Annotated in this window: 50 protein-coding genes (2 of these 50 running past the window's edge); 25 read left to right on the top strand and 25 right to left on the bottom strand. The window is 43.3% G+C overall.

The features are described 5' to 3' along the window. The 3 genes from ISG33_RS10735 to ISG33_RS10725 all read right to left on the bottom strand — a co-directional run. A protein-coding gene (locus ISG33_RS10735; RefSeq protein WP_195733588.1) for a TonB-dependent receptor crosses the window boundary here: on the bottom strand, positions 1-754 show its start. The gene continues 1,823 nt to the left of window position 1, outside the view; the window shows 754 of its 2,577 coding nt (coding positions 1-754); it begins with the start codon at positions 752-754; the stop codon falls past the left edge of the window. A gap of 154 nt (positions 755-908) precedes the next feature. Beyond that, positions 909-1,832 (bottom strand): diguanylate cyclase, encoded by a 924-nt coding sequence (locus ISG33_RS10730; protein WP_195733587.1) that lies wholly within the window; start codon positions 1,830-1,832, stop codon positions 909-911. Between the two features lie 341 nt (positions 1,833-2,173). Further along, positions 2,174-3,559, bottom strand: a complete 1,386-nt coding sequence (locus tag ISG33_RS10725; RefSeq protein WP_195733586.1) for a PhoH family protein — start codon at positions 3,557-3,559, stop codon at positions 2,174-2,176. A 309-nt stretch (positions 3,560-3,868) separates the two neighbouring features. Between ISG33_RS10725 and rapA the strand changes: the two genes are divergently transcribed. The 4 genes from rapA to ISG33_RS10705 all read left to right on the top strand — a co-directional run bounded on the left by rapA (position 3,869) and on the right by ISG33_RS10705 (position 8,881). Beyond that, a complete protein-coding gene (gene rapA / locus ISG33_RS10720) occupies positions 3,869-6,694 on the top strand; it encodes an RNA polymerase-associated protein RapA (RefSeq protein WP_195733585.1) in 2,826 nt (941 codons plus the stop codon). 9 nt (positions 6,695-6,703) lie between these two features. After that, positions 6,704-7,372, top strand: coding sequence for a pseudouridine synthase (locus ISG33_RS10715; RefSeq protein ID WP_195733584.1), 669 nt, complete (start codon positions 6,704-6,706; stop codon positions 7,370-7,372). A 60-nt stretch (positions 7,373-7,432) separates the two neighbouring features. Continuing rightward, positions 7,433-8,422: a DUF3530 family protein gene (locus tag ISG33_RS10710; RefSeq protein ID WP_195733583.1), complete on the top strand. Its 990-nt coding sequence runs from the start codon at positions 7,433-7,435 to the stop codon at positions 8,420-8,422. Positions 8,423-8,563: 141 nt separating this feature from the next. Then, complete coding sequence (locus ISG33_RS10705; RefSeq protein ID WP_229333560.1) at positions 8,564-8,881, top strand: hypothetical protein; 318 nt, start codon at positions 8,564-8,566, stop codon at positions 8,879-8,881. Positions 8,882-8,927: 46 nt separating this feature from the next. Here ISG33_RS10705 and ISG33_RS10700 read toward each other — a convergent pair whose 3' ends face one another. The 7 genes from ISG33_RS10700 to rppH form a co-directional block, all read right to left on the bottom strand. Continuing rightward, entirely contained in the window at positions 8,928-9,905 is a 978-nt protein-coding gene (locus ISG33_RS10700; RefSeq protein WP_195733581.1) for a sensor domain-containing diguanylate cyclase, read from the bottom strand. Position 9,906: 1 nt separating this feature from the next. Next, positions 9,907-10,926, bottom strand: coding sequence for a response regulator (locus ISG33_RS10695; RefSeq protein WP_195733580.1), 1,020 nt, complete (start codon positions 10,924-10,926; stop codon positions 9,907-9,909). Positions 10,927-11,103: 177 nt separating this feature from the next. After that, positions 11,104-11,955: a thymidylate synthase gene (locus ISG33_RS10690; RefSeq protein WP_195733579.1), complete on the bottom strand. Its 852-nt coding sequence runs from the start codon at positions 11,953-11,955 to the stop codon at positions 11,104-11,106. Next, positions 11,955-12,761 carry a prolipoprotein diacylglyceryl transferase gene (lgt, locus tag ISG33_RS10685; protein WP_195733578.1) on the bottom strand — a complete coding sequence of 269 codons (807 nt, stop codon included), beginning with the start codon at positions 12,759-12,761 and terminating at the stop codon, positions 11,955-11,957. The genes ISG33_RS10690 and lgt overlap by 1 nt, the downstream gene beginning before the upstream one ends. 3 nt (positions 12,762-12,764) lie before the next feature. After that, entirely contained in the window at positions 12,765-13,571 is an 807-nt protein-coding gene (locus ISG33_RS10680) for a sulfite exporter TauE/SafE family protein (protein WP_195733577.1), read from the bottom strand. Positions 13,572-13,581: 10 nt separating this feature from the next. Further along, positions 13,582-15,870 (bottom strand): phosphoenolpyruvate--protein phosphotransferase, encoded by a 2,289-nt coding sequence (ptsP, locus tag ISG33_RS10675; RefSeq protein ID WP_195733576.1) that lies wholly within the window; start codon positions 15,868-15,870, stop codon positions 13,582-13,584. A gap of 44 nt (positions 15,871-15,914) precedes the next feature. After that, a complete protein-coding gene (gene rppH, locus ISG33_RS10670; protein WP_195733575.1) occupies positions 15,915-16,460 on the bottom strand; it encodes an RNA pyrophosphohydrolase in 546 nt (181 codons plus the stop codon). Positions 16,461-16,603: 143 nt separating this feature from the next. On the opposite strand from rppH, the gene mutH reads away from it, so the two are divergent. After that, positions 16,604-17,287: a DNA mismatch repair endonuclease MutH gene (gene mutH / locus ISG33_RS10665; protein WP_195733574.1), complete on the top strand. Its 684-nt coding sequence runs from the start codon at positions 16,604-16,606 to the stop codon at positions 17,285-17,287. A 41-nt stretch (positions 17,288-17,328) separates the two neighbouring features. Here mutH and ISG33_RS10660 read toward each other — a convergent pair whose 3' ends face one another. Together ISG33_RS10660 and fucP are read right to left on the bottom strand one after the other, a co-directional pair. Further along, positions 17,329-18,972: an FMN-binding glutamate synthase family protein gene (locus ISG33_RS10660; RefSeq protein WP_195733573.1), complete on the bottom strand. Its 1,644-nt coding sequence runs from the start codon at positions 18,970-18,972 to the stop codon at positions 17,329-17,331. 241 nt (positions 18,973-19,213) lie between these two features. Further along, complete coding sequence (gene fucP / locus ISG33_RS10655) at positions 19,214-20,476, bottom strand: L-fucose:H+ symporter permease (RefSeq protein WP_195733572.1); 1,263 nt, start codon at positions 20,474-20,476, stop codon at positions 19,214-19,216. 400 nt (positions 20,477-20,876) lie between these two features. Here fucP and ISG33_RS10650 point away from each other — a divergent pair, with 400 nt between their 5' ends. Further along, positions 20,877-21,893, top strand: coding sequence for a LacI family DNA-binding transcriptional regulator (locus ISG33_RS10650; RefSeq protein WP_195733571.1), 1,017 nt, complete (start codon positions 20,877-20,879; stop codon positions 21,891-21,893). Here the strand turns inward: ISG33_RS10650 and ISG33_RS10645 are convergent. The 3 genes from ISG33_RS10645 to ISG33_RS10635 are packed head-to-tail and all read right to left on the bottom strand — an operon-like array spanning position 21,890 to position 27,295. Continuing rightward, a complete protein-coding gene (locus ISG33_RS10645) occupies positions 21,890-22,972 on the bottom strand; it encodes a glycoside hydrolase family 5 protein (RefSeq protein WP_195733570.1) in 1,083 nt (360 codons plus the stop codon). The two genes, ISG33_RS10650 and ISG33_RS10645, sit on opposite strands and share 4 nt — an antisense overlap. Before the next feature lies 1 nt (position 22,973). Next, entirely contained in the window at positions 22,974-25,436 is a 2,463-nt protein-coding gene (locus tag ISG33_RS10640) for a glycoside hydrolase family 94 protein (RefSeq protein WP_195733569.1), read from the bottom strand. Continuing rightward, complete coding sequence (locus ISG33_RS10635; RefSeq protein ID WP_195733568.1) at positions 25,433-27,295, bottom strand: sodium:solute symporter family protein; 1,863 nt, start codon at positions 27,293-27,295, stop codon at positions 25,433-25,435. Before ISG33_RS10635 ends, ISG33_RS10640 begins: the two co-directional genes overlap by 4 nt. A gap of 581 nt (positions 27,296-27,876) precedes the next feature. On the opposite strand from ISG33_RS10635, the gene ISG33_RS10630 reads away from it, so the two are divergent. The 4 genes from ISG33_RS10630 (at position 27,877) to ISG33_RS10615 (ending at position 35,745) form a co-directional block, all read left to right on the top strand. Next, on the top strand, positions 27,877-30,900 hold the full coding sequence (locus tag ISG33_RS10630) for a TonB-dependent receptor (RefSeq protein ID WP_195733567.1): 3,024 nt from the start codon (positions 27,877-27,879) through the stop codon (positions 30,898-30,900). 128 nt (positions 30,901-31,028) lie between these two features. Then, positions 31,029-32,585 carry a tryptophan halogenase family protein gene (locus ISG33_RS10625; protein ID WP_229333533.1) on the top strand — a complete coding sequence of 519 codons (1,557 nt, stop codon included), beginning with the start codon at positions 31,029-31,031 and terminating at the stop codon, positions 32,583-32,585. Between the two features lie 2 nt (positions 32,586-32,587). Further along, positions 32,588-34,234 (top strand): hypothetical protein, encoded by a 1,647-nt coding sequence (locus ISG33_RS10620; protein WP_195733566.1) that lies wholly within the window; start codon positions 32,588-32,590, stop codon positions 34,232-34,234. Continuing rightward, a complete protein-coding gene (locus ISG33_RS10615; protein ID WP_195733565.1) occupies positions 34,231-35,745 on the top strand; it encodes a tryptophan halogenase family protein in 1,515 nt (504 codons plus the stop codon). Before ISG33_RS10620 ends, ISG33_RS10615 begins: the two co-directional genes overlap by 4 nt. Positions 35,746-35,765: 20 nt before the next feature. Here ISG33_RS10615 and ISG33_RS10610 read toward each other — a convergent pair whose 3' ends face one another. Both ISG33_RS10610 and metF read right to left on the bottom strand, forming a co-directional pair. Beyond that, on the bottom strand, positions 35,766-36,692 hold the full coding sequence (locus ISG33_RS10610) for a virulence factor BrkB family protein (protein ID WP_370545315.1): 927 nt from the start codon (positions 36,690-36,692) through the stop codon (positions 35,766-35,768). A 162-nt stretch (positions 36,693-36,854) separates the two neighbouring features. Then, a complete protein-coding gene (metF, locus tag ISG33_RS10605; protein WP_195733564.1) occupies positions 36,855-37,742 on the bottom strand; it encodes a methylenetetrahydrofolate reductase in 888 nt (295 codons plus the stop codon). A gap of 139 nt (positions 37,743-37,881) precedes the next feature. On the opposite strand from metF, the gene metJ reads away from it, so the two are divergent. Beyond that, positions 37,882-38,202 (top strand): met regulon transcriptional regulator MetJ, encoded by a 321-nt coding sequence (gene metJ, locus ISG33_RS10600; protein ID WP_195733563.1) that lies wholly within the window; start codon positions 37,882-37,884, stop codon positions 38,200-38,202. A 6-nt stretch (positions 38,203-38,208) separates the two neighbouring features. Here the strand turns inward: metJ and ISG33_RS10595 are convergent, their stop codons facing one another. Next, complete coding sequence (locus ISG33_RS10595; RefSeq protein ID WP_370545306.1) at positions 38,209-38,859, bottom strand: DUF2959 domain-containing protein; 651 nt, start codon at positions 38,857-38,859, stop codon at positions 38,209-38,211. 226 nt (positions 38,860-39,085) lie between these two features. Here ISG33_RS10595 and pip point away from each other — a divergent pair, with 226 nt between their 5' ends. From pip to ISG33_RS10580, 3 genes are all read left to right on the top strand, one after another. Next, the gene (pip, locus tag ISG33_RS10590; protein WP_195733777.1) at positions 39,086-40,051 is read left to right on the top strand and encodes a prolyl aminopeptidase; all 966 of its coding nucleotides are present in this window, start codon (positions 39,086-39,088) and stop codon (positions 40,049-40,051) included. Next, on the top strand, positions 40,048-40,482 hold the full coding sequence (gene dtd, locus ISG33_RS10585; protein ID WP_195733562.1) for a D-aminoacyl-tRNA deacylase: 435 nt from the start codon (positions 40,048-40,050) through the stop codon (positions 40,480-40,482). Before pip ends, dtd begins: the two co-directional genes overlap by 4 nt. 103 nt (positions 40,483-40,585) lie before the next feature. Then, complete coding sequence (locus ISG33_RS10580) at positions 40,586-41,488, top strand: bifunctional GNAT family N-acetyltransferase/hotdog fold thioesterase (protein WP_195733561.1); 903 nt, start codon at positions 40,586-40,588, stop codon at positions 41,486-41,488. A gap of 55 nt (positions 41,489-41,543) precedes the next feature. Here ISG33_RS10580 and rpoH read toward each other — a convergent pair whose 3' ends face one another. Then, entirely contained in the window at positions 41,544-42,395 is an 852-nt protein-coding gene (gene rpoH / locus ISG33_RS10575) for an RNA polymerase sigma factor RpoH (protein ID WP_195733560.1), read from the bottom strand. A gap of 349 nt (positions 42,396-42,744) precedes the next feature. On the opposite strand from rpoH, the gene ISG33_RS10570 reads away from it, so the two are divergent. Together ISG33_RS10570 and ISG33_RS10565 are read left to right on the top strand one after the other, a co-directional pair. Beyond that, a complete protein-coding gene (locus ISG33_RS10570; protein WP_195733559.1) occupies positions 42,745-43,977 on the top strand; it encodes an EAL and HDOD domain-containing protein in 1,233 nt (410 codons plus the stop codon). Between the two features lie 17 nt (positions 43,978-43,994). Further along, positions 43,995-45,236 (top strand): EAL and HDOD domain-containing protein, encoded by a 1,242-nt coding sequence (locus ISG33_RS10565; RefSeq protein WP_195733558.1) that lies wholly within the window; start codon positions 43,995-43,997, stop codon positions 45,234-45,236. Between the two features lies 1 nt (position 45,237). Here the strand turns inward: ISG33_RS10565 and ftsX are convergent, their stop codons facing one another. From ftsX to ftsY, 3 genes are read right to left on the bottom strand one after another with little or no spacing between them, the layout of a single operon-like run. Then, a complete protein-coding gene (gene ftsX, locus ISG33_RS10560) occupies positions 45,238-46,218 on the bottom strand; it encodes a permease-like cell division protein FtsX (RefSeq protein ID WP_195733557.1) in 981 nt (326 codons plus the stop codon). Further along, a complete protein-coding gene (gene ftsE, locus ISG33_RS10555; RefSeq protein WP_195733556.1) occupies positions 46,215-46,907 on the bottom strand; it encodes a cell division ATP-binding protein FtsE in 693 nt (230 codons plus the stop codon). Before ftsE ends, ftsX begins: the two co-directional genes overlap by 4 nt. Before the next feature lie 39 nt (positions 46,908-46,946). After that, on the bottom strand, positions 46,947-48,185 hold the full coding sequence (gene ftsY / locus ISG33_RS10550) for a signal recognition particle-docking protein FtsY (protein ID WP_195733555.1): 1,239 nt from the start codon (positions 48,183-48,185) through the stop codon (positions 46,947-46,949). A gap of 81 nt (positions 48,186-48,266) precedes the next feature. On the opposite strand from ftsY, the gene rsmD reads away from it, so the two are divergent. Continuing rightward, on the top strand, positions 48,267-48,860 hold the full coding sequence (gene rsmD / locus ISG33_RS10545) for a 16S rRNA (guanine(966)-N(2))-methyltransferase RsmD (protein ID WP_195733554.1): 594 nt from the start codon (positions 48,267-48,269) through the stop codon (positions 48,858-48,860). A gap of 43 nt (positions 48,861-48,903) precedes the next feature. On the opposite strand, the gene ISG33_RS10540 is transcribed toward rsmD, so the two are convergent. Both ISG33_RS10540 and ISG33_RS10535 read right to left on the bottom strand, forming a co-directional pair. After that, on the bottom strand, positions 48,904-49,500 hold the full coding sequence (locus ISG33_RS10540) for a YjaG family protein (protein WP_195733553.1): 597 nt from the start codon (positions 49,498-49,500) through the stop codon (positions 48,904-48,906). A gap of 26 nt (positions 49,501-49,526) precedes the next feature. Continuing rightward, positions 49,527-50,144 (bottom strand): YhgN family NAAT transporter, encoded by a 618-nt coding sequence (locus ISG33_RS10535; RefSeq protein ID WP_195733552.1) that lies wholly within the window; start codon positions 50,142-50,144, stop codon positions 49,527-49,529. Positions 50,145-50,439: 295 nt separating this feature from the next. Between ISG33_RS10535 and ISG33_RS10530 the strand changes: the two genes are divergently transcribed. Beyond that, complete coding sequence (locus tag ISG33_RS10530; RefSeq protein ID WP_195733551.1) at positions 50,440-50,622, top strand: helix-turn-helix domain-containing protein; 183 nt, start codon at positions 50,440-50,442, stop codon at positions 50,620-50,622. A 23-nt stretch (positions 50,623-50,645) separates the two neighbouring features. On the opposite strand, the gene pepB is transcribed toward ISG33_RS10530, so the two are convergent. Then, on the bottom strand, positions 50,646-51,938 hold the full coding sequence (gene pepB, locus ISG33_RS10525; protein WP_195733550.1) for an aminopeptidase PepB: 1,293 nt from the start codon (positions 51,936-51,938) through the stop codon (positions 50,646-50,648). An 87-nt stretch (positions 51,939-52,025) separates the two neighbouring features. Here pepB and sfsA point away from each other — a divergent pair, with 87 nt between their 5' ends. The 7 genes from sfsA to panC all read left to right on the top strand — a co-directional run. Then, positions 52,026-52,733 carry a DNA/RNA nuclease SfsA gene (gene sfsA, locus ISG33_RS10520; protein ID WP_195733549.1) on the top strand — a complete coding sequence of 236 codons (708 nt, stop codon included), beginning with the start codon at positions 52,026-52,028 and terminating at the stop codon, positions 52,731-52,733. A 196-nt stretch (positions 52,734-52,929) separates the two neighbouring features. Then, positions 52,930-53,370, top strand: coding sequence for an RNA polymerase-binding protein DksA (gene dksA, locus ISG33_RS10515; RefSeq protein WP_195733548.1), 441 nt, complete (start codon positions 52,930-52,932; stop codon positions 53,368-53,370). 29 nt (positions 53,371-53,399) lie between these two features. Next, positions 53,400-54,305 (top strand): tRNA glutamyl-Q(34) synthetase GluQRS, encoded by a 906-nt coding sequence (gene gluQRS, locus ISG33_RS10510; protein WP_195733547.1) that lies wholly within the window; start codon positions 53,400-53,402, stop codon positions 54,303-54,305. Positions 54,306-54,380: 75 nt separating this feature from the next. Next, on the top strand, positions 54,381-55,790 hold the full coding sequence (pcnB, locus tag ISG33_RS10505; RefSeq protein ID WP_195733546.1) for a polynucleotide adenylyltransferase PcnB: 1,410 nt from the start codon (positions 54,381-54,383) through the stop codon (positions 55,788-55,790). A gap of 1 nt (position 55,791) precedes the next feature. Beyond that, positions 55,792-56,286: a 2-amino-4-hydroxy-6-hydroxymethyldihydropteridine diphosphokinase gene (gene folK / locus ISG33_RS10500; RefSeq protein WP_195733545.1), complete on the top strand. Its 495-nt coding sequence runs from the start codon at positions 55,792-55,794 to the stop codon at positions 56,284-56,286. A 19-nt stretch (positions 56,287-56,305) separates the two neighbouring features. Beyond that, complete coding sequence (panB, locus tag ISG33_RS10495; RefSeq protein WP_195733544.1) at positions 56,306-57,100, top strand: 3-methyl-2-oxobutanoate hydroxymethyltransferase; 795 nt, start codon at positions 56,306-56,308, stop codon at positions 57,098-57,100. Positions 57,101-57,115: 15 nt separating this feature from the next. Next, positions 57,116-57,671 carry the 5' portion of a pantoate--beta-alanine ligase gene (gene panC, locus ISG33_RS10490; RefSeq protein WP_195733543.1) on the top strand. Its footprint extends 296 nt past the window's final position, so 556 of the gene's 852 nt are visible here — the first part of the coding sequence; the start codon lies at positions 57,116-57,118; the stop codon falls past the right edge of the window.

The following is a 57,671-nucleotide window of genomic DNA, read 5'->3' as shown; positions in this document are numbered from 1 at the left end:
TTTCTTCGCTATTGTTAGTGTTGCGCTCAGTAAGTAGCTCACCTTCCCAGTCATTGTTATCTGGAATTCGTTGGTCTACCACATTGACTACACCACCTATCGCGCCGCTGCCATAAAACAAGGTTGCTGGACCACGTAAAATCTCAATTTGTGTAGCGGTAGAGGAATCAGTTGCAACAATATGATCGGGGCCAACACGAGAAGCATCACCAGAATCAAGACCATTCTGAGTAATCAACACACGCGGGCCATCAAGCCCTCTAATGATAGGGGAACTCGCTACGTTGCCATAAAAAGTAGAATGTACACCTACTTCATTTTTAAGCGTATCACCCAAGGTGGATGCCTGTTTTTTTCTTAGCTCATCGCCAGCTAAAACACTTACCGGAGCAGCAGACTCTATTGTAGAGGCATGAAATGCACTTGCGGTAACGTCGAAGATTTCGATGCTTGAGTTGACTACCTGAATATTCACATCTACAAGGCCAGCTTCAGGCACATCTAGTTCTGTACTGCTATGGATATGCTGAGAGCTCGCTACATGAAGCTCAATTTTGCCAGGCTTTACACCGCTAAACGTGAAGCGACCATTTTCATCGATTTGTACGCTTTTGTTGGTGCCCATAATTTGGACCTTACCTTTTGTAAGCGGCAAGCCACCTTGGTCTTTAACTTGACCAGATACTGTTTTAGCTTGAAGGTTGGCAGAGAGTGCTGCCAAAACAGATAAAGAAATTAATGCTTTTGATTTCATCTTACTGTCCGTAGAAGAGTTATATTAAGAGATTGGAAGAATGTTATAATATAACAAATGTCATGTAAAGTTATATTATAACACTACCTGTTTTTCGGCCAGAACAGCATCTACAGAAATGCGTTACATTAACAAAGAGGTAGGGTTAAATTGCTTAGGCTTGTGGTCGAAAGTCTGTGCTAACCACAGTATTTCGGCCAGCATCCTTTGCCTGGTACAAGCATTTGTCGGCTGTCTCTAGTAAGGCATCAGCATCAAAGTTAGCACCATTGGGAGTGCTCGTTGTTACGCCAACACTAATTGTGACCACCTTGTGCGTGGGTGATTGGCTATGAGGAATAGCCAAATTCTCGATACGCTCACGCACTTTTTCAGCAACAAGAGCCCCTTCTCTAGCGGTAGCGTCGGTAAGCAGAATAACAAACTCCTCACCACCATAGCGGGCGACTAAGTCGAGTGGGCGAGCGGCTCCAAGCTCTAACTCTTGAGCAACTTGCTTTAACACTATATCGCCTTTTGCATGCCCATAAACATCGTTATACTGTTTGAAAAAGTCGATATCGAGCAAAAGCACGCATATACTGCGGCAGTTTCGCTGGGCATACTTGCAAGCATCTTGATAGCGTTGGTCGAAATGACGGCGGTTCGAGATACCTGTTAAGCCGTCCAACCAAACCATTTCTTCCAAGGCTCTCGTTTTGTGTATCAAATCAATTTGATTTCGCACTCGCACGCGAAGTAAAGGCAGTATGAATGGTTTTCGAAAATAATCTGCCGCCCCTAACTCGAGTCCTTTGAGCTCATCTTCTGGTTTGCTTTGAGCCGTAACAAAGATAATAGGAATGTGCGAGGTTATTTCGTTTTCCTTTAATACGCGGCACACATCGTGCCCGCTTAAATCAGGTAAAACAATGTCCAATAATATAAGGTCAGGAAGCGACTGAGTTGCTATACGTACAGCTTGCTCACCCGATTTAGCGGCGAGTATCTCATATTCATTGGCAAGGGCATTATTAATAATCTGTAGATTGATAGTTTCGTCATCAACTACGAGTATCGTCGCTTTTTTTTCGCTCATTTACAGCCTTGTTTCAAACAACCCAGCTTCAAAAGCACAGTATAATGTGAACAAACATCATCTCAATACTCCATGAGAAAACCAAAACTACCCTGTAATTCTAAGTATCAAAGTCGAGGCTCCAGCCGTTAAGAGGAAGTGTGCCTAATTATGTGTTATCGGCCAAATGACAAATAACCGTAACTAAATTGTTTACTAGCATTAGAAAACAATCAACAGCGAAAGCCTCGGTGTGTGACGCTAGCATTGCAAACGAGGCAAACTGCATAAAAGCCACACGCTGAATTTCGATATTATCATGTCGAAAATAAGAGTCAAAAAAGCTTCACGACAAGCTTTTATTACAATTGCTTTTCTGCAAATTCAGCTAAGCGACTTCTCACTACACCGTCTAAATTGAAGGTGGCACTACCAGAAAAGTCTTTAAATTTCTCAACAATATAAGTTAATCCCGAAGTTACCGCCGACAAATAATTACTGTCTATTTGTGCAAGATTACCGCCACAGATCAACTTTGTTCCCTCGCCGCATCGGGTAATAATAGTTTTGAGTTGTGACGCAGTGAGGTTCTGCGATTCATCGAGAATAACAATAGCATTTTGGATACTGCGGCCGCGCATAAAATTCACCGATTTAAACTGAATATTGGCTTTCTCCATAATGTAGCTCATCGAACCTTTGGTATTTTCATCATGCTTATGTAATACCTCGAGGGAGTCTGTAATGGCAGCTAACCACGGGGCCATTTTTTCCTCTTCTGTACCCGGCAGGTAACCTATCGACTCGGCAATTTCAGGGGTCGAGCGTGTTACGATGATTTTGTCGTATAGATTTTTTTCTACCACTAATTCCAATGCGGCCGCCAAAGCTAAGAGCGTTTTACCGCTGCCAGCAGGCCCTGTTAGCACGCACAAATCAATATGTGGGTCGAGTAGCGCGTGCAAAGCCATTGCTTGGCCAATATTTTTAGGCGATATGCCCCAAGCACGTCGCGACATCAGTCGCTCATAACCTAGATCAAGCACTTCTAAAGTGTCGCTGTTGAGAGATTCAACAATACCAGCAAATTGCCTACTTTCGTCAACCAGAAACTCATTCACATAAGCTTCGGGTAACACACTTTTGGGAATGAGGTGTATGGTATCTCTGCCTTCAGTATGACTCTCAACGCTTTGTACCTTATCCCAGAAACTTCCTTCAAATTGATGATACCCCTTCGATAAGTATTTGATATCACTTACGAGTTGGTCGGTTCTGTAGTCTTCAACTATGCCCATGCCCGCGCCTTTTGCTTTTAGACGCATATTAATGTCCTTGGTCACCAAAACCACCTGCCTAGGTGCTTTTTGTGCTTGAAGGTGCAGGGCAACATTAATAATTCGATTGTCGTTTTCGTTACTAGTGAATACTTGTTGCTGAGAGGGCATATTTAAGTCAGCAAAAATACTCAAACTACCACTGGGGGCGCTGTCACCGGCCCCCAACCCAAGTAAAGATACCCCCGCTAGCATCTCCTCTGGAGTAGCATCATGAAGAAGGTCTTCCATCGCGCGAATCGAAACACGTGCGTCTCGGGCAACGTCTTTCTTGCTATCTTTTATATAGTCGAGTTCTTCTAATACCGTCATCGGAACCACCACATCGTGTTCTTTGAAAGAGGTAAAAGCTAGAGGTTCATGCAGGAGGATATTCGTGTCGAGTACATATATTTTGGTGTTGTCTGGCATCCGTGACTCCGGTCGTTACGAGCGAATAGGGTTGAGTGTTCGCTCTAAAAGAGAAAACAATACTACTGCGCAAGTTAATAACGAGCCGATAGAGCCGCTGATATCAAGTTTCCGAACTTAGAAAGGATGAACGTTGACATCATAGTTTGCGTCAGTAAATATTGACGACTAAGTAACCATAAATGACTTTGCTTTACTTTTCACGTTTTGTTCGTGATTTTTTTCATGCAAATGCGCACACAGTACTGACAGTTGTTGTTTGTACCAGTACAATGCGCACCCGTTTTTACTTTCATCTTGGATTTTACTATGAATGCAGTACAAGAATTTACCGTTGGCCAACGCTGGCTAAGCAATACCGAAGCTGATCTAGGGCTTGGGGTTGTGATGTCCGCAAATAATCGAACGGTCGACCTATTGTTTCCTGCAGTTCAAGAAGACCGTACCTATGCTATTGCTCAAGCGCCAATCACTAGGCTCATCTTAAGTGAGGGTGAAAAAGCACTACACAGCGATGGCTGGGAATTGAAAATTGACAATGTTGTACTGCAAGACGGCCTATACATTTACTCTGGCGTCCGCACTGATACCAAAGAAAAGGCGTCAATCATTGAGGTGGCACTTGACCATAACGTGCGCCTTAATCAACCTGAAAAACGACTTTTTAGCGGTCAGCTAGATTCTCCCAAATGGTTTGATATTCGCCATGAATGTCTTCAGAAGCAATACGACCATGCAACATCCGGCGCAGTCGGCTTAGTGGGCGCAAGAGTTGAACTGATACCGCATCAACTCCATATTGCTAACGAAGTTGGCAGTCGTTACGCACCCCGAGTATTGCTTGCCGATGAAGTTGGACTTGGTAAAACCATTGAGGCTGGCCTTATTCTGCATCAGCAAATACTAACTGGAAAAGCCAAACGAGCACTTATTGTTGTTCCCTCTAGCTTGGTCCATCAATGGCTTGTAGAAATGCTCAGAAGAGTCAATTTGTCATTCTCGGTTTTTGATGATGACAGAATGGAAGCGATGCAAGAAAGTGGCGATAACCCCTTTGAACAAGAGCAATTTGTACTTTGTAGCATCGACTTTATTCAACAAGAGAAAGTGTTAGCCCAAGCGAGCGCCGTCGACTGGGACATCCTGGTGGTAGACGAAGCCCATCATTTACAATGGTCTCGAGAATCGGTATCGAGTGAATACGCTGCCGTTGAAGCCCTGTGTGGCGCTTCAAAAGGGGTGCTATTGCTAACTGCAACACCCGACCAGCTTGGCCACGAAAGTCACTTTGCACGCTTACGCTTGCTCGACCCTGCACGTTTTCATGACTATCAGAGTTTTCTAGAGGAAGAAAGCCACTACGGTGATTTAGCCCAAGCGGTTGTGCCTTTGATTGAAAATACCCATATGGATCAAGCTCAAATCGATCGCCTAAATGCGATAGTTGAGCATGAAGAAATCACTGACGAAGTGCTTGCCAGCGGTGAGAAACGCCATGAACTACTTCGCAGACTAATTGACCAGCATGGTACTGGGCGTTTGCTGTTTCGAAATAGTCGCGCAAGCATTAAGGGATTTCCGCAGCGTATAGCAATACCGGCACCGCTTAAGTTGCCCAAAGAATATGCGGTGTCCATATCGTTAGAAGAGGACATCGAGCTCAGCTTACATCCAGAAAGAGCGCCTCTGGTGAACGACAATTGGACCAAGTATGACCCCAGGGTCGATTGGCTAGTTTCCCTATTAGAAGAAAATAATCAAGAAAAGGTATTGGTTATTTGCGCTTACGCCTCTACTGCTTTGCAGATGGCTGAATATTTACGCCAAAAGACGTCGATTCGACACTCTGTTTTTCATGAAGGTATGAGCATCGTTGAGCGCGACAAAGCCGCTCATTTTTTTGCCACTGACGAACAAGGCGCACAAGTATTGTTATGTAGTGAAATTGGCAGTGAAGGACGCAACTTCCAGTTCTCGCGTCACTTAGTACTCTTTGATCTACCCATGGTCCCTGATTTACTTGAACAACGCATTGGCCGCTTGGATCGCATCGGTCAAAAGTATGATATTAATATCCATGTTCCGTTCTTCGAAAATTCCGCCCAACATGTCTTGTTCGATTGGTACGCAGACGGTTTATCTGCATTTACGAGCACCTGCCCTGTAGGAAGTGATGTTTACAAGATAGTAAGTACCGACTTATTAGCGGCACTCAAAAACCCTGAAGATAGTGAACTTAAGGAAGACATCATTAATCAAACAGCATCGCTCACAACAGAGTTGAAGCAAAAAATAGAACAAGGACGCGATAAACTTTTGGAGTTAAATGCATCTGGTTTCGGACAGATTGATGACTTGCTGGACAATATTGTTGCCGCCGAGAACCCAGTTGGGCTTTTCAAATTCATGACCCGCTTGTTCGATACCTTGGGTGTTACTCAAGAAGAAAAAGACGATTATAGTTTTATTTTACGCCCAACAGAACAACTGGTTCATCAGATACCTGGATTGACTGAAGACGGCTTAGAGGTTACTTATCAGCGCAACAATGCAACCAAATTTGAACAAGTTCAATTCTTAAGTTGGGACAGTAATATCGTTATGCATTGCTTAGATGCAGTCACCACAGACGTTTTAGGCAAGAGTAGTATAGCCTTTGCAAAGGACCCAGAATTGCCGACCGGCGCATTTTGGATTGAAACGACGAGCGTGTTATCAGCAAGTGCGCCGGCGAATTTGCAACTCTATCGTTTCTTACCGCCAACACCGGTGAGAACCTGCGTAGATGCTAAAAATAATACGGTCGATATTGAATTTGAACAGTTGTTCAAAGTAAAACGAAAAATTGCCCTTCAACTATTACAAGCATTAGCCGATCCAATTACCTTAGGCATAGAAGCTAGCTTAAAACTAAGTCAAGCTGCTTTGGCAGAAAGGAAGGACGCAGCAATCAAACGCATGGAAACAGAGTTAGGTAGCGAAATAGAGCGTTTAAGCACCTTGCAAAAAACGAACCCTTCAATTCGTAACGACGAGATTGAGTTCATACAGACTCAGAAACATAAACTCAAAGAGATTATGGATGAAGCTGAACCTTACCTAGATAGTTTACGAGTTGTCGTGAATAACCCCTAGGTAAACCTTATGGCCATATTACATTATCAGCCCTCGCAGAGGCCAAATTTTTCACTCTTATACCAAGATGATGACATCTTGGTATGTGACAAGGCGAGTGGTTTACTGACGGTGCCTGGAAAAGCGCTGGAACACAGAGACTCACTGCAGTCTCGGATCCAGCGAGTATTCCCCAGCGCCACTATTGTGCATCGCCTTGATATGGCAACATCAGGCATACTGATAATGGCGCTAAATAAGCCTGCACATGTGCATTTATCCAGACAATTTGAACTAAGGCAAACATCGAAGCGCTACTATGCAAGAGTATTCGGACATTTGGAAAAAAGTGAGGGGAAAATTGATTTACCACTCATTTGCGATTGGCCAAATCGTCCAAAACAAATGGTAGATCAAGAACGCGGTAAACCCTCGCAAACCTATTACAAAACGGTATCGAAGGGCCAATACTCAAGCCTGGTAGAATTGACTCCTATTACTGGGCGTTCTCATCAATTACGAGTACATATGCTTGCGATTGGCCACCCGATATTAGGCGACCGCTTATATGCTCATGAACAAGCATTAGCGAAAAGCCCGCGACTTTGCCTTCATGCACAAATGCATCGTTTTAAACATCCAATAAGTGGTGAAGAAATGTGCTTTGAATCTGAACATAGCTTTACCGCAGAACCCTAAACATCAGCCATAATTTGCCGATAAAGCGGTATGTTAATTAAAAGTATACATAGCGTTTTTATGTCGTTCATTGCACACCCACATGACAGACCCGGATTTAGCCTACAGGTCATATTCGCTTCCTTCCTGATGTTAAGCACCTTGATGAGCTTTTCGGCCTTGTCACAAAGTGCCAGTTTTAGTGAGCTCGCCGCAAACGATATTCAAGCAAACTTACACGCCGACGAATACGAACTCATCGATGTTAGTGACAGCCAAATCCCTATTTTTATTACACACTCCGAGCAAGCGCTCACGAAAGGCATTATATTTATTCTGGGGGATGCAGATACTCCACTTGGCCGCAGTGATTCCCTGCACCTTTTAGCGCAAAAAATGCCTCAATATGGCTGGACTGTTGTAAGTTTGCCATCTTTGGGCTTAAGCCTCGGGCCTAGCATCGCATTTCCAGTGATGGATAAAGAAGAAATAAAAGAAGCTGTGATTGATGCAAGCTCGGAAACAGAGACTACATTAGAAGTAGACGCGGAGTCAGCTACAGCATTAATAGAGACACCAAAAGTACTCTCTCCATCTTCATCGAAACGCTTTCAGGAAGCTATTAGTGAAGCACAGTTAGTTATTTATAATAAGGAGATAGAAGCGTACATGTCGGCTGCTTTCAAGCATATGCAGGGAACCTTAGGCCATAGAGTAATCATATCGCAAGGAATAAGCGCTGCGAGCATCACTAAGCTGCTTGCTGACCAAAACCCAATCTTTAACGAAGTAGATGCTGCGGTGATTCACAACCCCTATTGGCCTATGCGCAAGCTAAATCTGATGATCCCAAGTATCGTTGCGCAAACCACCACACCGATGCTCGACCTGACGAGTCAGTGGGACAATGCATGGAGCATACAAACCCAAAAACAGCGAAAAATAAAGGCGAGAACTGAACTAAAAGAGCTTTACAGACAAGCTGATATTATCGGTCAGCCTATGGATGATCGCCAAGCCGAATACGTTGCCAAGCTAATTAAAGGCTGGACTACATATTTAGGCTGGTAATGGTTCTTTCGATTTTTTAACTTGGTATGAATAGCGCTATAAATCATAAGCTTAGCCTCAAAACAGTTTTAGCAGCTCCAAAAGTCCCAATCAACTCCTATACTTATCTCATTATTCCAACCATGGCACATCACTTTGTTAGTGCAACACTTCATCGACCGCAAAGCCGAACAACTTGCATTTTACTTGCGTTCATATTGGCAAAACGAGCTTCCCTATAAAGAGCTCGAAGTCTTTCTGTGGGATACCTTTGAAGACTGGTCGCAGATACAAGATCAAAACCTGCAACCCTATAGTCATAAAGAACGCGTATTTTGGCATGTATTAAACCAGGCGCACTATTGGCAGGAGACGGAAATAATGCACGACGCTTTTGTTAAGGCGCAGTTGGAGTATTGCGTACACTTTCTAGAGCAAGACGGCTTATGTCCTTTGGATGTTATTGGTATGCGTCCGTAGTTGAGCGAGCATCGCTACTCATTCAGCGCAGTAATGGCAACTCTTATTACTCTTTCAATTCATCTATTTTACTAATGAGTGCCACACGATTTCGACCGTGCTCCTTGGCATAATAAAGGGCCTTGTCGGCATCCTCTAACCACTGCGTCGACCTCTTATATTTCGGTAGAAATTGGGCAATCCCGATACTAACAGTGAATTTTATTTCGATATCTTCATATTGTACTGCATCGAGAGACACTAGCTTGCGCAGGCGCTCGGCTACTATAAAGGCATTTTTTTCGGTGGTATCGGGCAGCACAACCGCGAATTCTTCACCGCCATAACGGCCCGGTATATCGGTTTCCCGAGTCGCTAGCTTCACCAACTTAGCCAGCCGTTGAATAACTAGGTCACCGGCATGATGCCCATAGGTATCGTTCACCTTTTTAAAGTGATCAATATCTAGCATAATCGCGCACATAGGCGGATTGTGTCTAAGCGCCATCTTGAACTCACGCTCAAAGCGTTCTTGCCAGTATCGTCGATTGAATAAGCCCGTTAAGCCATCAACCCGGCTAACTTCTCTAAGGCGCTCATTCAGGCCTTCAATATTCTGTTTCGCAAGTGCCTGGTCAGTTACGTCATAAACAAGCACACAAACCTTATCTACTTTCCCCGTAAGTGACGCGAGAGGGAATATCGTGACATTTTGGTACATAACATCAGAGGTCGACGTAATTGGGCGGCTTGTGCCAAATTTGAAGACGTAAGGTCGTTGCTCCCAAATAATAAACGCTGGGCTACGCATGGAGAATACTGGCTCGCATTTTCGCGTAAACCAAGCCTTATCGAGATCTGGAAAAAATTCAAATAGATTTTTGCCGTTAATCTGTCTAGGTCTAACTGAACTGTGGTTCTCCATAAATTGGTTCCACACTTCTACATTAAACTCACGGTCGAGAACCACAATACCGACTTCTATTGAACTCAAGAGGTCGTGCTGCCAATGCATATTGGCGATGTCAGTATTATCAATGCCCATATTAGCCATCTCCTTGAGTGACAAGACGCTTGAATACTTTATCAACGTCTTGATCAGGTATAAGCATAAGCAATTCAAAATTCAGATCATGTTTAGATATGGCGTAAGCAATCTCTATCGCTAATACTTTATCCCAGCGATTCACATGATTATTCATAAGCTCATACAAGTCACAGTGCATGCCTAAAATAATCGGGGAATTATGAGTAAATTTCACATTTAACTGTTCAGACAGGGCATTCAAACAAGCACCAATGAGAATGTTAGATACGTCCATTAGCGTTTCTATTTCGGCGGCGTCATTCATGTCATCAGGATTGGAGCCTAGCAGTTTAGCCATACTTGCAACATTAGCATCATTGAACAAAATAAGTGCTTCGCCGCTTATGCCTGTGCTGATAAAGCCTTTGGAGACTGCCGACATCTGTGAGTTTTTGTTTACCTCATCCAATGCCATATGAAGTTCATTACTATGCAATAAGCTTACATTCGGTATAGGCAGCTCAATAAATTCGTTAAGAACTCTTGCTAGATTTTCACCAGCCTGCCCCATTGCAACATTTGCTAACTCCCGAAATGCATCTAGCTTTTCATCTTCGTCGGCAGTGTCAGAAAGCTGAGTGCTTTGCTCGCGTTGTTGAGCACTGGTATCGCCATCGTAGATGCCATATTTCGATAAAATGGAGCTGAGTTTTTCATTGTCGATAGGTTTACGGATAAAATCGACCGCGCCCATCGCTAACATGCGCTTGCGAGCCTGCTCTTGAACATCGCCAGAAACTACGATAACCAATGATGGCAAGTCTTCAGATCGAATGATCTCCATGGTCTGATAACCATCCAAAACAGGCATATTGAGATCAAGGAAAAGAACATCTCCCTTACCCTCTTTAATCATGTCGATGGCTTGTTGCCCATGTTCGGCGAAGGAAATACTAATATCCCAACCATCGGGCAGGGAGCGTGCCATCGCCTTGCGAGCAAATCCCGAGTCATCACAAATAAGGACAGATACAGTCATAAATATAGCTTATTAATTAGTTGCCTATGCATGATACCCAGATATTGAAGAGCCGTTAGTTATGGCTATGTAAACTACTAAGATTATATCGGCAATGCAAATCAAAAGATTAACCTTAAGCTCACCTAGGTATAAAATAGCAAACCTTAATACTTGTCCTTCTTAGGCAGTCCGTGTTTACACCGAAAATGGATAAGCGATGGCATCGTGATGTTGATAGTCATGTACGGTAAAATCATCGGTACTAACCCATGTTTCAATATCGTCAAGCGTTTTTATGTTTGGATTAATTTCCAGTCGAGGGCTAGGAAATGGCTGTCGCGTGAGTTGTACATCTCGCATTAGCTCAAATTGATTCTCATAAATGTGAGCATTAATGATTTTATGATAGGCTCTTTTTGGTTTTTTAGCGGTAATTTGCGCAACCAAGGCTAACAGCACGTACACTTGAATCTGATTAAAATTAAGGCCCAAGGGTACGTCGCACGAGCGCTGATAGCTAGTTAGATATAAATCGTCGCCTAATAGTGAAAAGGTATGTGTATGCATGCAAGGTCGCAAACAGCCCATATCGAACTCGCCTGGGTTATAGAAAGTGATAATTTCGCCACGATCATCTATGCCTGCACTCAGGTTATGTATGACTTTCTTAAGTTGATCAAGATGCGTACCATCAGGTTTCTGCCATTTGCGCCCTTGTACACCATAAACGCGACCCATATCGTCTTTTCCTTTACGATGCGGGTTTGCTAACCATGCCTTATTTTCATTAGCATTTGCATTCCATGTATTACACCCGATGTTTCTAAACGCTTCGGCGTTGTCGTAACCTCGCAAATAACCTAGCAACTCAGCAATCGCGGCTTTGTAAAAGCTCTTTCGAGTAGTAACCAATGGAAAGACTTGGTTTTCAACATCATATTCTAGTTGCGCATCAATCACTGTTAGGCACTTTTGAGCTGTGCGCTCATTAGTTAACCATGTACCTTCATTTACAATCCGCTGGCAAAGTGCTTCATACTGGCTCATTATGCTTTTTCACCCTTTTTAATGGAGTAGATAATTAACCCTAAACCCGCCAATATCATTGGAATACACAACATTTGGCCTTGTGACAGACCAAAAGAATATAAATCCAAATGGGCATCAGGCTCACGGAAATATTCTACAATAAATCTAAAGCTGCCATAACCCGCTAAAAATAAACCCCCTACTGAACCGACCGGTCTTGGTTTAGCAGAATACAGCCACAAAATAACGAACAAAACAGCACCTTCTAGGGCAAATTCGTATAACTGCGATGCATGGCGAGGGTTTGGCCCTGCTCCTGGAAAAACGAAAGCCCAAGGAACATCTGTCTCTCGACCCCAAAGCTCGCCGTTAATAAAGTTACCTATGCGCCCAGCACCTAAGCCAATTGGCACCAATGGTGCAATAAAATCCCCCACCCTCAAAAAGCCCCAATTTCGCTTTCTTGCATACACGTAAGCCGCCACAATAACGCCAATACAGCCACCGTGGAAAGACATACCGCCTTCCCATATTTTGAATAAGTACAAGGGATTGTCGAGAAACATGTCGAAGTTATAAAATATGACATAACCGATGCGTCCGCCTAGCACTACGCCCATAAACCCCCAAAACAAGAGGTCACTGAGTTGGTCTTTTGTCCAATCGGTGCGATGTAATCTACGATTTGCTAACCAAAAAGCAGCAACAAATCCAACCAGATACATCAAGCCATACCATTGCAGTTTGATAAATCCAATCTCAAAAATAACAGGATCTATATCCGGAAAGCTCAGGTGAGGCGACGCTGCTGCAAGTGTTAACATGTATTACTCTATTCCTATTATCATTCTGATACTCACTAAGACCAAGAAAGCAGCAAATACTTTCTTCAACTTCACCGTATCAAGCTTTTGTCCAAGTTTTGCGCCAATCGGCGCGGTAAACATCGATGTACATATTATACCTAGCGTTGCTGGAAGATAGACGTATCCCAGCGAAAAATCGGGTAAGTAAGGCTTCGACCAGCCCGTATAAATAAAATTCAATGTGCCAAAAAAGGCGATAATAATACCACTGAATGCAGCACAGCCGATGGCCTTTCGTATATTAACTTGAAACCACACCAATGCGGGTACAATGAGTGCTCCACCGCCAATGCCCATCAATGCAGCAATAAAACCTGTGCTCACACCAATAGCGCCTAAACCGATTTCTCCGATGCTGTTTTTCGACGCTTTTCGCCCTCCAAAAACCATTTGTAGCGCGATAACTATAACCAGAACTGCAAACACACGTTGTAAGACGACACCTGAAATATGGCTTGCAAACTGCGCCCCCAAGGTCGCCCCAATAGCAATACCAAAACCACAATAGGTAATGATTCTGCGGTCGAGATTACCTAATTTATAGTGACTCCTGGCAGACGATAGCCCGGTCATGATCACAGTCGATAAAGACGTAGCAATGGCAATTGGCATGCTATTCTCTACCCCGATATCAAGGAAGAAATGTAGCAAGAAAACCAAAGCTGGCACTATCACTAAACCACCGCCAATGCCTAAAAGACCAGCCAATACACCAACAACCGACCCGATTAGGGCACACAACAAAAATATTTCTATACTAGGGGTCATTTATTATTCACTAAGCTCCAGCTCTTACCAAGCCACCAAGCCCTTTAGATTCTAGGTAGTTATTAACAATGAGCTTTACGTCCTCAGGCCCTTTGGAAGTCAGCACTTGATCAAGTAGACCTCGCAATTCAGCCTCTTCGACATTACGTATCACCCAGTTAATTTTGCGCAAACTGTGTGCGTTCATACTTAACTTGCGATAGCCCATCGCCATCAGAATTAATGCACCTGCAGGTTCACCTGCTAATTCGCCACAAACTGTGACTGGAATTGAACACGCATTTGAACTTTTTACTATCTGATGTAATGCAAGTAGTACCGAAGGATGATAACTAGAATAAAGTGAAGACACCCGAGTGTTATTTCGGTCTACTGCTAGCAAATATTGCGTTAAATCGTTGGTTCCTACGGAGAAAAAATCTACGCGCTCGGCTATCTGAGGTAACTGGAAAATAACCGCAGGAACTTCCAGCATTACCCCAATTGCAGGTTTGCTGAGAATGCCACCTGTTTTACTGGCTTCCTCCCTCACTTCATGGAAGGCTTGACCAATCAGCCGTTTCGCATCATCTACTTCACTAATAGAAGAAATCATTGGAAGTAAAATATGCAGGTTACTTAGCCCAATGCTTGCACGAAGCATTGCACGTACTTGAACTAGAAAAATCTCAGGATGGTCGAGGGTTAAGCGGATTCCACGCCAGCCCAAAAATGGATTTTCTTCATTGATTGGAAAATACGAAAGTGGTTTATCGCCGCCGACATCGAGCGTGCGCATGGTCATTTCTTTATCAGGATAAGCTTCTAACAATTCACGATAGAGCACATATTGCTCGTGTTCTGATGGAAAGCGCTCTCGCAGCATAAAGGGGATTTCAGTCCGGAAAAGACCCACACCGGCCCCCATTTTATTACCTTCCATCTCCAAGCCAGCCGACAAACCTGCGTTGACTAGTAAGGTCATGCTACAACCGTCTAGCGTAGCCGATGGCGCATCGGCCTCGCTAGAGATGCGCTTAACTAAGGCTTCCTCTTCGGCGATGAGTTGTAAAAATTCTTGTTTAGCTTGGTTTTCAGGCTCAACCACTACCAGCCCTGAATAGCCATCAACAAATAGCTCAGCATTGTTAAGAATACCAAGCGGTACTTTCGCCAACCCCATCACTGCTGGAACGCCCATTGCTCTGGCAAGAATTGCCGCGTGTGAATTATTCGAGCCTTGAATAGAGACTATTGCTTTGAGATTTTCGGCAGGAAATTCGGCTAACATTGGAGCCGTAACTTCTTTAGCAACCAAGATTGCGTCTTTAGGAATTGCTGAAGAGCGCGCAATAGGAGAGCTAGTATCATCCATTATATTATGCAAGATACGATTTGATAAATCGACGATATCAACTGCACGCTCCTGCATGTAGGAGTCTTCCATTGCAGCGAATTTCGCTGCATAGCTTTCAACGACCAACTTTAGAGATGAAGCGGCATTCCAGCCTTCTCGAATTTTCTGTTCAACTTCTCTACCCAAACTATTTGCATCAAGTAGCTGATGATAAAGTTGGAATATCGCTTTGACATCCTCAGGCAGGGAATCACCGAGATTGTCGGATAACAAACCAACTTGAGAGCGTGTTATTTCAACGGCTTTTCGATAGAGATCAATTTCCTCTTTATGCGCTCTCGACTTTTTCACCACAAGCTGATTTAGCTCGTGTTTCATATTCAAAACCACCCCACGACCTAAAGCTAAGCCGGAGGAGCCGGGCACACCGTTTATATTTTTTTGGCTAAAGTTGGTGTCTTCATTGACTAAATCTGACGAACCCAACATTTCTGCGTTTGCTATTTCAAGACCAATTTGAGTTGCCAGTGTCACCAAAAACGCTTCTTCGTCCTCACTGAATCGACGCGCACTTTTCTGCTGCATCGACATCACACCAAGCACCTTGCGTTGATGAATGATAGGCGTACCGATAAAGGCGAAAAATTTATCTTCGTTTACTTCTTCAAAGTGCTTAAAACGGGGATGAGAAGGGGCATTTTCTATATTGAGGGGCTCTTCACGCTGACCAACCAAGCCAATAAGCCCTTCGTTAAAACCAATTTTAACTTTGTTTACAGCACTTTTTTCAAGACCATCAGTGGCTTTTAAGACCATCACTTGCTGAGTATAGTCAGCGAGATATATAGCGCAGGAGTCGACTTTCATCGTTTCTTTAACCAAGGTAGCCAAGCGAGCCAAAGCGGGCTCTAAACCCGGTATTTGGTTAACTTCCTGAACAATACGTTTCAAGGTAGTTAGCATATTTATAGCTCCATCTAGCATGTAAGTTGCGCACGAAGTAAGTACTAACGTTCGCTGCTTGCCCCTCGAGAACGACGTCTTTTATGCTTTCTATGGTTATGAGTATTTGGCTTAAGAGTTGGTAACACTAATGGTGAAAACTCTTTCATCACTTTTCGGTAGACATCACGTTTGAAGGAAACGACATTACGAATTGGGTACCAATAGCTTACCCAACGCCAATCATCAAATTCGGGATGCCCTGACTGTAAAAGGTCAACGTCCTTTTCATCACACTTTAAAGTGAGTAAAAACCACTTTTGTTTTTGTCCGATACAAAGAGGAGTTGACCCCTTTCTTACAAGGCGTTTAGGCAATTTGTAACGCAGCCAGTTGCGAGATACTCCCACAACATTAACGTCTTTTTCAAGCAACCCAACTTCTTCGTGGAGTTCCCTATACATTGCCTGTTCGGCAGTTTCCCCTTGGTCAATCCCGCCTTGAGGGAATTGCCATGAATGTTGACCGTAACGACGGGCCCAGAACACCTGCCCCTGCTTGTTACATATAATAATGCCAACATTCGCGCGGAATCCTTCGGCATCAATCACTTAGATTACCCAGCGCTTTTAGTCTTTCATATAACGCCATTCTTCCATAAACTACACAGTATGCAAAGCGCTAGTTTACATATTTATGAATTCCGCTAAGTTTATAGGTTTAAATGCTTAGTGCCTCAAGGAAGTAATGGAAAATGTCTGTCATCAAACCGCCTCAAAATGCGCCATCGTCAATTGAAGAATTAATGCTGCGCGCTACTGCCTTATCGGGTTTAAGCTTGGGAGACCTAGCGACTGCGGCAGGTATAAAAACACCAGCCAACTTTAAAACTCAGAAGGGCTGGAGTGGTCAGTTGATTGAATTGTGGCTTGGTGCAAGTGCGGGTTCAAAACCAGAACAAGACTTCCCAGACTTAGGTGTAGAACTTAAAACACTTCCGCTATCTCATGCTCATCAGGCTTTAGAAACTACCTATGTATGTTTTGCCCCGCTGACAAATATTGCAGGAATTACATGGGAAACATCAAATGTTCGTAATAAATTGAGTTGCGTTCTTTGGCTGCCGATCCAGGGGGAACGAGAAATCCCTCCTTCAGAACGTTTAATTGGCAATCCTATTCTATGGCGAGCGTCCCCTCAAGAAGAAGCTCAACTAAAACAAGATTGGGAAGAATTAATGGACATGATCAGCTTAGGCCAAGTGGAGAGCATTGACGCCACCGTCGGCAGTGTCATGCAATTACGTCCTAAAGCTGCAAACGGTAGTGTTCTCACCGATGCAGTCGGACACGATGGCAGCATCATTCAAACTCGCCCGCGGGGTTTCTATCTGCGTAAAAACTTCACCAATGCAATATTACAAAACAGCTTTAGTTAGCGCGAAGCGAATACCTACTCAACATCGTTAACATCGCATCATTATGCATTATTGTCGCACAACGACTTCGTTTCTTGGTTGATTGTGGTCAGGGTTTTTGCTGGCGCAAAGCTGTGCGCGCTTGCCTCGTCAAAGTCTATTTGATATTTCGTTGCAATATCTCCACTTAAGAAGCCCCCTATTTGCATATGCTCAAATAGCTCATCGTAACGTTTAACGCTTTGCTGATTCACTCGCCTAAAGATATGTGTACGATTCAATTCACATGGTGATGCTAGGCCCGCTGATGAAACAATATCGCTAGTAGCATGCACTGTTTTTTTATGAAACTGAAAAACTCGAACAGCTTTATTTTCTGGTACTAAACCCGCATAGAGTGATGGGTCTTGGGTAGCAACACCCGTTGGGCACTCGTTGGTATTACACGATAATGACTGTACACAGCCCAGGGCTAACATCATACCTCGGGCGCTATTGCAAATATCAGCACCTAGGGCTAGATTTTTGACCAAATGAAAACCGGAAATTATTTTACCCGAGGCGATTATTTTAATGTCTTCGCGAAGACCAAAACCAACCAGACAATCATCTACAAAAGCTAAGGCCTCACGCAAGGGCGAGCCGATTGAATTCGAATACTCCAAGGGCGCAGCTCCGGTTCCGCCTTCACCGCCGTCTACGGTAATAAAATCAGGCGTGATATTCAGCTCAACCATGGCTTTACAGATGGCCATAAATTCACTTCGTCTACCCAGCGCTAATTTGATGCCGACAGGCTTATAACCCGATAACTCTCGCAATTGCTGAATAAATTGGATTAACTCTAATGGCGTTTTAAATGCACTATGGCTGGGCGGAGAATCAACTTGAGTACCCACTTTAACACCTCGAATATCAGCGATTTCTTGGGTGTTTTTGTTTGCTGGCAAAATCCCTCCGTGGCCAGGCTTTGCACCTTGAGACAACTTAATTTCTATCATCTTTATATTTGGATGCGAGGCTTGCTGAGTAAACTTATCAGCATCAAAATTGCCGTGTTCGTCGCGACAGCCAAAATAGCCAGTGCCTATCTGCCAAACCACATCAGCGCCATGCTCAAGATGATAAGGACTCACACCTCCTTCGCCTGTATTATGATAGAAGCCGCCGAGTTTTGCGCCTTTGTTGAGGGCAAGTAAAGCTGGCTTACTCAGCGAACCAAAACTCATCGCTGAAATATTTAAAATACTCGCCGAATAGGGTTGTTTGCAATGCTTCGAACCGATAGTGACCCTCGGGGAAGCGTCGATATCGTTAACATTTAGCGCTGACAACGAGTGACCAATCCACTCGTAGCCCGACTGGTAGGTATCCACTTGCGTACCGAAAGGGATGGTATCGCGACTGTTCTTGGCTCTTTGATAGGCAATATTACGGAACATTCTACTAATTGGTGCGCCGCCTGTATCTGTTTCAAGAATATACTGCTGAATGAATGGCCGCATACTCTCTATCAACCAACGTGCTCTGCCAAGTAAAGGAAAGTTCCGCAAAATAGCATGCTTACGTTGTTGGCTATCATAAATTGCTAGACCTAAAAGCAGGAGTGTTATTAACACCAAGGGCCACAGCGAGCTTACAAAGAAGACAAGGGCGATGCTAACAGTGTTGATGATAAGTAGTGTGCCAAATATAGTCTTTCGCATATAATTCCTTATAGAATTTGCTGTCATGATTCAAGCAATGAGTCATTTTTGACCCTTCAAAAACCCATGTTGGAAGGCGCTCTTGTAAGAAAAGAACGTGTATGAGGCCCATATATTTCAATTACTATAGAGCCTAGCATGAAATGTGCAACACAAATAAAAAGCGCCCTAACAATAGATTGCAAAGGCGCTTAGATATTTTACTCACACTCGCTACGAAAGAGTGTTCTGATAAAGACGTTTAATTTGGCTTGTAACCTTTGAAACCATAGAATGCAATATACAAATAACAGAATATGGGTACGATAAACGACAACTGAATGCCAATTGAATCTGCAACCAAGCCCTGCAATGGTGGAATCAAGGCCCCACCTACAATTGCCACACACAGGAAGCCCGACCCACGACTACTCAATGCGCCTAGTTTGTGTATTGCCAAACTAAAAATGGTTGGGAACATTATTGAATTGAAGAAACCCACTGCAATGATTGACCACATAGCAACTTTTCCGTCAGTCAATATCGTTACTGCAACCAATATAAGCACCATGATGGCGTTAAAGGTCAGTACCCTATTTGCCGCAACCTTGAGCATTACGTAAGCTCCAATAAAGCGGCCAATCATTGCGCCGCCCCAATAATAAGTAACATAAGTGGCGCCCTGCTTCTCGGCAAGCCCCGCTATATTTGGTTCTTTGAAGAAATTAACCAGGAAACTACCAATAGCCACTTCGCCACCAACGTACATAAAAATTGCGATTACACCAAGAATTAAGTGCTTATGCTTCCAAACAGAATCATTGGGGTCGATAACGGCTTCTTCATCTTGTTTTAAATTAGGTAACTTTATGAAGCTAAAGATTATCGCTAATGAAAACAGCACTGTTGCCAACAAATAATATGGAAATTTCACTGACGAGGCTTGGTCGAGATAATACTGGCTAAGTTGCTCAGGATCCAAAAGGGCCAGTTGTTCAGCGCTTAAAACAGCAACCGACAAGATGAAAACCGAGCCAAAAGCCGGTGCCAAAGTAGTACCCAAGCTATTAAATGCTTGGGTAAGTGTAAGTCGACTGGAGGCCGTCTTTTCAGGGCCTAAGTGCGACACAAATGGGTTGGCCGAGACTTGCAATATTGTTATTCCAGAAGCCAACACGAATAAAGCTAATAGAAAAACTGAATATTGATGCACGTCTGCGGCCATAGCAAAACCAACACAACCTATTGAAGCGATTACAAGGCCTATAACCAAGCCTTTTTGATAACCGGTTTTTTTAACCATAATACCGGCGGGATAAGATACTAGGGCGTATGCGCCAAAGAAGGCCGAGTTAACAGCCATTGCCTTAAGATAAGTAAGGTCGAACAAAGCCTTCAAATGTGGGATTAGGATGTCATTTAGACTTGTAATAAAGCCCCACATAAAGAAAAGAGAGGTGAGAATTGCAAGCGGCAGATAATATGACGGTTGCTGACTGGGTGCTTGCGCATTTACTGTGCTCATTGAAGTTCCTTTTTTGCGCTTAATTTTTGGCGCATAGCGTTTTACTGGTTGGCTTTTTACTGTTTAGCTTTTTACTGCTTAGCTTTTTACTGTTTAGCTTGTTACCGTTTCGCTTTTTAACGCTTGATGAAGTAAAACCAAGCTACTTATTGTAAATAAGATGTATATTTTTTATTAAAATGTATAATGTAAACGTTTTCATAGAAAGTACAGATATTGAATGACAATTGCAATAAAAAAACCTGAGTTTTTTTGTTTTTTTCATGCATTTTTATTAACAAATGCTATGCTATCGCACTAAACATACCGTTTATGTAAACGGTTGCATTCGATGTGATTCATTGATCAACGAAATGTAAAAAGCGCGCTGAAGTAAAGCTGAAAAATAAGAGATATTGCTGTGTCCAAAATTGGAATCAAAGATATTGCTAGCCAGTCGGGAGTGTCGTCCGCAACGGTAAGTCGAACATTGCGGAGCCCAGAGTTAGTAAGCGAAGATACGCGTAAGCGCGTGCTTGAAGCGATCAAAGCGACAGGTTATAAACCGAATCGCTTTGGGGCAAGTCTGCGCACCCAGAAAAGTGGTAACGTTGTTGTTGTTATGCCAGATATCACAAATCAGGTAAACGCAGGAATTATCCGTGCCATTGAAAGTGAAGCTCATAAGGCTGGTTACTGTGTATTATTAGGTGATACTCAAAACCAAGAGGAGCGCGAGCAGCATTACGCCGATATGGTTACCTCTGGCCAAGCCGATGGTATTCTTATATTCACACCAAACCTGCCTTTTTCTCTGAAAACAGATAAACCAATTTCTGAACAATTGCCGCCATTAGTCAATTCATGTGAAGAAATCGCGAATGATGATATTTATAAGGTAGTGATAGACAACAAAGCGGGCGCTAGAACAGCGGTGCAGCATTTGCTGGATTTAGGCCATACCTGCATTGCAGCTGTGATGGGGCCGAAAGATACGCCTAGTACCCTCGACCGTCTTGCAGGTTACAAACAAGCACTGACGGAAGCTAATATAGAAATAAACCGAAATTTGATTATTCGAGGTGACTATCGCACTGAATCCGGCATTGAAGCGATGGAGAAGTTGTTGCGATTACGCCATCGCCCAACGGCTGTTTTTTGTTTCAGTGATGATATGGCAATTGGTGCAATGAATACGCTTCGTGAATACGACTACCGCATACCGCAGGATATCTCAGTTATTGGCTTCGACGATATTTCGTACTCTAAGCTGATGTATCCAAAGTTGACGACTATTCGTCAACCATTGGAGGACATTGGTAGAAATTGTATGCGGGTGCTACTAGAGCAGCTAAGAGGCAACAAACCAGCACAGAAAATCACTGAATTACCTTTTGAACTAGTTGTTAGACAAAGTACTGGCCCAGTTCCCCGTTAGCGGAGTGCCTGTTTGAAAAAAGCGCCCTGTTGAGTGGGTTCAAAATCCCAGTTCTTGATCATGGTTGGCGACCAATCAGGATCGAAACACCAAGCAACCCATGAAATATTTCGCTCGTTCATGTATTCAATAATCATTGGCCCGTATGAGCCATCGTTAATTACCGGAATATGAGCGCCATAGCCATCGGCATTTACCCAACCCAGCTCTGTTGCAATGATGGGATGAGTTTTAGCCACATCGCCCCATGCTTGGTCCCACAATTTGAAGAAGGTCTCTTTGTTACCATCAGGTACTTGCTCCTTTTGTGGATACGGATGTGAAACGTAGGCAATACCTGGGCGCTCAATCGGGTCTGTCATCACTGGGCGCAAATCGTATGCCCAGTTAAAGCCTGCAACTAATGGGATGACATTGCGATCGTGGGCATAAATTACATCAATCACTTTTTCATTGAATGCTTTCCATTCCTTCCAATCTGCAGTGCCCGCCTTACCGCCAATATCCGTTGGCTCGTTGAATATTTCATAGACCGCAATAGTTGACACACCCACGTAACGCTTGGCGATTGTTTGCCAGAACTTCAGTGTTTCTTGTTCTGTCGTTTCGTACATAGGGTGCTGAAACAAGCCGTCTGGTAGGTAGCCAATTGAATGCCAATCAATAATTAGATAAATATCTAAGTCGTTAGCCCATACTACCGCTTCATCAATTAACGCCAAATAGTCTTGTTCGCCTGTGGCACGCCAGCCTATAGGATGAATGGGAAGGCGAATGACATTCACTCCCCAGTCTTTTAGCTCTTCGAAAAGTGCTTTGTTCCATTGGTTGTCGGCAACAAGTTTATCGGGAGCCGCAACGTTCATCCCTTTGAAGAGAAAAGCACTCCCTTTAGCATCAACAAGTCTATTTCCATCAACCTTAATAAACGCCTGAGGCTTCAAGCTGCTGTTATCAAATGCACTAGGGTAGGCAATATTCCACCAATCCTTTTGCAGTTCTGCTGAATAAGCAAAAGCGCTTATAAATAGACTCAAAATAAACGTAAATATAAATTTTTTTGCAATCAACACTTTCATGCTAGCCTCTTGCCTTTAATATGGTCAGCTCTACCTTGTGTTCACCATGGTACTTAGCATAATCAATAATGTTTGATTCTTGCTCTTCGCCATCAACTACAAGCCTTAGTACACCAGCAGAGATATTATCAGGGTTGCTCATTTTTATGTGATAAGTGGCTCCGCGATATGCACGAGTCACTTCGATTTCTGGCCAAGCTTCGGGTAAACACGGCTTCAATGCCAAGCCTTTATAGTCCGGTTGAATACCCAGAATATAGTGAACGGCAGCATAATAACACCAAGCCGCGGTGCCCGTTAGCCACGAGTTTTTCGCTTGCCCCGGTGTTGCGGCATCTTTTCCTGCCACCATTTGACTATAGACATAAGGTTCACTTTTACGCAAATCTTGTATGTCTTGCAAAAATGATGGGGTTATACGCGAAAAGTAGTCAAAGCTCTTGTTGCCATTCCCGAGCATCGCTTCTGCAATCACAATCCATGGGTTGTTATGACAAAAAATACCGGCATTTTCTTTATAACCTGGAGGATAAGAGGTAATTTCCCCAAGGTATTTATCATATTCGGAATACGCGGGTTGTTGCAGCATTACGCCGTGTTCAGTCGCAAGATGCTTGTCAACTGACTGCAATGCTTTGGCTGCCCTACCGTCGTCTAAGCCGATGCCGGCCATAACGCAGAAACCTTGAGATTCAATAAATATCTTACCTTCCTTGTTATCCTTACTACCCACTTTATCACCAAGTGCATTGTAAGCACGAAGAAACCACTCTCCGTCCCAGCCATGCGCATCTATCGCTGCTTTCATTGCATCAATATGTTGCTGGCAGCTTTCAGCGAGTGAGCCTTTACCTAGCTCGTTGCACAGACTTACAAACTCTTGACCATAAGCTACAAATTGCCCAGCAATCATGAGGGATTCAGCTACGTTCGAATCACCACGTTGAGTGGTTTGGAAAGATTCATTTGGATCTGTCGAGAAACAGTTTAAATTCAAACAGTCATTCCAGTCTGCGCGACCTATCAAAGGAAGCTTATGCGGCCCCAAATTATTCACCACATGATTAAAAGCACGATTTAAGTGATCGAAGTGAGTTGCTTTATTACTTTCGTCATTATCGTAAGGGACTAACTCATCGAGTATGCTGAAGTCGCCAGTTTCTTTAATATAATTGCAGGTCGAAAACACCATCCACATAGGATCATCGTTGAAGTTACCACCAATTGCACTGTTACCCTTTTTCGTTAAAGGCTGATATTGGTGATATGCTGACCCGTCTGCTTTTTGTGTGGCCGAAAGGTCGAGTATTCTCTCTCTTACCTTTTCTGGCACCATGTGTGCAAAACCAATTGTGTCTTGGTTGGAATCTCTGAATCCCATACCTCTGCCAATGCCAGACTCATAAAATGAAGCACTTCGAGATAGGTTAAAAGTCACCATATTTTGATATTGATTCCAAATGTTCAAGGCTCGGTTAAAGCGGTCATCTGGGGTTTTTACATGACACTTATTCAACAAATCGTGCCAGTAGGTATTTAGTGCTGCAAGCGCCGCATCAACCTTTTCAGTGCTGTCAAACCTTGCTATCAGCTCATTCGCAGGTGCTTTGTTGATAACGCCTGGTGCTTCCCACTTTTGCTCATGCGCTACTTCAACGTAGCCCAAAACAAACATGAATTCTTTACTTTCACCGGGTGCTAGCTTCATATTAACGTGATGTGAGGCAATAGGAGACCAGCCATGAGCTTTAGAGTTCGTAGATTGCCCATTAGTTACTGCTAGCGGTTTATGAACACCCCTGTATGGCCCTAAAAATGATTCGCGGTCAGTATCAAAGCCAGTAATAGGCTGATTGACATGAAAGAAGGAATAGTGATCGCGACGCTCACGATATTCGGTTTTGTGAAAAAGTGTGCTGCCTTCAATCTCAACTTCACCGGTCGACAGGTTGCGCTGAAAATTGGCACCATCGTCTTCTGCGTTCCATAAACACCACTCGATATATGAGAACATGCTAAGGTCAGTCGCGCTAGAACCATTATTTGTTACGATCAACTTATGTACTTCAGCGGTTTCGCCAAGAGGGACGAAACAGGTTAACTCAGAGCTAATGTTGCCTTTGGTTGCCAAGAATTTGCTATAGCCCATGCCATGCCGACATTCAAAGTGATCAAGTTCGGTCTCAACAGGACGACCCGAGGCAGACCACATTTCATCATCAGTCTTGAAATAAAAATAACGACCACCTGTATCCACTGGCACGTTATTATAACGATAGCGCGTTAGACGACGAAATTTAGGATCTCGGTAAAAACAATACCCACCAGCAGTATTCGAAATCAAGCCATGAAAACCATCGTTTCCAAGATAATTTATCCAAGGCGTTGGGGTGAATGGACTAGTGATAACGTATTCGTAATTTGCGTCATCAAAATGACCGTATTTTTTATTTAAATTGCTCATAATGCTGTTGATCTTAAATTATCGTACCAGTTCTTTTTCAAGACTAAGGCACTTATCAGAAGTATCGCCATGGTAACCGACATCGATTGCCACTCTTTAATCACGATAAAGATGGGCAAAGCTACCAAGCATGTTTGCGTAATTACACCAACCACGATATTTTGCGTATCGCGTTTGAAGTGTGGATTAGGCGTGAAGTCTGGGTTTTCTTTCAAAACAGCTGCTTTGATTGGGCCCCAGAAACCCCAAGGGTTTACGGTTTTATAAAAGGACTTCAGCACTTCTCGATCGTCTTCTTTGGTATACAGGCTTGTAAGCACACAAATAAGACCCGAAAAGACCAAGATAAGCGGAAATACGGTGAGCGGCACGATGTCGCCAGCAACATCCGGGAAGATAAGTTTGAATATAGGTGGGAACACCAAGGCTGCAACAATACCCGACAACATACCGTAAAAATAACCGAGGCCATTTAAACGCCACCAATACCATTTCAAAATATTTGAAATGACGTAGCCACCCCATAGCCCAGATACCAACCATTGCAGAACACTATTGATGCTCTGTACATACAAACCAATAATGGTACTGATCACTACAACCGATACCGACACTAAATAGCTCGCTCGGATAAGCGTTTTGTTTGACGCGCTTGGGTTGATGTAGCGTAAATAGATGTCGTTCACCAAGTAGGCAGGAGCCGCGTTCACTGTCGATGCAAAGGTAGACATAAAGGCTGCAATCAAGCCCGCCAATAAAATGCCCATAATGCCAACAGGTGCGAATTCAAGAATGGCGCTTGGTAGGATGTTTTCAAAATCGAGCTTGCCACCCGACATCAGGTCTAACTTGTCGTAGAAAACAATTGCAAGGACGGTGAAACCAGCAATCATGAAGTAGCGAATTGGCATTAACACTATGGATACGAAGCCACTCATTAAGGCTGCTTCGCGCGGAGACTTCGTTGCCAAAATCTTCTGCATATCATAGTTTGGTGCCGGTCCAGCAGCACTTACTAATACCCCTTTAAATACCATCATCATGACGAAGATACTGAACAACGAATAGCCATCAGATAGGATTTTTTCGTTGATTTCGTCGATTTTACCCGACCAGTCCACGTCCAGTGTCCAGCCAAAGAAAGGATTTGCCCACCCTTCTGGCACTGCCGCATCAAGCATCTCTGGCGTAATAGAAACCATCGCAATGATGCCGATAGCTAGCGCTGCGAAAGTCATGATCGTGAACTGAAGCACATCAGCCCAAACAATACTCATCATCCCGCCGAGCATAACGTAAAGCGTAGCAATTGAAGTAAACAAGATGCCGTAAAAATAAGGCACGTTTTCGTCAGCTAAATCGAAAGGCAAATAAGGCGATACTGTTTCCCACGGAATAAATATTTCAATGAACTTGCCAATCCCAACAAAACCATAGGCAAGGAAACCGAGAACACCGATAATGGCGAATAGCACTACCACTAGGTGTGCGAGTTTACCGCCCTGCCCGTCGCCGAAGCGCGTGCGCATCCATTCGGCGCCGGTAAGAACATTCGATCGACGCAACCACATCGACAAATACACCATTAAAAACACCTGGTTAAATACAGGCCACAACCACGGTATCCAGATACTTTTCAAGCCGTATACGAAACACAAAGTAACCAGCCACATCGTGCCTGAAATATCGAACATGCCGCTAGCATTGGATAGACCAAGCATGTACCAAGGTAATTTCTTCCCACCTTGGTAATACGCTTGCATATCCTTTGATGCACGCGCTTTCAAAACGAAACCAATAGCCACAATGGCGACCAGATATGCAAGTACTATTGATACATCTATCAAAGAAATTTTCATGTTATTCACTTTGTTTCATTTATTTTCAGGCCGACGGGCGCGTTAGCACTTTGATAACGCACATGTTGCTTGCACAAAATATGAACTAATAGTAAGTCTCATTTATGTACAAATGTATAACCTATTGTTTTAATTAATATTAATAAAAATTAAAACAGTAATTATGTAATAATGAGGCCTACGTTATCGCAAAATGTAATCGTTTACAATTTAATATAACAAATCGTTTACCTAAAAACGGCTGGAGAGCCAATTTTCTGAGTAAATTACTTTTACCAAATTCAACTACTTAGCTGTGAATCAACTGTGTAGAAGCCTGTTTTTATTGGCCTACAAGAGCATCCTAAAAATACAATTTCATAATTACCAAACTAAAAACTCAACAAGAAAGCGCTTACACAATAAATTAACAAAGTATTGACAATTGGTGAAATCATTATTATGTTGGCAATATGTTTAGATGTTTTCGACGTTTTTGTACGATTTTTAAGCATTTCATCAATTTGTGAGCGTTTTTTTTGCACAGCAATGAAAACGATTACATAAAAAGTAGCAGTTAGGCACACACTAGGATAAGACTGATGTCAAAATACAATAAAAGAAACGCAAAAGGTTTGAATACACTATTTAAGTATTCATTGCTTGCATCTGCAGTTATTGGCGTAACTTCTGCGCAGGTATATGCGCAAGAAGTAGCAACCGACGAAGATGAAGAAGTGGTTGAAGTCATCGATGTACGAGGCGTACGTGGAGACTTAATCAAAGCGCAAGACATGCGAAGAGAAGGCGAAACACTTCTTGACGCTCTGTCAGCATCGGATATCGGCGTATTACCAGACAGAAGTGTACTTGAAGCTATTTCAAGAGTACCTGGTGTGGCTATCGGTCGATTCGCTGCGCCAAACGACCCTGACCATTTCGGTACCGAGGGCTCTGGGCTTGTTGTTCGTGGTTTGACTCAGGTTAGAAGCGAATTCAACGGTCGTGATACTTTCAGCGCAAACTCTGGTCGTGGTCTTAGTTTCGAAGATGTTCCGCCAGAACTTATTGGTTCTGTAGAAGTATTTAAAAACCAAACCGCAGACATGATTGAGGGTGGCATTGCCGGTTCAGTAAACCTGAACACCAAAAAACCTTTCGATTCTGGCAAGCGTATTTTAGCGTTTTCTGTCGACGCGACTTATGCCGATTTCGTTGAAAAAATGACGCCGAGCTTTTCTTTCTTATACAGTGATGTATACGAAACCGATGCAGGTAAATTTGGATTGTTGTTGAATGCTTCTGCTTCTGAACTCAAAGCACGCTCAGACGCAACTCAGGTTGGTCAGTTTGAAGAGCAAAATGCGCAATACGACGGGCAAACAGTTTTCGTTCCACGCTCAGTGCGCCTTGCTCGCAAGGAAGATGATCGTCAACGTCGCGGCTTTGCAGCTGTTGTTCAATGGGAAAACCCTGAAGATACATTAAATGTTACTGCAGAATTTATACGTTCAGATTCGAGCTTGTCTTGGACCGAAAACTTTATCGAACTAGCTGATGACAACTTCAGGGATCTTGTTCCTGCTGAAGGCACAAGCTACGAGTTTGATGACGAAGGCTATTTCCAGCAAGGTGTTATTAGCTCAACTGCAGGTTGGCGCGGCAATGATGAACCAGAAAGACTCCCAGGTGGCGTGTTTGGTGCTCAGCACGCAATGGGTGCTCGTGCTCGCTTAGACGACTCAGAAGTACAAGACTTAAGCTTAAACGTTCAATATAATCCTAATGATTCGTGGGCCTTCAACTTCGATATTCAGCATATAGAGTCCGACAATCAAATCCAAGATTTTCAACTCCAAGGCGCAAGCAGAGCCACTGTTGGTCTTGACTTAACACAAGGCAGTGTACCAAGAGTATCTCTGTTTAATCCAGGTTATTCGGCTGACAACCCAGGGCCTCAAAACAACCACTTTACGAACCCAAGTTGGACCTTTTGGCGTTCCGCGATGGATCATGTATCAGATAACGAAGGCGAACAGAGCTCATATCGTTTCGATGCTAAATATATTTTAGAAAGTGGCTTGTTTACTTCAATCAGTGCCGGTGTTCGTTATGCTGATAGAGATCAAACCACGCGCGAATCTACCTATAACTGGGGTAACCTTACTGAAGCTTGGGCTGCCGGCGGTATCGGTTGGTTTGACGATCCAGAAGTCGCTGATCTAGCTTATGAAGAAATTAGTTTCGACAACTTTGGTAAAGGTGGCATTCTTGACATCGAAGGTGGTAATAGTCTGCTTTTCCCTGCAATGGACTTAGCTGTTAACTACCGTGGCGCAACTAGTGCCCTGGCAGCAGTGGCACATGCTGATGGCTGGAGCCCACTTGCAGCAAGAGATGGTGCAATCGGAGACTTTACGCCAAACGAAATCAATGAAACAGAAGAGCAAAGTACTGCATTGTACTTCAAAGCAAACTTCGATGGCGAAGTAGGCGATATGGATTATCAGGGTAACTTCGGTTTGCGTTACGTGAAGATAGAAAACGATACCGCTGGTTTTGTTTCCTTCCCTGATAACGTGCCAGATGATGCAACCTCACCATTCAATGTGCTACCAGCGGATCAGGCTGCATTCGGTGATGCGGGTTCAACTGAGCAAGTCGCTTCATCTGAATACACTAACGTATTGCCAAGTTTCAACGTTAAGTTAAACGTTAACGAAGAGTTTTTAGTCCGTTTCGGTTTTTCAGAGTCAATCGCATTACCGCAACTTGGTTTGCTACGTAACTTTGTACAGATTAACGCTGAAGATCTAACGCAAGTCGTTGATCCGAACGACATAGTAAATGGTCAGCCACGAGTTGTATCTGCTGAATTTGACCGCTACACCGCAAACTCAGGGAATCCATTCTTAAAGCCAATGGAATCATATAACTTCGATTTGACCTTCGAATGGTATTTTGCAGAAGCGAGTTCACTCACCGCATCATTGTTCTACAAAGATATTGAAAATTACTTCATCAACGGTGTAAGTGAGCGTGAATTTACCAATAATGGCGCAACTCAGATAGTTCAGGTGCGTGGGCCTAGTAATGGTGACGAAGGTAAGATACAAGGTTTTGAAATTGCCTATCAGCAATTCTTTGACTTCCTACCAGAGGGCTTTGACGGACTTGGTACACAGTTTAACTATACCTACGTAGACGACGAAGGTTCTCAGAACTCCAATTTATCTCCGGATAACCCAGGGGGCTCTAACAGAACCTTACCTCAGTTTGATAATTTGCCGCTTGAAGGTTTGTCTCAACACAACATGAACGCAGTTGTTTTCTATGAAAAATATGGCGTAAATGCGCGTTTGGCATATAACTGGCGTTCAGACTACTTGCTGACTACTCAAGATGTTATTACTTCGCTTCCGATATACAGTGAAGGTGCAGGCTTCCTAGATGCTTCTGTATTCTATGAAGTGAATGACAGCTTCCAAGTAGGTATTCAAGCGACCAATATTACCGATACAGAAAGCGTAACGCGTATGCAAATAAACCAAGAGGGCGATCTGCGTACTCGAGGCGTGTTTGTTAACGATAGTCGTTACAGCTTCATCGTAAGAGGTAATTTCTAAAAGTTGTGTCCCTGATAGAACTTGCTTCTATCTTAGTTTTTGCCGGCTCTACCCCGAGCCGGCAATCACTTTTTTAAATAGTTGTAGTCTGATATAAAGAGAACTCAGACATTATTTTGAGCGTAAACGTGTTCGAAAATCACAAAAAAGATAGCAATCATATCGTTATTCTAGGGGGCGGAAGCGCCGGGTGGATGACTGCCGCCGCACTTTCCAAGTTACTCTCTAAAAGCTACTCCATTACCCTCATTGAATCAGAAGCTATCGGCACGGTAGGTGTTGGTGAGGCTACGCTTCCTCATCTAAGAGCTTTTAACCAACGTTTAGGCATCAATGAACAAGAATTCATGCGTGAAACCAGTGCAACCTACAAAGTGGGTATCGAATTTTCAAATTGGGGCGATCTTGGACAGTCTTACATTCACCCTTTTGGCGACTATGGGCATAAAATTAATGGCATTAATTTTCACCACTTTTGGCTTAAACAACACCTTAGTGGAAACGCTCATTGCATAGATGATTATTCACTTCCAGTTGTTGCAAGTTTGGCCGAAAAATTTGCTTTCCCGAGCCAAGACTATAATCATGTAAGCTCAACGTTTTCTTACGCCTATCATATTGATGCTGGCCGCTATGCTAAGTATTTACGTCGCTTTTCTGAAAATCTGGGGGTAACTCGAATTGAAGGCAAAATAGTCGATGTCATACAACGAAGCAGTGACGGTAACATACACACTCTGGTGACCGACAAAGGTCAACGCATCGAGGGCGATATATTTATTGACTGCTCAGGCTTCAGAGGGCGCTTGATAGAACAAGTATTAAAGGCGGGTTACGAAGACTGGTCAAAGTGGTTGCCATGCAATAGAGCCGTTGCCATTGCTTGTGAACAAAACACTCCCCCACTTCCTTACACAAAGGCAATCGCGCGCGATGCAGGTTGGCAGTGGCGTATTCCCTTGCAGCATCGTTTGGGCAATGGCCATGTTTATTGCGACAGTTTTATGAGCCAGCAAGTGGCCTTGGATACTCTTCAGCAAAATCTTACTGGCAAGGCAATGACCGAACCAAATCATTTACGCTTTGTTGCTGGCAAACGTAAAAAAGCGTGGTCTCACAATTGTATTTCAATTGGACTGTCTAGTGGATTTTTGGAGCCCTTGGAGTCAACCAGCATCTTCTTAATACAAGCAAACATCATGAAGCTTGTAGAACTTATTCCTAGCGATGACGAGATGACAGCGAATAGGGATGAGTTTAATCGAACTTTCGATAATGAAATGGAACGGATCAGAGACTTTTTGATCTTGCACTACCACGCCACACATCGAGAGGATAGCGAATTTTGGCGCTACGTTAAAAACATGTCGATACCACACAGTCTTGAAGAAAAAATGGGGCTATTCCGAGAATCAGCTTATATCGAATCATACGAGCATGGTTTATTTTTGGAACCAAGCTGGGTCGCGGTGTATATGGGGCAAAAATACTTTCCAAAGAGCTACGATCCAAGAGTCAACGCAGTGGATGAAGATTACGTTCATAATATGATGTCGGCTATACGCAGTGAAGTAGCCAGCTATACTGCGCTTATGCCTAGTCATGCAGATGCCTTGAAAGCAATCTCTATTCCGAGCAAACGAGCAGAGTCGTCGGCACACTCGCTCTATGGGCAAAGGCGTTAACTATGGCAGACTCTTTATTGCAAAAGATTGCTGTTACTTACAACAAGCAAAGCCGAAAAGATGCAGCACTCTGTGCCTTGTTCTTGTTCCGCAATGTCTCACCCTTGAAAGTGAGTATTAGCCTGATGCAAACTCTTGGGGACGATAAAGCGACAAACAATGGCGCTAGTTTCATAGAATCCGATGTGCTTTTGTTACTTAAAGCATGTGCGGATTTAGCGACATTATCCATAAATATTGAAAAAGAACTTATCGAAAAATGCGACGCTTCATATCATCTTGGCGACTTCGTTTATAGCGGGCAAAGCCAAGCTGAGGCTGACACAGGAAGCACAATTAAAACGCGCTTTAATAGTCGGGCTAAGTTAGGTATTCCAATAGCTGGGGTTACCTTTCATCACATATTGGCAAAGCTTAAACTAGATAAAGGTGCAAGTACTAACTTCGATCATAGTCTGCTTTCCTACTCACTAAATGGCCTATTATGTGATAAACAACGTTTTACACATCCAACTGCGAATGAACGCGATATTCGCTCCAGTATTTGCTATGCAATGACTTGCGACACGGCTTTATTTACGCAGTGGCTTTTCAATTATATTGAAAGGTTGAATCAAGCCCTGGCTTTGGATACAACATCTAGCACTCCAACCATTAGTGTTATTGAAGATAGTCGCTCTGAAAATATAGCGAATCTTAACAGCAGCACCAACACTGCCAAGCAAAACGGTTTTGATTTTGTGTTCTCTTTTGATTCTCAAGCTAGGAACAACGAGTGCGCTAGTGCTAGTGTTAGTGCAACGCACTTGAGCTATATCAGCGCAACTTGCAAAATCGAGCGTGATAGCTGTGGCAATGAACAGTTAATCAACATGAGTCGACTGCAAGGCGTTTATCAAATCGACGGTTATTCGTACTTATTGAGAAGTAGCGCCTCGTGTTGTTATATTAAAACGATTTACGATGCGAGTGCCGATGCGGAAATTACACAGCAGTCTGATATAAGCCTTCATCGGGCGAATATTTTGACTTTATTAGAGAGCTTAAATTTCCCTATGCCTGCCAATGCTTTGCATGTTGACATCAAGCACGTTGAGCAGCCACGCAAAATTAATGAAAATTTTTCAATGTGGGCAGGAAAAGAGTGGTCGTTTCCAGCTGAGCTTGCACAAGAAACGAAGGTAAGCGCCCAGCGCACGCCTTTATTGACCTTACTGGAACTGTGGCTAAGCTTATTCCCGCATAAGACAGAGGCTAGGCCTAACTCACAAAACAGTGATGTAAATAAACATATTAGTCGCAGCTTTAATCGCTTGTCCAATATGCAACTAGCGCACTACCAATCCTTTCAAAATATGTTTTCTGCTAGTGCCAGAAGTGAGGCTGAAAACAAACGCTTAGCTCTTTTTATCAACACAGGTGCCTATTACTTGGCAGAGCAGGATACCATTCCACAACATGCATGGACCAATTTGTTTATCGCTCTTGATTTGTGGCCTAAACGTTATGATCCTATGGTGAATAATATTCCTAACTTACATATATTGATTACAAAATTGCTAGCACAAATTGCGGCAGCCGCAGACAAGCAACCAAGCATCGATAACTATATTGAGCAGCACCTTATGCTACAACAGGACCAGATATGACCTTACAACAGAACAACATCAATAAAGTCGCCATTTTGGGCGGTGGCTCTGCTGGCTGGATGACTGCAGCGGCGCTTTCTAAAGTATTCAATAAAGAGAATGTTGCAATCACTCTAATAGAGTCTGAGTCGGTTGGTACGGTCTCGGTTGGCGAAGCTACTATTCCTCAAATATCCTTGTTTAATTCGCTGTTGGGTATTGATGAAAATGAATTTGTAAAGTTCACCAGCGGCACCTTTAAACTCGGTATTGAGTTCGCAAACTGGAAGCAGAAAGGACACGCCTACATGCATCCGTTTGGTACTTATGGCAGAAATATGGATGCCATTCAATTTCACCATTATTGGTTGAAAATGTACTTGCAAGACAAAGCGCCCGACTTATCGTCCTACTCTTTGTTATGCAATGCTGCCTATAAGGGAAAGTTTGGGCGCTCACAGCCCATTAAAAACTCCCCTTTGTCCAACATAGCCTACGCCTTTCATTTTGATGCGACTAAGTATGCTGAATACCTTCGCAGATACGCGGAACAGCGCGGTGTGACTAGAATAGAAGGCAAAGTTAAGGATGTTTTCACACGAAGTAGTAATGGCTTTATAGATTCTCTGTTACTAGAAGATGGCCAGCGTGTAGAAGCTGATCTATTTATTGATTGTTCTGGCTTTAAGGGCTTGCTTATAGAAGAAACCTTGAAGACAGGGTTTGAGGATTGGAGCGAGTGGTTGCCCTGCGATAGAGCTGTGGCTATGCAATGTAAGCCAAAAGATGAGGTGAAACCTTACACTAAATCAACGGCGCAAGATGCTGGCTGGACATGGCGTATCCCCTTGCAACATCGTATAGGAAACGGTTACGTCTATCCAAGCAAATACGTTAGTGATGAAGAAGCACTGGCGACATTGACAGCTCAAATGGAAGACGAACCCATTACTAAACCTAACTTTTTACGCTGGCAAACTGGCAGACGTAAAAAGATGTGGAATAAGAACGTGATCGCAATAGGCTTGTCTGCGGGCTTTATCGAACCACTTGAGAGCACAGGCCTGCATCTTATCCAGACAGCCATTTCACGCTTAATGGGCTTTTTCCCACACCAAGGCTTCAACCAAATTGATATTGATCACTTCAATGATCAATCTAAACTTGAAATGGAACAGATACGAGATTTCATTATCTTGCATTACAAACTGACAGAGCGTGACGACACGCCTTTTTGGGAATATTGTAAAAACATGGATGTACCAAAAAGCCTTCAAGATAAAATGGCACTGTATAAGTCGAACGGTCGTATTTTCCGTTACGAGAATGAACTATTTGATGAGACATCGTGGTTGGCTGTAATGCATGGTCAGGGTTTGCGTCCAGATGGGTATCACCCTATCGTCGATAATTTACCAGAAGAAGAGGTGTCGCGAAGATTAGCACATATTCAATCCGTTATTGATAAGTCGGTTGATACGCTCGGCAGCCAAGATGAATTCATACAAAAATATTGTGCTGCGACAATGTAATTTAGGCTTTTTAACAAGGCTTATTGAAGAGAACTAGCGGGTTCACTTTTGTCTTCAATAAGCTTTTTGTTTTTCGCCTTTTTATCTTTTTGCTCCTCGACATGCTCGTCCCGAGCGTCACAAGTTACGGTAATGCTGTATGTAAAGACTGCGCCAAGTAACACCACAATCCAACTTAAATAAACCCAGACGAACAGGATAGGCACTACTGCCAACGCACCATATATAAGTTGATAAGATGGGAAACTGGTAATGTAAAGCGCGAAAGCTTTCTTGGTAAACTCAAACAGAATAGTAGCCAGAACTGCTCCGCAAAGCGCGTATTTCGCTCTCACAGGCCGATTGGGTACAATCATATAAAGAATTAAAAATGCACCGATGGCAGCTAAACTTGGTACCATTTTTAGAAAAAATGTGCCCAGGCCAGGCGTGTATTCCTCTGCAAATGCAGCTAGACCTGCTAAATATGAGCTTACAACAATACTCAAGCCGATGAGTAAGGGACCAAGCGTGATGATCATCCAATAAATAGCAAAGGTAAAAATTATCGGGCGTTGAACTTGTGTGCGCCAAATATGATTGAAGGTTTTATCAATGTTTGAAATTAACAGTAAGGCGACTACTAATAAAGAAACGACACTCACCGCACTCATGCTTGACGCGTTCGCGACAAAATCGCCCATATAGTCTTGTAGGACGTCACCGGCAGTTGGCACGAAGTTGGTAAAAATAAAGTTTTCTATTTGTTCTCTCACTCCCTCAAAGGCAGGGAATGCAGACATTATCATAAAAAAGACAACAATCACTGGCACTAGCGACAATAAAGAAACATAAGCTAAATGCCCAGCAGAAACAGTGATACGTTCTGAACGCATATGATCGAGAAAGGCTTTGCCGATATTAAGTACAAGCGGTCGATAATAGTTGTACTTAGTTTTGAAGAACACCGATAAATTCAAGTCCGCAAGCTCCAGTTTTGCTAAGGGTTGATCTCACAATAGAGCCTAAAGGCCCTCGTTATTGAGCATTGTAGCTTGAACCCGCATTAACATAAAGAAAGACAGTGTAAACACCCTATGCGTAGCATTAACGCGTGCCTGTATAATAGCTTAAGCTTGATTACGCAAACCTAGCATGTGGCAAATGGCATAACTGAGTTCGCTTCTATTTAGTGTATAAAAGTGGAAGTGTTTTACACCCTCTTTTGCCAGCACTTTCACTTGTTCCATAGCAATATTTGCCCCTAGTAAATTGCGCGTTGCTTGGTCATCGTCAGCAAGACCATCGTACATTTTATGTAACCAATTTGGCACATGAACATTGGTAAAGCCAGCAAAGCGTAGCAGGGTTTGATAATTCGTAACGGGTAAGATTCCTGGCACGATGTCGAGATCGATGCCGGCAGCAGCTGCGCGGTCACGAAAGCGTAAAAATACACTTGTATCAAAAAAGAACTGTGAAATAGCTTCATTTGCTCCGGCCTCGGCCTTTCGCTTTAAATTCAACAAGTCGAATTGCGCATTAGGTGCTTCAGGGTGCTTTTCAGGATAAGCAGCAACCGAGATATCAAAGTCTGCGACATCTTTTAATAAAGCAACTAAGTCGGAGGCGTACATATCGGTTTTATCGACGCCTTCAGGTAAATCGCCGCGCAAGGCGACAATTCTTCTGATACCAGAATCCCAATAGTCTTTCGCAATTTGCTTTAATTCAGTCGCGCTAGCATCAACACAAGTTAGGTGGGGCGCCGTGGCAATACCGGTTTCTTTGTTAATGCGCTTAACAACCGCATGAGTGCGATCGCGCTCGCCGCTATTAGCACCATAAGTGACCGACATGTATTTAGGTTTCATTGGGGCAAGTCGTTCGACCGACTTCCATAAGGTTTTCTCCATGCTTTCTGAGTTGGGTGGGAAAAACTCGAAAGACACATCAATATCTCTTAGTTCTGATAGAGACTGATTAAGTGCGTCGATACCTTGCGCATAGGAAACCATGTTTATTGCTCACTTTTGGACGTTTAGACGTCTAAATTACTTTTAATACAGCTAGACGTCAAGAAGTTTACACTTCTAGATTGATATTTTTTCTATTCCAGTTAGACTTTTCATATAACTAAAATAATTAAGGACTCACATGGCCAAGTGGAACGGACAGTACATACATCCATACGCAGAACACGGCAAGAAAAACGAGCAAGTTAAGAAAGTCACTGTATCTATTCCGATTAACGTACTGCAAGTGCTTACCGATGAGCGAACACGCCGTCAAATAAACAACTTGCGTCACGCCACCAATTCAGAATTGTTGTGTGAGGCATTTTTGCACGCATTCACTGGTCAGCCTTTGCCTGACGATGCCGATCTCAGAAAAGATAATCCACATCGAATTCCAGCTTCCGCAAGAAAAATTATGCAAGAAATGGGTGTAGATATCGATGCAGTAGAGGCTGAATAGGCCTCTTTACCCATTTATCTCTTTGATAAACTCGTCCGATTGCTTAATGGCAGCATTCATCTCAGTGATTAAGCTGGCAACATCTTGTTTTATGTCGTTAAACTCACCCTGCAGAGCACCAATCGCATTTGCATTTAGGTTGTGTTTTAACGCAAGCACATTGTCTCGCAGTGCAATTAATACTGGCTGCATGCTAGCTTCTACCTTTCGCATTGAACGAAGTAAGCTGGCATATTTACGCTTAGTGTCAGCCAGTTTGTTTTTGCTGTTGCGTTTCAGCTTTGCATTGGAAATAAGTTCTATTTCTTGTTCCCATTCCTCAAAAAGCGCTTGAGCAACATTTTCTACATCGTCGATACGCTTTGTGAGATCTTCGGCGCTAGATTGACTAGCATCATATTTATCACTGAGTTCGTTATACACAGCTTCAAGTTCACCACCATCAAAATTAATTAAGGCACTGAATTCTTCAAGTGCAGAAGAGAATTGCTCTTGTGCGTCTTTTTGTGAGCGTTGAGCGTCTTCAACGCGGTCGACTAAGATATCGCGTTTTTCAACCCCAAGTTTCTCCCACATACCATAATAAGCGTTATCTACAACAGACTGACACGAGGCCAATAGTGAAACCATCATTAAAATAGCGAAGAAGCGCATCATATATCCTTTAATTATGTGGAGTTAGCTCAAATCTCTTATGCAAGGGTAAGACTTATAAGGCGAAAATACCAGCGTTTGGCAACGACTAATTACAGAAAGATGAACCATAAGCAGCGCTGCAGACTACCTAATATGTCGATACAAAAATAAGGCTAGATGCTTAGCTTACATGCAGTTAACATGAGAGTATCTAAATGGGACGCAAATTTATGGTGAGCTTACAGTGATGGACGGAATCTTTCACACCAATGCCGTGTATCATAAACAAATGATAGATGTAGCAAAGGGGCACAAAATTTATGTGGAGCAAAGTGGTAATCCAGAGGGTATACCTCTGTTGTACCTTCATGGTGGCCCGGGTGCCGGTTTAGGTAAAAATTACCAATGGCCCTTCGACCCTCTTAAATATCGGGTAATCGGCATCGAGCAACGTGGCTGTGGTAGGTCCACTCCTTTTGGAGATACCCAGCATAATACCACCGCCTTGCTTCTCGACGATATAGAAGTTGTGAGAAAACAACTCAAGATCCATTCTTGGGTGGTATTCGGTGGAAGTTGGGGCTCAACACTTGCGTTACTTTACGCCATTGCATCACCTTCATCCGTGATTTCATTAGTGTTACGAGGTGTTTTTCTTGCCCGTCAAGAAGACTTTGATTGGTTTTTAAGGCCAACAGGCTGTGCTGCGCAAATTTATCCAGAAGCCTATGAAAACTTCTCAGCACATGTGGATGATTTGTCCAGCTCCAACAAAATCTGCCAACAGTTTATAGAACTATTTAATAGTGACCTTCCTGCACAGAGCTTCGCTGCTCTGAAAAGTTGGTACGATTGGGAAGGCTTCATTTCACGCTTGATCCCCCCGCAAATACTCTCAAGCGACCTTGGCTCCGACTCACATATCAAAAGTCTTGCCTTGTTAGAATGTCATTATCTACTGAATAAGTGTTTTATTCCGGAAAACTACATTCTGGATAACAGTAGCATGTTAAGCGACTTTCCTTGCCACATTGTGCATGGACGCTACGATATGGTCTGCAAAGTTGAAAGTGCGTATGCGCTACACAAAGCGCTCCCTTTGTCTACGCTCAAAATTGTCAATAACGCAGGGCACAGCATGTCTGAGGTGGGTATAGCGAATGAATTAACCCGCATTATGAACAGTATGTTTGAATTCGGTAGCCAGCAATGAAGGCACTTATCCAAAGAGTCTCCAGCGCAAGTGTCACAATAAACGGCAAGACAAAAAGTACTATTGGTAGAGGTATTTTACTACTGCTGGGCATCGAAAAAGACGATGCTATGCAAGACATTGAAAAAATAGCCCGAAAAGTACACAACTACCGAATATTTTCTGATAGCGACGGCAAAATGAATCTCAGCCTACTTGATCTTGATGCTGAACTTTTAGTTGTATCACAATTCACCCTTGTCGCCGATACCAAAAAAGGAAACCGACCAGGCTTCTCTGGTGGTGCAACACCTGAACACGGTGAGCACATCTATCAAGAATTTATCGAACATGTTAATACTCATTATAAGAAGTGTGAATCGGGCGAGTTTGGAGCTGACATGCAAGTATCACTCGTTAATGATGGACCGGTTACCTTTCTTCTCAGTTGATCTTTCTTTTTAATCCCTCATAATCCTTACAAGAAGTATTACTTAAGATAAATATCCTTAGTGCTACTGCCCTGACATTGACTCTCAAGGAACGAATAAACACTTGTTTAGTATCCACACACCACAAAACCAACAAGAATTAGATGATTATTTTCATTTCCGCTGGAAATGGCTCAGAGAGCCTTGGGGTTATCCTCTTGGCTCAGAGAAGGATGAGTACGAAAGTGTTAGTGAACATCGGGTAGTACTGAATGCTTCTGGAGATATTGTTGCTTGTGGACGGGTGCATTTAAATACCTCAGAAGAAGCTCAAATAAGGCATATTGCCGTTTCCAAAGAGGTCCAACGCAAAGGCTTGGGGGAAATTATTTTATCCGCACTTGAGTCGGTGGCTCGTGATTTAGGCGCTGAGAGAGCGGTGACGAACTCAAGAGAGGCCTCCATCGACTTCTTTTTATCTTGCGGTTTTAATATTGAAAAAGAGGCACCGGACGAACTAGGCAAACTTAAGCGCAAGCATATGTTTAAGCAACTAGTTGACAATAACGTGCTTGTGCTTCACCCAAAGTGGTGTAGCGAACTGCAAAACACTTGGCATGAGAAAATCCCCATCAGCGAGCACATGGGCATTAAACTGCATCAATATACTGAGCGAACGATAGAAACTCGCGCTTCATTAAACAAGAACATAAATCTACACGGCTCGATGTTCGCTGGGAGTATTTTTTCTCAAGCAACCCTGACTGGCTGGGGAATGATTTTTTTGCAATTAAAACAAAAAGACTTGCAGGGTGAGATTGTACTGGGCGATGGAAACATCCACTACCACAAACCAGTAACCATGAGACCCAGAGCCTTGTGTAATATTGAAACCGTCAAAGCCAATTTTGAGCTTTTAGAAAGAGGCAAAAAGTGCCCAATCGAACTGAAAGTTGACATACACGACGGCGACTCAGCGGTTGCCGAATTTCATGGAAAGTTTTGGGTTATCCCAAGCAAAGCCTAAAACAATAACGCCGGCAAAAGCCGGCGTTATTTTATTGATACTAAAGTGAGTTAGCTTAACTCATCGCAGCCTGAAGTTTCTTCATTGCATTTTTTTCGATTTGTCTTACGCGCTCCGCTGATACTTGATATTCATCTGCCAAATCTTGCAAAGTCATTTTATCGTCTGCTAACCAGCGTGTTTCAATAATATGCTGGCTGCGAGCATCTAAGGTTTTAATCGCAGAGTACAATCTATTTGACGCGTTTTTGTCGTGGTCGCTATTGATAACTTCCATTTCGACATCGGCGGTTTTGTCTTCTAAATATTGCGCAGGAGAAAAAGCGCTTGATTCATCATCATCTGCTGACAAATCGAAAGCGGTGTCTTGGCTGCTCATACGCGCTTCCATTTGCAAGACTTCTTTGGTGCTCACGCCTAAATCTTCGGCAACTTTTTGCACTTCATCATGCGTAAACCAGCCTAATCTTTTCTTATTTTTACGAAGATTGAAAAATAGCTTGCGCTGCGCCTTGGTTGTTGCAACTTTCACGATGCGCCAGTTTTTCAAAACAAATTCGTGTATCTCTGCTTTTATCCAATGCACGGCAAAAGACACTAAGCGAACACCCACGTTAGGGTCAAAACGCTTAACCGCTTTCATCAAGCCAATATTACCCTCTTGCACTAAGTCTGCCTGAGGGAGACCATAGCCTGCGTAAGACTTCGCTACATGCACAACGAAACGAAGATGCGACATCACTAATTTGCGTGCAGCCTCTAAATCACCATTCTCAAAAAGTTGAGTGGCAAGAGACTTCTCTTCTTCAGCTGAAAGCATATTAATACTGCTAACGGCCTGAATGTAACTTTCAATGCTACCACTTTGTGGAACACTCAATGCTAAGGATTGTAATTTTGAACTCATTGTTACCTCGTTACTTCATTCTGGTCCTTTGGCTCAAAAGCCAGACCCCTATTCCGCACATCTTTTTATAGGTAAATTTGTAGTCGACTATTTCGGCGCTTGCTTATAAAAACTGAAGGCAAACATTCGACACACACTAAGAACGGAAGTTCGATTAAATTATTTCATTAAATATAAGGCTTAATCTCAAAAACTCAAGGGCGAATTATACTCTTTTCCACATTTATCACGATAAATTTGGATTTAAATATAAACACCTTTGTATTATATGATAAATTTTAAAAATGATCACATCGATGTATGTTAATTATATCGAGTAATAAGCTAAAAATAACACAGAGCACGACACATGTTTGCATATGTAGCAAGACAAGCAATTTATAATATCGACAAGCGCGTTTTTGCTTACGAACTCTTATTTCGGGATGGAGATAGCAACTGCTTTCCAGACATGTCACCTGATGAAGCTACAAGCAACATGATTGCCACTAGCCATTTGTCAGTTGGTATCGACGACATCACATTTAATAAGCCCGCATTTATCAACTTTCATCGCGATACGCTCTTGTATCGCTTCCCCTCTACACTTGACCCTCTTAATGTTGTCATTGAAATAGTTGAGACTGTGGATGTCGATGATGAACTCGTACAAGCCTGCAGACATATTAGAAACCTAGGCTATCAACTTGCCCTCGACGATTACGATTTTGGACCAAGATGGGACGTATTTTTACCCTTCATAGACTACATAAAAATTGAGGTTGAGGAACTAGAAAAGCATGGAGATGAGCTCGATAGCAAAATTAGACAGCTTACTGACCATGGCATAAAAATAATTGCTGAAAAAGTTGAAACTCATGAGCAGTTTGAGCGCTTCCGCGCTATGGGCGTTAAGTTATTTCAAGGATATTTTTTAGCTCGCCCTGAAATGGTACGTCATCGAGATTTAAACGCCTCGCTACATTCGGTTAGCGAGTTAGTTGGTTTAAGCCATAGTCCTAATTTTGATGTTAAAGAAGTTAGCAAAATAATTGAGCGCGATGTAGGTCTAGCATACAAGCTAATGCGCTTTGTAAATAATCCGCTCGTTAATAAAAGGCAGCAGATTGAATCTTTGCAACATGCCCTAAACTATATGGGCCACATCGAAATCAAGAAGTTTATTGCCCTACTCGCACTCGCAAACCTCAGGGGTGAAAAGCCAGGCGAGTTACTCACACAGTCTTTGGTACGGGCACGCTTCTGCTCTTTAATGTCCATCGATTTGAATCTGCCTGAGAACCCACCAAGTAGCTTTTTATTAGGCCTATTTTCTATGCTTGATGCACTTCTTGATACCCCCATGGAATCGCTAGTATCAAAACTGCCCGTCGGAGCAGAGCTACAAGACGCACTTTGCCATAAAAATCGAGATTCAAATATGGGATTACAACTGCGCGCTTGTTACGCATTCGAAGAAGCAAATTGGGATGAAATAGACTATATAGCAACAGATTTCGAGCTAACAAGCGATCGTATGTACACGCTTTATTATGAAGCAATGCATTGGGCGCAAAACATGAGTTCATCGGTAATTGAGTGATGAAACAAGGGAAAAATATGTTCGCATTTATTGCGCGTGAGCCGATTTTGGACAAAGAGCAAGAACTTTTTGCCTATGAATTACTATTTCGTGACGGCGAAAACGATGCATTTCCATCGCATCCTGCAAAAAAAACGGAGTTGATTAAACAGCGCTTCAATACACTTGGCATTGATGACATCGCTGGCGAACAAAATGTTTTTATTCATTTTTTACCTGAAACGCTGATCAATCACTTTCCTGAAGAGCTGTCTGCCGACAATGTTGTGATTGAACTCACGCAAAATCCCTCAATGGATAGTGGTTTAATGAAGGCTTGTGAGGAACTCAAGAGCAAAGGCTTTAAGCTAGCATTGAGTGGTGACAACTTAGAATCCACGATACTTACGTCTTATCCTTACATTGATATATTGAAAGTAGATCTTAGCAAAGCGCCCACAAATATGTTGGAGAAACATGTCCCTGCACTAGCGGCGTCGGGGATACAATTGGTCGCGGAAAAAGTATCGTCACTTGAACAGTTTGCCATGTGCAGAGACTTAGGCTTTGATTACTTTCAAGGTTACTTTTTCACACAACCCGAAGCCAAATCGGTAAAAGAATTACCAGCATCAAAACTGACCCTTGTAGAATTACTGTCTCAAAGTGCCCGACCAGACTTCGACCTCGAAACCGTTGCCGCAATTATCGAGCGTGATGCCGCCTTGGCCTATTTGCTTCTGCGCTTTATTAATAACCCAATGGTAAATAAACGCTTAAAGATTACGTCGTTGCGCCACGCATTAAAGTATCTTGGTGAGGTAGAAGTGAAGAAATTCATTGCGCTACTTTCTTTAGCTAGCCTGAATGAAAATAAACCACTCGAGTTATTGCAAGTCTCTTTGGTGAGAGCAAAGTTCTGTGAGCTTTGTGCTGCAGCTAAATACGGCAAGGAAAAAGCCATGTCGGCATTTGTTATAGGTTTGTTCTCTTTGCTTGATGCTATTCTCGACTCAGATATGACGACCGTAGTAGAGAAGTTGCCAACGAGCGTTGAAATTAAGCAGACTCTGCTTGGCTTCGATAGCGAATATCGGAATATATTAGACACGGCGAAGGGTTTTGAGAGCGGCTTGTGGAGCGTGGTAATTGAAAATTCAGAAAGCATGGCTATTTCGCAACAAGACCTTCATTCATTTTTCAATGACGCTATGCGTTGGGGCAATGAGATGCGCCTCGCACTTTCCGACTTCTTTCCAAAAGCTAAACCAAGTTTGTAAATTATCTTGGTTCGATGTCTTTCACGTGGCGCTGCACTGAGAGCAGAGAGCCAGCAAGACCCAGCCCTATGGATACTAAGAGCATGAAAAAGAGTGTGCTCATATCCATCGATGTGAGATTGAAGCTAACTTGATATTCTGCCATAAAGGCATCCATACTAAAGTCGACCCACAACAACACAAACAATACTGTTACCCAGGCCATTAGACCACCGAGTAAACCGTACCAAAAGCCTGTGTACAAAAAAGGTCGCTGAATAAAAGAATCGGTTGCACCAACCAACTTCATGACCACAATTTCATCTTTCTTGTTAAGAATATTTAGACGGATAGTATTACCAATAATCAACACAACGGCGAAAAATAATAATACCGCCAGCAAAGTCACGAGATCCTTTGCCACGCCAATAAGCGCATATAGTTTCTCTAGCCACTCGATATCTAGCTTACCTACGTCAACTTCTCGCTGCTTTCGTAACTTATCTAACAAAATTTGCGCTGCTCTGGGGCTTGCATGCTTGCTTGTTGGAACCACTAAAACAACTGCGGGCAATGGGTTACTAGGCAGATAATTCAAGGCATCGCCAAAACCAGAGAGCAGTTTAAATTCTTTCAAGGAATCGTCAGCAGAAATATAAGCGACTTCGGCAATTTCGGGCCACAGTCGTAAACGCTTCAACAACTGCTGAGCATCGGCTTCAGAAACCCCCTGCTCGAGAAAAAGTGAGATTTCAGAAGCTTGTTGCCATTGCTCACTGATCTGTTCAGTGTTTTTTACTATCACGTAAAGCGTACTCGGCAAAGTGATACTGAAACCGAGCACGCCAATAGTCATAAGCGATGCAAAAGGTGCACGCCAAAGTTCACCAAGACTGTTCACCGCTTGACGAAGATGATCGGTGAAGAACATAAAAATGCGCTGAAGGCCACCCACTCTGACGGTTTCAGCACCGTGTGAACGTCCCTTAAATAATAAACTCATCTGAATAACCCCTGATCTTGAGCATCATCCAAGCCATCGGTAATCATTTGTCCATTTTTCAGAGTAAGCGTACGATACTTCATTCTTGCGATGAGCCCGAGATCGTGAGTTGCAATGAAAACCGACACACCGGCTTGATTGAAATCTTCGAACAAACGGATAATTTCCATAGAAAGCTTGGGATCGAGATTCCCTGTGGGCTCATCGGCCAGCAGCAAAGGCGGCCGGTTCACCACCGCGCGCGCAATGCCAACACGTTGCTGTTCACCGCCGGAAAGTGTGATCGGTAAACTTCTCGCTTTGTCTCGTAAGCCTACCATTTCAAGTGCTGCGTCAACACGACGAGAAATATTCTTCCGCGTATGGCCTTCGATCACTAAGGGTAGAGACACATTATCATATACGCTTTTATCCATAAGCAGTTGGTGGCTTTGGAAGATCATGCCAATATCACGACGAATGTAAGCAATTTGCTTGCGAGTAATCGCACTTAAATCATGACCGTTAATCATTACTCGCCCAACGGTAGGACGCTCCATAATACTGATGAGTTTTAGCAGAGTACTTTTACCAGCGCCTGAGTGACCTGTTAAGAAGGCCATTTCACCTTGCTCAACATGGAAATCAACCTTTCGCAGAGCTTGTTGGCCGCCTGGATATGTTTTACTTACCTGCTCAAACTTTATCAAACTTACATCCTTTTACATCAAGCATCATGGCTTGCAATATTATTCGTCTGTCACTTCCTGACTAAACAGGGCATCAACAAATAGCTCAGCATCAAAGGGCTTCAAATCGTCAATCCCTTCGCCTATGCCAATATAGCGAATAGGAATGCCAAATTGATCAGCTAATGAGAAAATAATACCACCTTTTGCAGTTCCGTCTAATTTTGTCAAATTAATGCCTGTGATACCCACGGCATCATTGAAAATTTTTGTTTGGCTGACCGCATTTTGCCCAGTGCTAGCATCCAAGGTTAGCATAATTTCATGAGGTGCATTCGGGTTGATCTTCTTCATCACCCTTACCACTTTTTTCAATTCTTCAATTAAGTTATCTTTGTTCTGCAGCCGACCAGCTGTATCAGCGATAAGAATATCGGCCCCCTTAGACTTCGCAGAGGCTAAAGCGTCGAAGATCACAGAGGCACTATCGGACCCGGTTTGCTGGGCAACGACAGGAATATCATTGCGCTCGCCCCACACCTGCAATTGTTCAACAGCGGCAGCACGAAAAGTATCCCCCGCAGCCAGCATCACTTTTTTACCTTGTTGCTGAAATTGTTTAGCGAGCTTACCTATAGTGGTTGTTTTACCTACACCATTAACGCCAACCATGAGAATAACAAATGGCTCTTTCTGGCCGTCGCTGTCCATCTGTGTATTGCTCAAGTCTAAAGGCGTCGACACTGGTATTAACAATTCCTTCATTTGCTCTTTTAGCAAATCGTAGAGTGCTTCACCATCTTTCAGCTCTGATAACTTTGCACTTTGCGTTAATTTGTCGATTATTGATGTAGTTGTATCCATCCCAACATCGGCAATGAGTAATTGCGTTTCTAAGTCTTCGTAGAGATCATCGTCAATCTTTTTACCCGCGAATAGCGAGATGAAGCCTGTCCCGATACTTTCCTTGGTTCGCGATAAACTCTCTCGCAACTTACCAAAAAAACCTTGTGCTTTAGGCTTTTCTTGAGTGTCCGAGGATGAGCTGGCTGTTATCACTTCTTGTGCTTCAGGCAGCACCCGCACCTCGATGTCACTCGCGGGGCTCTCATCTTGCTCAGTTGCTATTTCAGCCTCAGCTTCAACGGCAGGTGGATACTCGTTGATGAAGGTTTCACCAGAATCAACTTCAGTCGTTTCTGTGGCAGCATCTAGCTCGCCGTTATCCTTTAACGCTGCCGGCTCACTCTCAGGCGCTTTCGACTTCTCTTTTTTAAACCAGTTAAACATATTTGCCATGCATTCTAAAAATCCTTCACCGCAGCTAGCGAGATTCAGATATAATCAATTAATAGCCTAATACTAACACTTTCAGGGCACATGACGCGAGTAAGAAAAGCAGCAAAGGCAAAGATGGGAAGCATCAGAATTATAGGTGGGCAACACCGTGGGCGAAAATTACCCGTGTTAAATATTGATGGCCTTCGCCCTACTACCGATAGAATGAAAGAAACATTGTTTAACTGGCTAATGTCGGATGTTCGCGGTGCACAGTGCATTGATTGCTTCGCCGGCGCAGGTTCGCTGGGTTTCGAAGCACTTTCACGGGGTGCAGAAAAAGTTACCTTCATTGAATTGAATAAGAATGCTGCACAACAAATCCGCAGCAATATCAGTTTATTAGGCGTCGACGCTCGCTATGTGCAAGTGAAAATTGGCGATGCACTAAAAGTATTATCTACCTTAGACTCTCAGCCCGACCTTATTTTTGTTGATCCTCCCTTTAACAAAGCATTGGTGCAACCTTGTATAGACATTATCAACACTACTCTCGCAAAAGAGGGCTGTCTTATTTACATTGAGCACGAAGCACAAGGCCTTACACTAGCATTGCCGTCGAACTGGCGCTTACACAAAGAAAAAACGACTCAGCAAGTCTGTGCTCGCGTATATTGCGTTGAGAAATCTGGCTAGTCGCTAAGCACAATAACAAGCACAAAAATAAGGGTTAGCAAAACTAATTATTTAGGCTGATTCCAATATTCGACATCTCGAGTTCTTTTATCTGCTTGCGCAACTCTTTAAAGCTACTTTGCTTACACAAAGACAATAACTCCATCTGCATTTCGATTTCATATTGCATTAACGGGTCGGCTTTTATTTCCTGATTACTTAAGTCGACATCGGACAATGCAAGTAGATAGGCTTCAACACCGCCTTGACTCAATTTAGCCACCATTACTGCGCCATTTTCCTCCTCATCACAAATAAGCTGCAAGCATGCTGTCGCAGCCATACAAAAGTCCAAAGCTGGATAAACCCCATAATTATCGAAGTTCTCAATATCGGGAGTGATCTCTTCTAGCTTTTCCAGTTGAACCGCTATGTTAATCTTAGATTTTGGAGCAAGTAACCATTCCCATATCAAATCAAGCAGCTTTTTGGCATATTCGGCGTCACCGAATTCACACACTTCGCTGAATAATACGTAATTAGGAAGCATTCTTTGTAACAGGCCGGCAGAGAACGCCACAGCCTGCTTTTTCGGAAGATCGCGTACCTGTTGAAAAGTACTTAGCTTTTCACCTGCTGGTTTATTTTTCGGATTCGACATGGTCAACTGCTCTTATTTAAGTATCACTATTGAAGTATTGAACTAACGTGAAGCTGGGATTGAAAGTAAACACCTATTCCATTCAATAGCATCTGAATTGCTATCATGATTAGTATCATACCCATTAAACGCTCAACGGCGTTAAGGCCCTTTTCGCCAAGTAAACGGTGGAAGGTGTTCGACATCGATAGAATGACTGCGCTCACCAACCACGCCGCAAATAATGCAATGCTCCATTCAGTCATTTTGTTGGGCTCTTGATTCGCCAATAATATCAACGCTGCCATCGTCGACGGCCCAGCAATCATAGGAATTGCCAAAGGCACAATAAATGGTTCTTCGCCCGCGGGTAAACTCATTATTCCGCCGGGCTGTGGGAATACCATCCGAATAGCAATAATAAAAAGAATGATACCACCTGCAATACTTACGGTTTCTTGCTCAATTTTGAGAAAGTCTAGTAATAATTGGCCACTGTGTAGAAATACCATCAGGATGACTAGAGCAAAGAGCAATTCGCGAATAATCACTCGGCGTCGTCGCTGTGGGTCGATAGTCTTCAAAACCGACATGTAAATAGGCAGATTTCCAAGAGGATCCATGATTAAAAATAGCATGGTTGCGGCGGCTAATATCTCTGCCAAAATAATCTCCTGATGAAAAAACCGCAATTATGCGTCAAATCACCATCAAATGGCAGTCTTGCTAGCGAGTTATTATAAAAATAATCGATTTACACACCTATGTATTATTTCCGCGCAAGCATAGAAAAAATAACCTGATATGCTTTGTACAGTTTACTTTTGCTGCAAGATTCACATAGCAAATATAAACTAGTTTTAATTACCATTAAATAAATCGTCGCATCTGTCGTTAACCATAGTATCAATAGCAGCCGCAGATAATAATATTTATGATTCAATCACAATGGAGGACAGCATGGCATTAATGACTGTATCTGAAGTAGCCGAGTTTTTAGCAGTACAAGAAGTAAGAGTTGAACGTCTCGAACGAGAGAGTTTACTGATGTCAAAAGAAAAAGATGACGCCGGCAACCCACTTTTCGATCGTGGCGATGTTGAGCGCTATAAAGAACTAGCAGAAAGGCTTGGCGGCATTTAAAACCGCCAATAAGATGTGATTACTTAATCAGCTAGAAGCTGATGAGCAATGGTGCGTATACCAATTCCTGACGCGCCGTTGGGCATGAGTTCGTTGCCATTCCTATTATACGCTGCAGCTAGGTCAATATGTACCCAGCCTTTTCCGCCTTCAGCCACAAAACGCGATAAGAACCCTGCCGCATTTGATGCGCCTCCAGCTCCTCCACCTTTCATCGGTCTGCTATTTGCAGTATCTGCAAACGGCGATGGGCATTGCTCTTGATGCCACGGCATCAGTGGAAGCGGCCAATGAGCTTCATGCGTAGCAGATGCGCTTGCAAGCACCGAGGCTTGCATGTCTTCATCCATGCTAAAGACAGCATTAAACTCTCTGCCAACAGCCATTACTGCGGCACCCGTCAGCGTTGCGGCATCAATGATTTTAGCAGCACCAGACTCGCTTGCAGCCATCAAGCCATCGGCTAGAACCAGTCGTCCCTCAGCATCGGTATTAACAATTTCTACACTAACGCCATTTTTATAGGTAATCACATCACCTAATTTGTAAGCATGATCGCTTATTAAGTTTTCAGCGCAACACAAGAAGAGCTTCGTGCGTTTTTTTAGTCCTTGCATGATAGCCAGTCCAAGAGCGCCGGTAACCGTTGCCGCACCGCCCATGTCACATTTCATATCGAGCATGCCTTCACTCGATTTTATGCTATAGCCGCCGCTATCAAAAGTTATGCCCTTTCCGACCAATGCGAAGTCGACAGGCGCATCGATATTGCCAGTAGGATTGAAGTCCAATTCGAGTAATACAGGTGGTCTGCAACTGCCTCGCCCAACTTCGTATATGCCTTGCCAACCGGCCTCCACTAATTCTTTACCTTTAAGCATATTCACTGCAACAAAGTCAGGTGCTAGCGATTCTATCCAGCTTGCCGCAGCAACAGCTAGTGATTCAGGGCTGAGTTCTTCGGGCGTTTCGTTAACCAAGTTACGTGTAAATTTAAGTGCCTCGTAGCGAATGGCTAAATCCGCTGAGCTGCCGTTTGTTGTATCACTTGCCCAGTTGATTTCGCCATTGAAACCAGCACCGCAGAAACTCATGACGAAGGCATACTGTTGCTCACAGTCCCAAGTTCCGCTGAAGCAAATATCTTTAATGCCTAAAGAGGCTATCTTTTTAGCCGACTTTTGTATGATTCTCAAATGGAGCGAATTATCTGGTAGATGTATTTTAGCGCCCTCCTGATCAAAGGATAGACTACTATTTACTCCCCAATTTTCGCTCGCGCTAGATTGCGTTAGGACGATTTTGAACGTTGACATTAATACTCCAACAAGGTGTTATGGTGATCACTGATGGCGCGATAGTAGCAAACCCTCATACGAAGAACAAAAATGCGAAGGATATAGATGCCTAAATACACCTCAGCCCTTGTAAAGGCGACACTCATCAAACGCTACAAACGCTTTCTTGCTGATGTAAGCTTAGCCAATGGCGAACGAGTTACCGTGCATTGCCCCAACACAGGCGCCATGACCAACTGTGCAGAACCGGGTTGGACGGTGTACTTAAGTGAATCGCCCAATCCCAAGCGGAAATACAAATATACTTGGGAGCTCAGCGAAGATAACGACAATAAGCTTATTGGCATCAATAGCAGCTTTGCCAACAAAGTTGTCGCCGAGGCTTTACAACAGCGCCATATTCTTGAACTCGCCGAATATGATCAAATAAGCCCCGAGATAAAAGTTGGCGACAGCCGCATAGATTTTCTCTTACAAGGTGACGGCATGCCCGATTGTTACTTGGAAGTAAAGTCAATGACATTGCGAGATACAGGAGGCGAAATTGGCTACTTTCCTGATACAGTGAGCAAGCGTGGTACAAAACATGCTAAAGAATTGGGTATGCTTGCTCAACAAGGACATAAAGCCGTTTTGCTATTCTGCGTGCAACATGAAGGCATAAATAGCTTTGATATCGCCAAGCATATTGACCCCGAATATGCTGAAACCTTGGAGGATGCACAAAATAAGGGACTTTTATTGTTATGCTACAAATGTAATTTTTCTATGGATATTATAAAGTTAGGAGAGGCACTACCAAAAGCTGAGTAAAAAAAGATTGATTTTTGTGGAAAAATCACCATATTACCGTCCTCAGTTTAAAACTACGTTATATTTATTGCAGTTTAGCCTTGTCTTGCAACGCAAACCTAGGCTGAATCATTGAAACGACATTTACACGACGTTATTTGCCAGTGGAACAGAGGGCAAAAGGATGCAAAATGTCGATGTTTAGGAGAAATGGCAGATGCCAACAGGAAAACAATTAGGCTTGCTTGCACTAGCAGAAGTGCAACCGTATCAAGAAAAGCCCGACGAAGAGTACATGAACGATGATCAAATGAATCATTTTCGTTTGATTTTAAAGGCCTGGAGAAACCAACTGCGCCAAGAAGTCGACCGTACTGTACACCATATGCAAGACGAAGCAGCTAACTTCCCCGACCCAGTAGATAGAGCAGCACAAGAAGAAGAATTTAGCTTGGAGCTCAGAGCAAGAGATCGCGAACGGAAACTAATCAAGAAAATTGAGAAGACATTAAAACGCATCGAAGAAGATGACTTTGGTTTTTGTGATTCTTGTGGTATTGAAATCGGCATTCGTCGCTTAGAGGCACGCCCAACAGCCGACATGTGCATTGATTGCAAAACCATGGCTGAAATCAAAGAGAAGCAACTCCAGGGCTAAGCGATCATTAGCTCGCTGCTAAAAATGCAATGACTCAGTCTGAGAAAGCTTACGTTGGTCGTTTTGCCCCCTCACCCTCCGGGCCATTGCATTTTGGATCCTTATTTTGTGCCTTAGTCAGTTATTTGCATGCAAAACAAGCCAATGGAAGGTGGCTTGTGCGAATAGAAGATGTTGATGAAACCAGAGCAATAGCTCACGCAGACCAGACAATACTCAACCAACTCCGCTCCCATGGTTTACATTGGGATGGCGACATCGTTTACCAAACCCAACGTAAAGCAGCTTACAAAAATACGCTGCACTTGCTTGAATCAGCAGCACAACTATATGCCTGCACCTGCACTCGCAAAATGATTAGAAGCCAAGGTTTGTTTTATACTGGGCATTGCGCCAACTCTCTATTAGCACTCAACACTTCTGGCGCATCCATTCGCATGAAAAACGACCAATCAGCAAATTACTTCACCGACCTACATCTAGGTAAAGTGACGGTAAACGCAGGCTTCGCCACAGAAGATATCGTAGTAAAACGCAAAGATGGTCTTTTTAGTTATAATCTTGCTGTCGTGGTAGATGATATTTTTCAATCGATAAGCCATGTTGTGCGTGGCGCAGACCTTGTCGATACCACGCTTCAGCAGGCGCTCATCTACCGCAAGTTGGGCTTACGCCCACCGCAGTATTTCCATCTACCAGTCATCGCAAGCCGCGCTAACAAAAAACTGAGCAAACAAAATCATGCGGCAGCAATACTGGCAGAGCAGTGGTATGAAAATCTGTGCTTGGCGGCTAAATTTTTGGGCTTTCCTGAAGCTAAGCTTCCCAATAAGACTACCCCAGAAGCGTTTATTAGTTACTTGGTTGAATACTGGCAGCCTGTTTTATTGCCAAAAGAAAGAGAAATTCTCCTTTCTCAATCAAATAACGTATAATCATGAAACTCAAGGTTTTTAATCACGTAAACCTACCCGCTAATCTGGGTAGTCATGCAAATAGGTTAAGGTGGTATGGCAATTAGTCCATCAGCACAAAATGAAGATACATCGTCGATAAAAACAGCTTCGGCGATCGACCCTGTTGTTGTTCCAAAAGGACAGCACCCTATGACGTTTTCTGACATCAGTGAAAACGCACTTTCGGTATTACGCAGACTCAACAGTAAAGGTTACGATGCTTATTTAGTCGGCGGTTGTATTCGCGACAAGCTGATGGGGAAAACGCCCAAAGACTTTGACATTGCCACTAACGCAACCCCGGAACAAATCAAAGCTTGCTTTAGGAACTGTCGCTTAATTGGTCGTCGATTTAGGCTTGCTCATATTGTTTTTGGTAAAGATATTATCGAAGTTGCCACCTTCAGAGGGCATCATGCCGATCTTGAAAATAATGACGCTGAAAACAAAGTCAAAGTTAAAGCTCGAAGTGGTAAGCAAGTGGAAGATGTGCTCGCTAAGCAAGATCAGCAAGGTCAGCTTTTACGAGATAATGTTTTTGGCACTATAGACGAAGACGCTGAGCGCAGAGATTTCACCTTCAATGCGATGTATTTTAGTGCGAAGGATCAGAGCATAATTGATTTTGCACATGGCTTACGCTCAATTCAAAACAAGCGGGTTGAGCTGATAGGCGATCCTGCTACTCGTTTTCGAGAAGATCCCGTTAGAATGATCAGAGCGGTGCGTTTCGCAGCAAAATTGGGAATGAGCATTCCCGATGAACTTGCCACACAATTTAAAGAATTGGGGCATTTACTAGGCAATATTCCACCGGCCAGATTGTTTGAAGAAGTACTTAAATTATTCATATCAGGCAGCGGTGTAAAAACCTTTCAGTTATTACATCAACATGGCCTATTCGGTCATTTATTCCCACAATTTGCCCCCCTGCTGGTTGACGACAAATGCCGTGAAATGCAACTAGTCATGCAAGTATTGAAAAATACCGACGAACGTATCAATAACGAACAACGTGTTACACCGGCATTTTTATATGCAGCTTTCCTGTGGTATCCAGTTGAAGAGCGTGCTCAAACGATTATTAACGAATCGGGAATTACTTATCATGACGCGTTCAACATCGCGATGGGCGAAGTACTTCATCGACAAATCCAGCGCATAATGATACCCAAGCGCTTTTCCATAGCGATACGCGAAATATGGCAGTTACAAACACGTTTGCCAAAACGTTTCGGGCGGCGAGCTTTTCAGACCCTTTCTCATGCTAGATTCAGAGCTGCATATGACTTTCTGTTAATCAGAGGTCAGATTGAAGGGGGCGACTTGATGGAACTCGGCGAGTGGTGGACTGAATTTCAAGAAGTAAGCCCAGAAGAGCGCAAAACTATGCTGAATGTTTTGCGAAAAGAAGCCGGCCCAGCGAGGAAACGCAAACCTCGCCCAAAAAAGAAAGCTAATTAAGATGCTGTCGGACGTTGCCTACATTGGGTTAGGAAGTAACCTTGGAAAGCCGACAGAAAAGATTAAGTCGGCCTTGGGTGCCATTGAGGCCCATTCCCAAATGGTACTGAATGCAAGCTCAAGCTTCTACGCTAGTTCCCCCATGGGACCACAAGACCAACCCGATTATGTAAATGCAGTTTGCAGAATAAAAACATCGTTACAGCCTCAAGAACTTCTAGCGACGCTACAAGATATTGAAAATAGTCATGGCCGCGAACGAATCGGTGAGCGCTGGGGACCAAGAACACTCGATCTCGACATATTGTTGTATAACGATCTCATACTCAACACACAGAACCTTACCCTGCCTCACTATGGTATGCAGGAGCGTGAGTTTGTGCTCGTGCCTCTTTTCGAGATAGCACCAGACATGATAATGCAGGACGGCCGGTCATTGGCAACATGGGTTGCAAAATGTGACCTTGAAGGCCTGTATAGACTAGATTTGAGTTAACTCACTTAGCGAGAGAAAGATGAAAAAAGTCACAACTTCTACCCTGCTTGAAATGAAAAAATTGGGTGAAAAAATCACTGCACTTACGGCATACGACGCCAGCTTTGCCAAAATGTTTGATGAACAGTTTGTCGATCTAATGCTAATTGGTGACTCTTTAGGCATGGTCCTAAAAGGTGACGACGACACCACCGGTGTCAGCGTAGACCACATTGCTTATCACACAGCCTGCGTAAGAAAAGGAACTATTCGCGCTTTCGTAATTGCCGATATGCCATTTATGTCATACGCAACCACTGAGCAAGCCTTTGAGAATGCAGCAAAACTAATGGCAAGCGGCGCGAGCATGGTAAAAGTCGAAGGCGGAAGTTGGCTAGCGCCCACCATTGAAGCCCTAGTTGCCCGAGGCATTCCAGTATGTGGTCACCTTGGTTTAACACCTCAATCGGTGCATGTATTTGGTGGTTTTAAAGTGCAAGGACGCGAAAACGCAGAAGCTCAGAAGATTCTCGATGCCGCGTTAGAACTAGAAAAATCGGGCATCCAACTATTAGTTTTAGAGTGCGTGCCAAGCTCAGTAGCAACCTTGATCTCGGAAACCCTTACTATCCCCGTTATTGGCATCGGTGCTGGCCCTGGAACAGACGGTCAGATACTGGTAATGCATGATATGTTCGGCATTAGCGCCAATTACATGCCGAAATTCAGTAAGAACTATTTAGAAGAACACAACGATATGCGGTCGGCTGTAAGCGCATATATTGAGGAAGTTAAAAATGGTAGCTTCCCGGGCCCAGAACACTCCTTCAAGTAAATAGAGTAAGCTTATATGCAAATAGTCTCGGATATCACTGAACTTAGAGAGCTGCGCAGAACATGGCAATCAAGCAAACAGCAGATCGCCTTCGTGCCCACTATGGGCAATCTTCACAATGGCCATCTCAAATTAGTGAAAGAAGCGAAAAAACACGCTAGTAAAGTAGTGGTATCAATTTTTGTGAATCCTCTGCAGTTTGGACCCGATGAAGATCTTGACGCCTATCCACGTACCATTGACGACGATAAAACATCTTTGGCGGCACTTGGCGTAGATGTGTTGTTCATGCCGAGAGTGAGTGATATATACAGCCGAGGTCTGGAGCAACAAACCTTTGTTGAAGTACCTGGACTATCATATATGATCTGCGGTGCAAGTCGTCCAGGGCACTTTCGTGGCGTAGCTACCATCGTTTGTAAGCTATTTAATATGGTGCAACCAAACATGGCTTTTTTTGGTGAAAAAGACTTTCAACAATTGCAGGTCATCAAAGCCATGGTGACGGATTTGTCGATGAATTTAACCATTCATGGTGTGCCCACCGAGCGCGAGCCTGACGGTCTAGCAA

Source organism: Marinibium conchae (assembly GCF_015595035.1).
Classification (GTDB): Bacteria; Pseudomonadota; Gammaproteobacteria; order Enterobacterales; family Alteromonadaceae; genus Glaciecola.
This window is presented reverse-complemented; position numbering and strand designations above follow the sequence as displayed.

What these genes read in the sequence shown, in the direction of transcription:
- ISG33_RS10730 (WP_195733587.1), bottom strand. Translation starts at nt 1,832, where the DNA reads ATGAGCGAAAAAAAAGCGACGATACTCGTAGTTGATGACGAAACTATC.
- ISG33_RS10725 (WP_195733586.1), bottom strand. Translation starts at nt 3,559, where the DNA reads ATGCCAGACAACACCAAAATATATGTACTCGACACGAATATCCTCCTG.
- rapA (WP_195733585.1), top strand. Translation starts at nt 3,869, where the DNA reads ATGAATGCAGTACAAGAATTTACCGTTGGCCAACGCTGGCTAAGCAAT.
- ISG33_RS10715 (WP_195733584.1), top strand. Translation starts at nt 6,704, where the DNA reads ATGGCCATATTACATTATCAGCCCTCGCAGAGGCCAAATTTTTCACTC.
- ISG33_RS10710 (WP_195733583.1), top strand. Translation starts at nt 7,433, where the DNA reads ATGTCGTTCATTGCACACCCACATGACAGACCCGGATTTAGCCTACAG.
- ISG33_RS10700 (WP_195733581.1), bottom strand. Translation starts at nt 9,905, where the DNA reads ATGGGCATTGATAATACTGACATCGCCAATATGCATTGGCAGCACGAC.
- ISG33_RS10695 (WP_195733580.1), bottom strand. Translation starts at nt 10,926, where the DNA reads ATGACTGTATCTGTCCTTATTTGTGATGACTCGGGATTTGCTCGCAAG.
- ISG33_RS10690 (WP_195733579.1), bottom strand. Translation starts at nt 11,955, where the DNA reads ATGAGCCAGTATGAAGCACTTTGCCAGCGGATTGTAAATGAAGGTACA.
- lgt (WP_195733578.1), bottom strand. Translation starts at nt 12,761, where the DNA reads ATGTTAACACTTGCAGCAGCGTCGCCTCACCTGAGCTTTCCGGATATA.
- ISG33_RS10680 (WP_195733577.1), bottom strand. Translation starts at nt 13,571, where the DNA reads ATGACCCCTAGTATAGAAATATTTTTGTTGTGTGCCCTAATCGGGTCG.
- ptsP (WP_195733576.1), bottom strand. Translation starts at nt 15,870, where the DNA reads ATGCTAACTACCTTGAAACGTATTGTTCAGGAAGTTAACCAAATACCG.
- mutH (WP_195733574.1), top strand. Translation starts at nt 16,604, where the DNA reads ATGTCTGTCATCAAACCGCCTCAAAATGCGCCATCGTCAATTGAAGAA.
- ISG33_RS10660 (WP_195733573.1), bottom strand. Translation starts at nt 18,972, where the DNA reads ATGCGAAAGACTATATTTGGCACACTACTTATCATCAACACTGTTAGC.
- fucP (WP_195733572.1), bottom strand. Translation starts at nt 20,476, where the DNA reads ATGAGCACAGTAAATGCGCAAGCACCCAGTCAGCAACCGTCATATTAT.
- ISG33_RS10645 (WP_195733570.1), bottom strand. Translation starts at nt 22,972, where the DNA reads ATGAAAGTGTTGATTGCAAAAAAATTTATATTTACGTTTATTTTGAGT.
- ISG33_RS10640 (WP_195733569.1), bottom strand. Translation starts at nt 25,436, where the DNA reads ATGAGCAATTTAAATAAAAAATACGGTCATTTTGATGACGCAAATTAC.
- ISG33_RS10635 (WP_195733568.1), bottom strand. Translation starts at nt 27,295, where the DNA reads ATGAAAATTTCTTTGATAGATGTATCAATAGTACTTGCATATCTGGTC.
- ISG33_RS10630 (WP_195733567.1), top strand. Translation starts at nt 27,877, where the DNA reads ATGTCAAAATACAATAAAAGAAACGCAAAAGGTTTGAATACACTATTT.
- ISG33_RS10620 (WP_195733566.1), top strand. Translation starts at nt 32,588, where the DNA reads ATGGCAGACTCTTTATTGCAAAAGATTGCTGTTACTTACAACAAGCAA.
- ISG33_RS10615 (WP_195733565.1), top strand. Translation starts at nt 34,231, where the DNA reads ATGACCTTACAACAGAACAACATCAATAAAGTCGCCATTTTGGGCGGT.
- metF (WP_195733564.1), bottom strand. Translation starts at nt 37,742, where the DNA reads ATGGTTTCCTATGCGCAAGGTATCGACGCACTTAATCAGTCTCTATCA.
- metJ (WP_195733563.1), top strand. Translation starts at nt 37,882, where the DNA reads ATGGCCAAGTGGAACGGACAGTACATACATCCATACGCAGAACACGGC.
- ISG33_RS10595 (WP_370545306.1), bottom strand. Translation starts at nt 38,859, where the DNA reads ATGATGCGCTTCTTCGCTATTTTAATGATGGTTTCACTATTGGCCTCG.
- pip (WP_195733777.1), top strand. Translation starts at nt 39,086, where the DNA reads ATGGACGGAATCTTTCACACCAATGCCGTGTATCATAAACAAATGATA.
- dtd (WP_195733562.1), top strand. Translation starts at nt 40,048, where the DNA reads ATGAAGGCACTTATCCAAAGAGTCTCCAGCGCAAGTGTCACAATAAAC.
- rpoH (WP_195733560.1), bottom strand. Translation starts at nt 42,395, where the DNA reads ATGAGTTCAAAATTACAATCCTTAGCATTGAGTGTTCCACAAAGTGGT.
- ISG33_RS10570 (WP_195733559.1), top strand. Translation starts at nt 42,745, where the DNA reads ATGTTTGCATATGTAGCAAGACAAGCAATTTATAATATCGACAAGCGC.
- ISG33_RS10565 (WP_195733558.1), top strand. Translation starts at nt 43,995, where the DNA reads ATGTTCGCATTTATTGCGCGTGAGCCGATTTTGGACAAAGAGCAAGAA.
- ftsX (WP_195733557.1), bottom strand. Translation starts at nt 46,218, where the DNA reads ATGAGTTTATTATTTAAGGGACGTTCACACGGTGCTGAAACCGTCAGA.
- ftsY (WP_195733555.1), bottom strand. Translation starts at nt 48,185, where the DNA reads ATGGCAAATATGTTTAACTGGTTTAAAAAAGAGAAGTCGAAAGCGCCT.
- rsmD (WP_195733554.1), top strand. Translation starts at nt 48,267, where the DNA reads ATGACGCGAGTAAGAAAAGCAGCAAAGGCAAAGATGGGAAGCATCAGA.
- ISG33_RS10540 (WP_195733553.1), bottom strand. Translation starts at nt 49,500, where the DNA reads ATGTCGAATCCGAAAAATAAACCAGCAGGTGAAAAGCTAAGTACTTTT.
- ISG33_RS10530 (WP_195733551.1), top strand. Translation starts at nt 50,440, where the DNA reads ATGGCATTAATGACTGTATCTGAAGTAGCCGAGTTTTTAGCAGTACAA.
- pepB (WP_195733550.1), bottom strand. Translation starts at nt 51,938, where the DNA reads ATGTCAACGTTCAAAATCGTCCTAACGCAATCTAGCGCGAGCGAAAAT.
- sfsA (WP_195733549.1), top strand. Translation starts at nt 52,026, where the DNA reads ATGCCTAAATACACCTCAGCCCTTGTAAAGGCGACACTCATCAAACGC.
- dksA (WP_195733548.1), top strand. Translation starts at nt 52,930, where the DNA reads ATGCCAACAGGAAAACAATTAGGCTTGCTTGCACTAGCAGAAGTGCAA.
- gluQRS (WP_195733547.1), top strand. Translation starts at nt 53,400, where the DNA reads ATGACTCAGTCTGAGAAAGCTTACGTTGGTCGTTTTGCCCCCTCACCC.
- pcnB (WP_195733546.1), top strand. Translation starts at nt 54,381, where the DNA reads ATGGCAATTAGTCCATCAGCACAAAATGAAGATACATCGTCGATAAAA.
- folK (WP_195733545.1), top strand. Translation starts at nt 55,792, where the DNA reads ATGCTGTCGGACGTTGCCTACATTGGGTTAGGAAGTAACCTTGGAAAG.
- panB (WP_195733544.1), top strand. Translation starts at nt 56,306, where the DNA reads ATGAAAAAAGTCACAACTTCTACCCTGCTTGAAATGAAAAAATTGGGT.